Annotated in this window: 47 protein-coding genes (1 of these 47 cut by a window edge); 29 read left to right on the top strand and 18 right to left on the bottom strand. The window is 72.5% G+C overall.

Annotated elements, in window-relative coordinates; all coding sequences use genetic code 11:
- Together ACFWBD_RS29885 and ACFWBD_RS29880 are read left to right on the top strand one after the other, a co-directional pair.
- Positions 1-251 carry the 3' portion of a hypothetical protein gene (locus ACFWBD_RS29885; RefSeq protein WP_385673359.1) on the top strand. 1,039 nt of this gene lie to the left of the window's left edge, so the window shows 251 of its 1,290 coding nt (coding positions 1,040-1,290); the start codon falls outside the window, past its left edge; its stop codon occupies positions 249-251.
- Positions 252-430: 179 nt separating this feature from the next.
- On the top strand, positions 431-967 hold the full coding sequence (locus ACFWBD_RS29880) for a DoxX family protein (RefSeq protein ID WP_385673356.1): 537 nt from the start codon (positions 431-433) through the stop codon (positions 965-967).
- A 173-nt stretch (positions 968-1,140) separates the two neighbouring features.
- On the opposite strand, the gene ACFWBD_RS29875 is transcribed toward ACFWBD_RS29880, so the two are convergent.
- Together ACFWBD_RS29875 and ACFWBD_RS29870 are read right to left on the bottom strand one after the other, a co-directional pair.
- Positions 1,141-1,386: a hypothetical protein gene (locus ACFWBD_RS29875; RefSeq protein WP_385673353.1), complete on the bottom strand. Its 246-nt coding sequence runs from the start codon at positions 1,384-1,386 to the stop codon at positions 1,141-1,143.
- Entirely contained in the window at positions 1,373-2,974 is a 1,602-nt protein-coding gene (locus ACFWBD_RS29870; protein WP_385673351.1) for a PspC domain-containing protein, read from the bottom strand. The genes ACFWBD_RS29875 and ACFWBD_RS29870 overlap by 14 nt, the downstream gene beginning before the upstream one ends.
- 143 nt (positions 2,975-3,117) lie before the next feature.
- On the opposite strand from ACFWBD_RS29870, the gene ACFWBD_RS29865 reads away from it, so the two are divergent.
- Together ACFWBD_RS29865 and ACFWBD_RS29860 are read left to right on the top strand one after the other, a co-directional pair.
- Entirely contained in the window at positions 3,118-4,446 is a 1,329-nt protein-coding gene (locus tag ACFWBD_RS29865) for a PspC domain-containing protein (protein ID WP_385673348.1), read from the top strand.
- Complete coding sequence (locus tag ACFWBD_RS29860) at positions 4,443-5,189, top strand: LuxR C-terminal-related transcriptional regulator (RefSeq protein ID WP_385673345.1); 747 nt, start codon at positions 4,443-4,445, stop codon at positions 5,187-5,189. The genes ACFWBD_RS29865 and ACFWBD_RS29860 overlap by 4 nt, the downstream gene beginning before the upstream one ends.
- 13 nt (positions 5,190-5,202) lie before the next feature.
- On the opposite strand, the gene ACFWBD_RS29855 is transcribed toward ACFWBD_RS29860, so the two are convergent.
- Positions 5,203-6,282 (bottom strand): NlpC/P60 family protein, encoded by a 1,080-nt coding sequence (locus ACFWBD_RS29855; protein ID WP_385673341.1) that lies wholly within the window; start codon positions 6,280-6,282, stop codon positions 5,203-5,205.
- 453 nt (positions 6,283-6,735) lie between these two features.
- On the opposite strand from ACFWBD_RS29855, the gene ACFWBD_RS29850 reads away from it, so the two are divergent.
- Positions 6,736-7,089: a hypothetical protein gene (locus ACFWBD_RS29850; RefSeq protein ID WP_385673338.1), complete on the top strand. Its 354-nt coding sequence runs from the start codon at positions 6,736-6,738 to the stop codon at positions 7,087-7,089.
- Here the strand turns inward: ACFWBD_RS29850 and ACFWBD_RS29845 are convergent.
- The gene (locus ACFWBD_RS29845) at positions 7,067-8,074 is read right to left on the bottom strand and encodes a tellurite resistance/C4-dicarboxylate transporter family protein (RefSeq protein ID WP_385673335.1); all 1,008 of its coding nucleotides are present in this window, start codon (positions 8,072-8,074) and stop codon (positions 7,067-7,069) included. The genes ACFWBD_RS29850 and ACFWBD_RS29845 overlap by 23 nt on opposite strands.
- A gap of 211 nt (positions 8,075-8,285) precedes the next feature.
- Complete coding sequence (locus ACFWBD_RS29840; protein ID WP_385673332.1) at positions 8,286-9,464, bottom strand: NlpC/P60 family protein; 1,179 nt, start codon at positions 9,462-9,464, stop codon at positions 8,286-8,288.
- A gap of 536 nt (positions 9,465-10,000) precedes the next feature.
- On the opposite strand from ACFWBD_RS29840, the gene pcrA reads away from it, so the two are divergent.
- A complete protein-coding gene (gene pcrA / locus ACFWBD_RS29835; protein ID WP_385673329.1) occupies positions 10,001-12,550 on the top strand; it encodes a DNA helicase PcrA in 2,550 nt (849 codons plus the stop codon).
- A 61-nt stretch (positions 12,551-12,611) separates the two neighbouring features.
- On the opposite strand, the gene ACFWBD_RS29830 is transcribed toward pcrA, so the two are convergent.
- Together ACFWBD_RS29830 and ACFWBD_RS29825 are read right to left on the bottom strand one after the other, a co-directional pair.
- On the bottom strand, positions 12,612-14,135 hold the full coding sequence (locus ACFWBD_RS29830; RefSeq protein WP_385673326.1) for a M23 family metallopeptidase: 1,524 nt from the start codon (positions 14,133-14,135) through the stop codon (positions 12,612-12,614).
- Between the two features lie 231 nt (positions 14,136-14,366).
- Complete coding sequence (locus ACFWBD_RS29825; RefSeq protein ID WP_385673323.1) at positions 14,367-15,362, bottom strand: esterase/lipase family protein; 996 nt, start codon at positions 15,360-15,362, stop codon at positions 14,367-14,369.
- 506 nt (positions 15,363-15,868) lie between these two features.
- Here ACFWBD_RS29825 and ACFWBD_RS29820 point away from each other — a divergent pair.
- Complete coding sequence (locus ACFWBD_RS29820; RefSeq protein ID WP_020132112.1) at positions 15,869-16,285, top strand: cobalamin B12-binding domain-containing protein; 417 nt, start codon at positions 15,869-15,871, stop codon at positions 16,283-16,285.
- An 85-nt stretch (positions 16,286-16,370) separates the two neighbouring features.
- On the opposite strand, the gene ACFWBD_RS29815 is transcribed toward ACFWBD_RS29820, so the two are convergent.
- Positions 16,371-18,089, bottom strand: coding sequence for a DUF5691 domain-containing protein (locus tag ACFWBD_RS29815; RefSeq protein ID WP_385673320.1), 1,719 nt, complete (start codon positions 18,087-18,089; stop codon positions 16,371-16,373).
- Positions 18,090-18,154: 65 nt separating this feature from the next.
- Entirely contained in the window at positions 18,155-19,507 is a 1,353-nt protein-coding gene (locus ACFWBD_RS29810; protein WP_385673317.1) for an SWIM zinc finger family protein, read from the bottom strand.
- A gap of 190 nt (positions 19,508-19,697) precedes the next feature.
- Between ACFWBD_RS29810 and ACFWBD_RS29805 the strand changes: the two genes are divergently transcribed.
- The 6 genes from ACFWBD_RS29805 to sucD all read left to right on the top strand — a co-directional run bounded on the left by ACFWBD_RS29805 (position 19,698) and on the right by sucD (position 28,714).
- Positions 19,698-20,840: an AAA family ATPase gene (locus ACFWBD_RS29805; RefSeq protein ID WP_385673314.1), complete on the top strand. Its 1,143-nt coding sequence runs from the start codon at positions 19,698-19,700 to the stop codon at positions 20,838-20,840.
- A gap of 112 nt (positions 20,841-20,952) precedes the next feature.
- The gene (locus ACFWBD_RS29800; RefSeq protein WP_385673311.1) at positions 20,953-23,772 is read left to right on the top strand and encodes a DUF5682 family protein; all 2,820 of its coding nucleotides are present in this window, start codon (positions 20,953-20,955) and stop codon (positions 23,770-23,772) included.
- Complete coding sequence (locus ACFWBD_RS29795; protein ID WP_385673308.1) at positions 23,769-24,941, top strand: VWA domain-containing protein; 1,173 nt, start codon at positions 23,769-23,771, stop codon at positions 24,939-24,941. Before ACFWBD_RS29800 ends, ACFWBD_RS29795 begins: the two co-directional genes overlap by 4 nt.
- Before the next feature lie 624 nt (positions 24,942-25,565).
- Positions 25,566-26,036: a hypothetical protein gene (locus ACFWBD_RS29790; RefSeq protein WP_385673305.1), complete on the top strand. Its 471-nt coding sequence runs from the start codon at positions 25,566-25,568 to the stop codon at positions 26,034-26,036.
- A 590-nt stretch (positions 26,037-26,626) separates the two neighbouring features.
- Positions 26,627-27,805, top strand: coding sequence for an ADP-forming succinate--CoA ligase subunit beta (gene sucC, locus ACFWBD_RS29785; RefSeq protein ID WP_385673302.1), 1,179 nt, complete (start codon positions 26,627-26,629; stop codon positions 27,803-27,805).
- 21 nt (positions 27,806-27,826) lie between these two features.
- Entirely contained in the window at positions 27,827-28,714 is an 888-nt protein-coding gene (gene sucD / locus ACFWBD_RS29780) for a succinate--CoA ligase subunit alpha (protein WP_328480150.1), read from the top strand.
- Between the two features lie 88 nt (positions 28,715-28,802).
- Here sucD and ACFWBD_RS29775 read toward each other — a convergent pair whose 3' ends face one another.
- Complete coding sequence (locus ACFWBD_RS29775; RefSeq protein ID WP_385673299.1) at positions 28,803-30,026, bottom strand: helix-turn-helix domain-containing protein; 1,224 nt, start codon at positions 30,024-30,026, stop codon at positions 28,803-28,805.
- A 97-nt stretch (positions 30,027-30,123) separates the two neighbouring features.
- On the opposite strand from ACFWBD_RS29775, the gene ACFWBD_RS29770 reads away from it, so the two are divergent.
- Positions 30,124-31,845, top strand: a complete 1,722-nt coding sequence (locus ACFWBD_RS29770; RefSeq protein WP_385673297.1) for a DUF6350 family protein — start codon at positions 30,124-30,126, stop codon at positions 31,843-31,845.
- 178 nt (positions 31,846-32,023) lie between these two features.
- On the opposite strand, the gene ACFWBD_RS29765 is transcribed toward ACFWBD_RS29770, so the two are convergent.
- Entirely contained in the window at positions 32,024-32,770 is a 747-nt protein-coding gene (locus tag ACFWBD_RS29765; RefSeq protein WP_385673295.1) for a hypothetical protein, read from the bottom strand.
- A gap of 309 nt (positions 32,771-33,079) precedes the next feature.
- On the opposite strand from ACFWBD_RS29765, the gene purN reads away from it, so the two are divergent.
- Positions 33,080-33,709 carry a phosphoribosylglycinamide formyltransferase gene (gene purN / locus ACFWBD_RS29760; RefSeq protein ID WP_385673293.1) on the top strand — a complete coding sequence of 210 codons (630 nt, stop codon included), beginning with the start codon at positions 33,080-33,082 and terminating at the stop codon, positions 33,707-33,709.
- Complete coding sequence (purH, locus tag ACFWBD_RS29755) at positions 33,706-35,289, top strand: bifunctional phosphoribosylaminoimidazolecarboxamide formyltransferase/IMP cyclohydrolase (RefSeq protein ID WP_385673291.1); 1,584 nt, start codon at positions 33,706-33,708, stop codon at positions 35,287-35,289. Before purN ends, purH begins: the two co-directional genes overlap by 4 nt.
- A 97-nt stretch (positions 35,290-35,386) precedes the next feature.
- On the opposite strand, the gene ACFWBD_RS29750 is transcribed toward purH, so the two are convergent.
- The gene (locus ACFWBD_RS29750) at positions 35,387-36,136 is read right to left on the bottom strand and encodes an RDD family protein (protein WP_385673289.1); all 750 of its coding nucleotides are present in this window, start codon (positions 36,134-36,136) and stop codon (positions 35,387-35,389) included.
- A gap of 290 nt (positions 36,137-36,426) precedes the next feature.
- On the opposite strand from ACFWBD_RS29750, the gene ACFWBD_RS29745 reads away from it, so the two are divergent.
- The 5 genes from ACFWBD_RS29745 to ACFWBD_RS29725 all read left to right on the top strand — a co-directional run bounded on the left by ACFWBD_RS29745 (position 36,427) and on the right by ACFWBD_RS29725 (position 41,322).
- Positions 36,427-37,281, top strand: coding sequence for a bifunctional methylenetetrahydrofolate dehydrogenase/methenyltetrahydrofolate cyclohydrolase (locus ACFWBD_RS29745; RefSeq protein WP_385673286.1), 855 nt, complete (start codon positions 36,427-36,429; stop codon positions 37,279-37,281).
- Positions 37,271-37,852 carry a DUF3017 domain-containing protein gene (locus ACFWBD_RS29740; RefSeq protein WP_385673283.1) on the top strand — a complete coding sequence of 194 codons (582 nt, stop codon included), beginning with the start codon at positions 37,271-37,273 and terminating at the stop codon, positions 37,850-37,852. The genes ACFWBD_RS29745 and ACFWBD_RS29740 overlap by 11 nt, the downstream gene beginning before the upstream one ends.
- 241 nt (positions 37,853-38,093) lie before the next feature.
- The gene (locus ACFWBD_RS29735; protein ID WP_385673280.1) at positions 38,094-38,552 is read left to right on the top strand and encodes a helix-turn-helix domain-containing protein; all 459 of its coding nucleotides are present in this window, start codon (positions 38,094-38,096) and stop codon (positions 38,550-38,552) included.
- Between the two features lie 146 nt (positions 38,553-38,698).
- Complete coding sequence (locus ACFWBD_RS29730; protein WP_385673277.1) at positions 38,699-39,664, top strand: helix-turn-helix domain-containing protein; 966 nt, start codon at positions 38,699-38,701, stop codon at positions 39,662-39,664.
- 668 nt (positions 39,665-40,332) lie between these two features.
- Entirely contained in the window at positions 40,333-41,322 is a 990-nt protein-coding gene (locus ACFWBD_RS29725) for a malate dehydrogenase (RefSeq protein ID WP_385673274.1), read from the top strand.
- A gap of 65 nt (positions 41,323-41,387) precedes the next feature.
- On the opposite strand, the gene ACFWBD_RS29720 is transcribed toward ACFWBD_RS29725, so the two are convergent.
- A complete protein-coding gene (locus ACFWBD_RS29720; RefSeq protein WP_385673271.1) occupies positions 41,388-41,657 on the bottom strand; it encodes a DUF397 domain-containing protein in 270 nt (89 codons plus the stop codon).
- Positions 41,639-42,481: a helix-turn-helix domain-containing protein gene (locus ACFWBD_RS29715; protein WP_385673268.1), complete on the bottom strand. Its 843-nt coding sequence runs from the start codon at positions 42,479-42,481 to the stop codon at positions 41,639-41,641. Before ACFWBD_RS29715 ends, ACFWBD_RS29720 begins: the two co-directional genes overlap by 19 nt.
- A 240-nt stretch (positions 42,482-42,721) precedes the next feature.
- Between ACFWBD_RS29715 and ACFWBD_RS29710 the strand changes: the two genes are divergently transcribed.
- From ACFWBD_RS29710 to ACFWBD_RS29690, 5 genes are all read left to right on the top strand, one after another.
- The gene (locus ACFWBD_RS29710) at positions 42,722-44,251 is read left to right on the top strand and encodes an aldehyde dehydrogenase family protein (RefSeq protein WP_385673265.1); all 1,530 of its coding nucleotides are present in this window, start codon (positions 42,722-42,724) and stop codon (positions 44,249-44,251) included.
- Between the two features lie 99 nt (positions 44,252-44,350).
- On the top strand, positions 44,351-45,883 hold the full coding sequence (locus ACFWBD_RS29705) for a GMC family oxidoreductase (RefSeq protein WP_385673262.1): 1,533 nt from the start codon (positions 44,351-44,353) through the stop codon (positions 45,881-45,883).
- Positions 45,884-45,888: 5 nt separating this feature from the next.
- The gene (locus ACFWBD_RS29700; protein ID WP_385673417.1) at positions 45,889-47,019 is read left to right on the top strand and encodes a glycine betaine/L-proline ABC transporter ATP-binding protein; all 1,131 of its coding nucleotides are present in this window, start codon (positions 45,889-45,891) and stop codon (positions 47,017-47,019) included.
- Positions 47,019-48,965, top strand: a complete 1,947-nt coding sequence (locus tag ACFWBD_RS29695) for an ABC transporter permease (protein ID WP_385673259.1) — start codon at positions 47,019-47,021, stop codon at positions 48,963-48,965. Before ACFWBD_RS29700 ends, ACFWBD_RS29695 begins: the two co-directional genes overlap by 1 nt.
- Before the next feature lie 46 nt (positions 48,966-49,011).
- Positions 49,012-49,968, top strand: a complete 957-nt coding sequence (locus ACFWBD_RS29690) for an ABC transporter substrate-binding protein (protein ID WP_385673414.1) — start codon at positions 49,012-49,014, stop codon at positions 49,966-49,968.
- A 6-nt stretch (positions 49,969-49,974) separates the two neighbouring features.
- Here ACFWBD_RS29690 and ACFWBD_RS29685 read toward each other — a convergent pair whose 3' ends face one another.
- The 3 genes from ACFWBD_RS29685 to ACFWBD_RS29675 are packed head-to-tail and all read right to left on the bottom strand — an operon-like array spanning position 49,975 to position 51,682.
- Positions 49,975-50,709 (bottom strand): isocitrate lyase/phosphoenolpyruvate mutase family protein, encoded by a 735-nt coding sequence (locus ACFWBD_RS29685; protein WP_385673256.1) that lies wholly within the window; start codon positions 50,707-50,709, stop codon positions 49,975-49,977.
- A 14-nt stretch (positions 50,710-50,723) separates the two neighbouring features.
- Positions 50,724-51,167: a carboxymuconolactone decarboxylase family protein gene (locus ACFWBD_RS29680; RefSeq protein WP_385673253.1), complete on the bottom strand. Its 444-nt coding sequence runs from the start codon at positions 51,165-51,167 to the stop codon at positions 50,724-50,726.
- Entirely contained in the window at positions 51,164-51,682 is a 519-nt protein-coding gene (locus ACFWBD_RS29675; RefSeq protein ID WP_385673251.1) for a carboxymuconolactone decarboxylase family protein, read from the bottom strand. Before ACFWBD_RS29675 ends, ACFWBD_RS29680 begins: the two co-directional genes overlap by 4 nt.
- A gap of 47 nt (positions 51,683-51,729) precedes the next feature.
- On the opposite strand from ACFWBD_RS29675, the gene ACFWBD_RS29670 reads away from it, so the two are divergent.
- Positions 51,730-53,157, top strand: a complete 1,428-nt coding sequence (locus tag ACFWBD_RS29670; protein WP_385673249.1) for a PLP-dependent aminotransferase family protein — start codon at positions 51,730-51,732, stop codon at positions 53,155-53,157.
- A gap of 350 nt (positions 53,158-53,507) precedes the next feature.
- On the opposite strand, the gene ACFWBD_RS29665 is transcribed toward ACFWBD_RS29670, so the two are convergent.
- Positions 53,508-54,374, bottom strand: a complete 867-nt coding sequence (locus ACFWBD_RS29665; RefSeq protein WP_385673412.1) for a hypothetical protein — start codon at positions 54,372-54,374, stop codon at positions 53,508-53,510.
- A gap of 129 nt (positions 54,375-54,503) precedes the next feature.
- Between ACFWBD_RS29665 and ACFWBD_RS29660 the strand changes: the two genes are divergently transcribed.
- Positions 54,504-54,995 (top strand): hypothetical protein, encoded by a 492-nt coding sequence (locus ACFWBD_RS29660; protein ID WP_385673245.1) that lies wholly within the window; start codon positions 54,504-54,506, stop codon positions 54,993-54,995.
- 32 nt (positions 54,996-55,027) lie between these two features.
- Positions 55,028-56,215, top strand: a complete 1,188-nt coding sequence (locus ACFWBD_RS29655) for a glutathionylspermidine synthase family protein (RefSeq protein WP_385673242.1) — start codon at positions 55,028-55,030, stop codon at positions 56,213-56,215.
- Positions 56,216-56,374: the final 159 nt, after the last annotated feature.

The following is a 56,374-nucleotide window of genomic DNA, read 5'->3' as shown; positions in this document are numbered from 1 at the left end:
AGATCCGCGGCGCCGGATTCGTCCCGCCCGGTGCCCAGACCGCCGACCGGCTCTCCCGCATGGTCGTCCGCATCGGTCCGGTCCATGTCCACGTCCCTCTCGTGCCGGTCACCGGCGGCTTCAGCAATCCGACCGACGCCGTGCTCACCGTCCCCGTCCCGGCGGACGTGGAACCGGGCCGGGTGGACGTGCAGGTCGTCACGGCCGCGGGTGCGGAGACGATCCGGTACGCGATCGACGTCACGGACTGAACCGGTGGGGCGGAGCGGACCCCTCGGACTCAGGCGGACCGACGGGCCGGAGTGAATCGGCCGGGCGAAGTGAACCAGTGGTGCGGAGAGCCCGTGCAAACAGTTGAGCGCACCCCCCATTTCGTACGTATGGTCTGTCGAGGGGTCCCACCACTCCGGGCGAGAGGCGGCTACGGGCGATGACTCACGGCATGCGGACGGATACCTACCCCCCCTATCTCGACGGCGGCGGCCGCGACTGGCGGGACACCGCCACCCGGTACGCCCTCCTTCCCCTGCGCATCTTCCTCGGCGTCACCTTCATCTACGCCGGCCTCGACAAGCTCACCGACGGCGCCTTTCTGAAGGACAGCGGCGCCGGCTCGATCGGCGACACCATGCGCGCCGTCCGTGACTCCTCGGCCATCCCGGCCCTGGTCGACATGGCCCTGAAGAGCCCCGTCGGCTTCGGCTACGCGATGGCCTTCGGCGAACTCGCCGTCGGCATCGGCGCTCTCCTGGGCGTCCTCACCCGACTCGCCGCACTCGGCGGCGCGCTGATCTCCCTCAGCCTGTGGCTGACGGTGAGCTGGGCCTCGGACCCGTACTACTACGGCAACGACCTCCCGTACATGTTTTGCTGGGTGCCGCTTGTGCTGGCCGGTGCCCCGGTCCTCTCTCTCGACGCCGCCTGGCGCTCCAGGCGGCGACAGCGAGCGGGAGCCCGAGGCAGGTAGGACCTCCGAGACCGACCGGCCCCTCCGACCCATGAACCGTGAGCGTCGGTCGGACAGGCGGCCGGGCAGGCGGCCGGGCAGTCGGTCGGGCGAGCAGTCGGTCGGGCGGTCAGTCGGTCGGGCGGTCAGGAGGCCGCGTGATCAGTCGGCCGGGTGATCAGGCGGTCGGGTGATCAGGCGGTCGGGTCCGGGCCGGTCCCGGCCGGGGTGGTCCGGCGGGACGGGCCTCGTCGTCTGCGTATGGTCCTCGCCACGACGCCCGTCGCGCCCGCCAGACAGAGTCCGGCCGTGACGACCGGGATGACCACGAACCACGGCGTCTCCCATAGGCCGCCCGCGTCACCTGCGTAGATGAAACCCGCGAGGGTGAAGAAGGCGCCGGCGACCAGCCTGCCGGGCCGGAACTCATGACGCAGCACGGGCCACCTCCGCCTGTCCCACTCCGACCTGGAGGTCGAGGTCGATGGTCCCGGCGTCCTTGCCGCCCGAGACCGGCGACAGGGTCACCTCCTTGTGCTTGCCCGGCTGCACGTCCACATCCTTCTCGTCGTCGCCCGGCAGCTGGATGTCTCCCAGCCCCACGTCGATCCTCACCTTCACGGTCACGTCCGGCGGGACGATCACCCGCAGCCGGCCCGCCCCCACCTCGGCATTGGTGCTCACCGTCTGTCCCTTCGCGAGTTCCAGCCGGGACAGGTCCAGGGTGCCGTCCCCGGTGCCCAGGTCATAGGCCGGCTGTACGTCCGTCACCGCCGCGGGCTGCCACACCGTGTCGATCCAGTGCGTCCCGATGTCCTTGGGAAGGAGGGTCGTACCGGCCAGCAGGCCCGCCGTGACGATCGCCAGGAACACCGACCCCGCGCCGGTCCGCCCCACGAACGAGCTGACCGCGATGCCCACGCCGAGCACGATGAGCGCGGCCGCGAGCCCCGCCTGGAGGCTGGTGCCGAGCGGGTGGTCGTCCCAGGTGAGCCGGGTGACGAGACCGCCCGCAAGCGCGGCGAGCAGGAACAGCCAGCCGCCGATCCAGCGCGGGCCGAGCGGTCCGGTGTACGGCCTGTGCGGGGCGCGTATGTCCTCGGGGCGGCGCGTGTGGCCGACGAGGTCGACGTCGATGGTCGCCGTGAAGTCCCGGGCGCGGGCGTCCCACGGGCCCCACAGGTAGCCCGTGCCGCCGTCGTGCGTGCCGTCCTTGACGATGGGGTCGCGCCACCAGGAGGGGTAGGCGGAAGGGACGGGCGGCGCCTGGGCCTCCGGCGGGGCGTCGGCCGCGGCCTGCGCGGCCAGCGGGTCGGGGTCCGAGGAGTCCCGGTGCCGTGACCAGTAGCCGGCACCCGCGAGGAGGAAGGAGACGACGACGGCGAAGGCCAGCACGCTGCCGTTGTTCAGCATCGACAGAAACACCCCGCAGCCGACCAGCGCGAACAGCACGGCCGCGAGGGCCTGGCCGTCGACCCGGCCGGTCAGGAGCTTGCGCACCTCGTTCTGGTCGTCGTCGGCGTAGGGGACGAAGAGCCAGGCGAAGCCGTAGAAGATGAGTCCGATGCCGCCGGTCGCGGAGAGCACGGCGAGTGTGATCCGGAAGATCACCGGGTCCATGTCGCACTGCCGCCCGAGGCCCGCGCACACCCCGGCGAGCACCTTGTGCTCGCGGTCCCGCCGGAACCTGGGCGGAGGCCCGACCGCTTCGGCCCCTTGCGATGCCCGGGGGCCGCCCGGTCCCCGGGTTCCGCCCGGCCCTTGGCTTCCGCCGGTGTGGGCCGCCGCCGCGGCGGCTGTCGCGGCCTCGGTGGCCGCCTCGACCACCGTCCTGTCGTCCGCGTCCGTGCCGGCGTCCTGCGACGGGCCGCGTCCCGCGTCCTCTCCCTGTTTCTCGTGTGCGCCCGCCCGCTCGTGCGCGCGAGGTTCCCCACCCGCGGCGCCCCGGGCGCCGGGGGACGGGGCGGCCGCGTCGGACGCGGTGCCCCCGTCGGGCACGGCGTCCGCGGCGTGCTGGTGATCTGTCATGAGTCCATGGTGGCGGGCGGGCCGCCCTCGCGGCAGTCGGAATGACCCTGGTCGGACCCTGATATCGGCCCTGATCCGGGGCCGGGGAGGCGTTCGACGGGCGAGGATCTCGGAGATCAGGGGCGTCTCGGGGGCGAACCCTGATGCCCGGGACCGGCGCCCGTGTGACCATCGTTGGCATGCCGGAAGCCGCAGCAGTGCAACTCGTCGAACCGCGGCCGCCGCGCAAGCTCTACCGCAGCAGTGACGGACGCTGGCTCGGGGGCGTGGCGCGGGGGCTCGCCGGGCATCTCGGGCTGCCCGTGGTGTGGGTGCGGCTCGTCTTCGCCGGCCTGTTCATGGCGGACGGTCTCGGCGCCCTGCTCTACGCGGCCTTCTGGTTCTTCGTACCGCTCGGGGTCGGCGGGGTCGGCGACCAGAAGCCCCCGGCGCTCGTCGGCACCGAGACCGCGCCCGACGGCCGTCGCAGGCTCGTCGCCCGCAAACCGGACAAGGGGCAGATCGTCGCGCTGCTCCTCATGGTCGTCCTCGCCATGGTCTTCGTGGGCAACGTGAATCTGGGCAGCGGCGCCAAGGCGTATCTGCTGCCTGCCGTCCTCGTCGGCGCGGGCGTCGCCCTCGTCTGGCGCCAGGCGGACAACGCGCGCCGGGCCCGCTGGGTCGAGGTCGGCCGCAGACGCCGTACGCTCACGCTTCTGCGCGCGGGCGCCGGCGTCCTGCTCGTCACGGCCGGCGTCTCCGGGATCTTCGTCCTCCAGGGCTCCGCCGCCCACCTCGGCTCCGTGCTCCAGGCGGCCCTCGCCGTCCTCGTCGGCATCACGCTCCTCGCCGGTCCCTACCTGGTCCGTATGACCCAGGACCTCTCCGAGGAGCGCCTGATGCGCATCCGGGCCCAGGAGCGCGCGGAGGTCGCCGCCCACGTCCACGACTCGGTGCTGCACACCCTGACCCTGATCCAGCGCAACGCGGAGAACGCGGGGGAGGTGCGCCGCCTCGCCCGTGCCCAGGAGCGCGACCTGCGCACCTGGCTCTACAAACCCGAGGGCACCGGCAAGGAGGAGGCCGACGAGCCGGCCACGGTCGCCGATGCCGTGCGGCGCAGCGCGGCCGAGGTCGAGGACAAGCACGGTGTTCCCATAGAGGTCGTGGTCGTCGGCGACTGCCCGCTCGACGAACGGGTCGGCGCACAGATGCAGGCCGCGCGTGAGGCGATGGTGAACGCGGCCAAGTACGGTGGCGAGGGCGGCGCCGTGCAGGTCTACGCCGAAGTCGAGGGCAGGACGGTCTTCGTGTCCGTCCGGGACCGCGGACCCGGCTTCGACCTCGACTCGATACCCGGCGACCGCATGGGCGTCAGAGAATCGATCATCGGCCGCATGGAGCGCCACGGCGGCACGGCGCGGCTGCGGGCCGTCCCGGACGGCGGCACGGAGGTCGAACTGGAGATGGAGAGGGCGGAGAAGACGTCATGAGCGACCCGACCGACACGAACGGCACAGGGGGAGCGGCGGAGGCGGCCGAGCCGGCGAAGTCCTCCGGCGACGGCACGGGCGGGCGCCATGTCCGCGTGGTCCTCGTCGACGACCACCGCATGTTCCGTACGGGAGTACAGGCCGAGATCGGCCAGACCGAGCAGACCGGCGTCGAGGTCGTCGGTGAGGCGGCGGACGTCGACCAGGCGGTCACGGTGATCACCGCGACCCGGCCCGAGGTGGTCCTCCTCGACGTCCATCTGCCGGGCGGCGGCGGGGTCGAAGTGCTGCGCCGCTGCGCTCCGTTGATGGCCGACGCCGAGCAGCCGGTGCGCTTCCTCGCCCTGTCCGTGTCGGACGCGGCGGAGGATGTGATCGGGGTGATCAGGGGCGGCGCCCGAGGCTACGTCACCAAGACGATCACCGGCACCGACCTGGTCAGCTCCATCTTCCGGGTGCAGGAGGGCGACGCCGTCTTCTCCCCGCGGCTCGCCGGGTTCGTCCTCGACGCCTTCGCCTCGACCGACGCGCCGCCGGTCGACGAGGACATGGACCGTCTCACCCAGCGCGAGCGCGAGGTCCTGCGGCTCATCGCCCGCGGCTATGCCTACAAGGAGATCGCCAAGCAGCTCTTCATCTCCGTCAAGACGGTCGAGTCGCATGTCTCGGCGGTGCTGCGCAAGCTCCAGCTGTCCAACCGGCACGAGCTGACCCGCTGGGCGACGGCACGACGGCTGGTGTGAGGGACGGACTGCCTCACACGACCCGTGTCGCGCCGGCGAACGGCATCTCGTCGATGGGCGCCACGCGCACCGGAGCCGACGGGTTCGGTGCGTGGATCATCTGGCCGTCACCGACGTAGAGGCCGACGTGGGTGATGCCGGAGTAGAAGAACACCAGGTCGCCCGGGAGGAGTTCGGAGCGGGAGATGCGCTGTCCGGCGCCGATCTGGGCGTAGGTGGTGCGGGGCAGGGAGACGCCGGCGGAGCGGTACGAGGCGAGCACCAGACCCGAGCAGTCGAAGGCGTTCGGCCCGGTCGCGCCCCACACATAGGGGCTGCCGAGTTTGGAGTAGGCGTAGGAGACGGCTTCCGCAGCGCGGGAGTTGGGGGCCTCAGCGGTGGCGGGGCCGGGGGCCTGGAGGCCGTCGCGCCCGTCTGCCGAGGAGCGTGAGGCACGGCCGCTCGCGGCGGCGCCGCTGGTTCCCTCGCCGATCCGGGTCCGCTCCGGCGCCGTCAGCTGGTCCAGCAGGCGGCGCGCCGCGTCGAGTTTGCCGGTGATCGTCTTCTTGTGGGTCTTCAGCTCGGCCTGGCGTGTCTTGAGAGACGTCAGTTCGACGCGCGCGGCGCCGCGCAGCTGCTCGATCTCCCGCAACTGTCCGCGCACTTGGGTGACGGCGGCCGACTGGCGGTCCCCGGCCCGTTCGGCGAGGGCGGCGCCGTCGAGATACCGGTCGGGGTCGTCGGAGAGCGCCAGTTGCACGGCCGGGTCGAGTCCGGTGCTGCGGTACTGCGCCGCCGCCATCGAACCCAGCGTCTCCCGCGCCGCGTTGAGTTTCTCCTCCTTGCGCGCCGCCTCGTCCCGCAGGCTCTCCAGTCGCTGCTCTGCCGCCGTCGCCTTCTCCCGGGCGCCGTTGTACTTCTCGGTGGCTTCCTCGGCCTCCTGGTAGAGCTTCGCCACCTTCGCCTTGACCTGGGCCGGAGTCAGGTTCGGTTCGGCCTGTCCGATCCCGTCGAAGGCCGTCGCCGTCGCGGCGCCCGCCAGAGCGAGGGTGAACGCCGTGCGGGCCGTCTGGCCGCCGAGCGAGCGCTGTCGGGGCTTGCGGTGCGCTGCCACGTGGGACTGCACGTCCTTTCGTACGACCGCCTCGTCCGTCCGTACGGCTACCGGAGCCGTCGGGGGACGGACGGCCCGGGGGCGGCTGACGTGTCCGGCGACGGCCCGCACAGGGGGAGCGGGACGCCGCCGGACCTTCTCGGCGGTGGTGGCCGACTGCCGCCCCTGGCCCGGGCGGCGGTGGGGAGCCGGTCACCTGGGGGCAGACGCTAGGCCCCTCTGTGACAGTCCGGTAACGCGAAGTGCGGAAGTGACACGAGCGGACCGCGTGATGATCACAAATGCCCGAGAACCCGGACCCGGGCCGTCGGGTTCACACGGCGCGCTGACCGAAACGGCGTTTTCGGGACACGTCGGAGGGGAGGGCTGCTATGGGACGCATATATGCAGATGCGGCGAGAGGGGAGGGCCGGTGGCGGGTGACCCCCGCACGACTGGTTAGCATCCGGCTTCATGGACGTACTCATCCATCTCTTCGTCGGCCTGCACATCATCGGCATCGCCGCGCTCCTCGGCGGCTTCCTCACCCAGCTGAAGGCGATGGGCCGGGGCACGGCCCGCTTCGTCCCCGCGATGCTCCACGGCGCGGCGACCATGCTGGTCACCGGCGTGATCCTGGTCGGCCTCAACCAGGCGGACGACCAGCACGTCAACAACATCAAGATCGGTGTGAAGCTGGCCCTGCTGATCGTGATCCTCGGCCTCGTCTATGTGAAGCGGGACGACGAGACGGTGGAGAAGCCCCTGTTCGGCCTGGTCGGACTGCTGACCGTGGCGAACATCTTCATCGCGGTGCTCTGGACCTGACGGACGCCGGGGCCGTGACCAGTGCCGCCGCGGCGACGGCCAGCCACGCCGTCACCGCGACCCACAGCAGCACCTGCCCCGGTCCCTTCAGCGACGGCACGTCGACGGCGGCGGCGACGGACAGGGTGGCCGCCGCCGTCATCCCCATCGGGAACGCCGTCGCCCAGCGGCACATGTCGTAGCGCGGCCGCGGCCACCGCACCTCGGCGACGAGCAGGACGGCGTACCAGGCCAGGGCGAGCACCAGCAGCGCCACGGTCACCGTGCGCAGGACGCCGGTGTCGTCGTTGTCCCACAGGTACAGGCCCCCGTCGTCGGCCGCGAGGAGTTCCGCCCCCGCCAGCGCCGAGATGGCGAGCGCGCCGCCCGCCACCCACTGGTCCCCGGCGCCCTCGGCCACCTGCCGGAGGTCGAAGAGGGCCAGGGCGACGCCGTAGAGCACCAGTCCGAGCCAGAACAGCACGAGCGCCGTGTGCGCGAGCCAGGCCACCGCCTCCGCCTCGGCGAGGACGGCTCCCTGCACGGCGAGCCCCTGGGTGGCCACACAGCACAGGAACACCGACCCCGGCATGCCCCGCTTCCACCGCCGTACGACGGTCACGAGCAGCACGGGCCACAGCACCGCCGCCAGGGCCAGCAGCGCCTCCGCGAGGGTGTGCCGGCCGAGCGCGGCGACGCGCGTGCCGAGCACGGCCGTCGCCGCCACCGCGGTCAGCGCCCCGGGCGTGCCCGCCTCCGCCAGCCACCGCTCGCGCTTGCGGACCAGCCGTACGACGAAGTCCGCCGCCAGCGCCACCCACGCGGCGCCCGCCATCGCCAGGGTGACGCGGGACAGGACGTCGTACCCCGTCAGATGCAGACCGATCGACACGATGCCGGTCGCCATGACCGCGGCCCCCGCCGCCGGTGGCCGCTGCGCCCACCAGTCGCGGAGCGGGGAACCGGGGGAAGGCGCCGACGACGGGAGGGCGGGGGAGCCTGGCATGCGGCCGATGCTAAGGAGCACGACGCGCTGCGGAAGCGGGGCACGCGCGCGGGCGCACACAAATACGCGCGGGTGCAGGGCGCGGGGCGTGGGCGCAAGGGCGCGGGAGGTCACGTCGCTCGAGGACATCGAGGACGAGGCCCCACGCGCGCGTGCCCCGGGTGCCCCACGCGCGCGTGCCCCGGGTGTCGCGTGTGTCCTTCGTCGTTGCTCAGGCGGGGCGTACCACGCTGTGGACGGCTGACTCCCCGTCGTAGAAGACGGGCTCCTCGCGGACGTACGCGCCCGGCTTCGGGGCGTGGATCATCATGCCGTTGCCGATGTAGACGCCGACGTGGCGGACGTCGTCGTAGAAGAAGATCAGGTCGCCGGGCCGGGCGTCGGCGACGGAGACCGTGGTGCCCGCGTTCACCTGGTCGTAGGTGGTGCGCGGGAGGGTGACGCCGGCGGCCTTCCAGGCGGCCTGGGTGAGGCCCGAGCAGTCGTAGGAGCCTGGGCCCATGGCACCCCAGACGTACGGCTTGCCGATCTGCGCGCGTGCGAAGGCGAGCGCCTTCTCGGCCTTGGTGGCGTACGGGGAGTCCCCGGATGCGGAGGCGGAGGCGGCGGAGGGGGTGGTGGCGGACCAACCCGTGCCCGACGACGTATCGCCGCTCTCCTGCCGGGCCGCGGCCTGCTCCGCCGCCTGCTGCCGGGCGAGCTCCGCCGCCTTGCGCGCGGCCTCCTCCTGCCGCTGCTTCCCGATCGCCGCGAGGCGCGCCTTCTCCTGGGCCGTCAGCCGGGACAGCAGCTCGCGCGCGTCACCGAGCTTCTTCTGGACGGTGGCCTTGGCGGTCTTCAGGTCGTTCTGCGAGTCGGTGAGCGTCGCGAGGCTCTCGGTGGCCTCCTGGCGCTGCTTCATCGTCGCGGACTGCTCGGTGACGTAGTCGTCGACCGCACCTTTCTGGCGCTCGGTCAGGCGGCTCATCAGCTGGTCCTGGTCGAAGTAGTCCTGCGGGGTGTCCGCGAGCAGGAAGGCCGCCGTCTCGGGCGCGGAGGCGCCGGTGCGGTACTGGGCGGCGGCGTAGGAACCCAGCTTCTCCCGCGCCTGGTTGAGTTTCTGGGCGCCCTGGGCGACGTTGTCCAGGAGGCCGTCGACGCGCGTGCGCTGCTTGGTCGTCTTCTCCTTGGTGCCGTTGTACTTCTCGGTCGCCGACTCCGCCTGGCGGTAGAGGTCGTCGACCTTCTTCTCGACCTCCTCCAGACTCGGCTTGCCGTCGTCCGAAGGAGCGGCGTTCGCCGTCTGGGAGAGCATGGCCACGGACGTGAGGGCGGCGGTGGCGAGGGCGGGGGTGCGTATGCCCGCCACGCGCGTGCCCGCGGAGCGCGGCTTGCGGTGCTGCGACGCCAAGGGAGGCGACTCCTTCCAGTGCTCCGCCTACCGGGTCAGCGGTGGGGGTCCCTGCCAGGCTGGTCAGGCGCTGGGGGAGGGTTCGGGCAAACAGTTCGGAAGGGTTGCCCTACGACCCGCCCCCGGAGGGGCATTGGGCCGATTCACCCCGAGGTCTCGGTGGGTCCCCGGTTCCGTCGGCGTGAGCGGACGCGTCGGACTCGGCGGAGGCCGTGCGGTCCGGCGGGGTTCGCCGGCGGGGGTCGTACGGCCTGCTCGGCACGGTAGCCAACTCGTGTGGTCCGTGTGAAGGTTGTTGGGCGATATGCCCGATACATTTTCGTGACCTTTGGCCGGGAACCCAAGCTGAGACCGCGCGGGTCGCGGATCGTGACAGGGGCGTCCCGGAGGGTGAGGGCGGGAGATGTTCCCGGGGCGGCGGCCGGTTGTACAGCCGGAAGACAACCCAGCAGGGTGTCAGTCAGTGGCAGAGCCACGACCACCGGAACCCGCTTACGAGTATCAATGTCAGTGGCGCCCCCTAAACTCGGAGAGCGATGAGCAGCCTCTTTGACGACAGCTTCCTGGCGAACCTCCAGGGCCCCCGTGCCCACGAGGAGGAACCCCCGCCACCGCCCGAGGACGATCACGGACCGGAGTCGGTTCCGGACGATCTGTTCGGCGGGAAGTTCGACGTGCCCCCGGACCGGGACACCCACTACCGCGACGGCGCCCCGCGCCCCGTCCTCGACGCGGCCGCGCTCCTGGAGGGGCTGAACGACAACCAGCGCGCGGCCGTCGTCCACGCGGGCACCCCGCTGCTCATCGTGGCCGGCGCCGGCTCCGGCAAGACGCGCGTGCTCACCCACCGCATCGCCCACCTCCTCGCCGAGCGGCATGTGCACCCGGGGCAGATCCTCGCGATCACCTTCACCAACAAGGCCGCGGGGGAGATGAAGGAGCGCGTCGAAGCGCTCGTCGGCCCGCGCGCGCACGCGATGTGGGTGACGACCTTCCACAGCTCGTGTGTGCGCATCCTGCGCCGCGAGAGCAAGAGGCTCGGCTTCACGTCGTCGTTCTCGATCTACGACGCGGCCGACTCCAAGCGCCTCATGGCCCTGGTCTGCCGTGACCTGGACCTCGACCCCAAGCGCTATCCGCCCAAGTCCTTCAGCGCCAGGATCAGCAACCTGAAGAACGAGCTGATCGACGAGGAGGACTTCGCCGCGCAGGCTGCTGGGGGCACCTCCCAGGCCATTGGCTCTGGGGGAGGGTTCGAGGAGATCCTCGCCCAGGCCTACGCCATGTACCAGTCCCGGCTGCGCGAGGCGAACGCCCTCGACTTCGACGACCTGATCATGACCACGGTGAATCTGCTGCGCGCCTTCCCGGACGTCGCCGAGCACTACCGCCGCCGGTTCCGCCATGTCCTGGTCGACGAGTACCAGGACACCAACCACGCCCAGTACGCCCTCGTGCGCGAGCTGGTCGGCACCTCCGGGCGCCCGGTCGACGTCCCCCCGGGCGAGTACGACCTGCCGCCGGCCGAGCTCTGTGTCGTCGGTGACGCCGACCAGTCGATCTACGCCTTCCGCGGCGCGACGATCCGCAACATCCTCCAGTTCGAGGAGGACTACCCGGACGCGACGACGATCCTGCTGGAGCAGAACTACCGCTCCACGCAGACGATCCTGTCCGCCGCCAACGCCGTCATCGAGCGCAACGAGTCCCGCCGCCCCAAGAACCTGTGGACCAACGCGGGCGCGGGCGCGCGCATCACCGGCTACGTCGCCGACACCGAGCACGACGAGGCGCAGTTCGTCGCCGACGAGATAGACCGACTGACGGACGCGGGCGACGCGAAGGCGGGCGACGTCGCCGTCTTCTACCGCACCAACGCCCAGTCCCGTGTCTTCGAAGAGATCTTCATCCGCGTCGGCCTGCCCTACAAGGTCGTCGGCGGGGTCCGCTTCTACGAGCGCAAGGAGGTCCGGGACGTCCTGGCCTACCTGCGCGTGCTGGCCAACCCGGAGGACTCGGTGCCGCTGCGCCGAATCCTCAACGTGCCCAAGCGGGGCATCGGCGACCGCGCCGAGGCGATGATCGACGCCCTCTCCCAGCGGGAGAAGATCAGTTTCCCGCAGGCCCTGAAGCGCGTCGACGAGGCATACGGCATGGCCTCGCGGTCGACGAACGCCGTGAAGCGGTTCAACGCGCTGATGGAGGAGCTCCGCACGATCGTCGAGTCGGGCGCCGCTCCGGCGACGGTCCTGGAGGCGGTGCTCGAACGCACCGGCTACCTCGCCGAGTTGCAGGCCTCCACCGACCCGCAGGACGAGACCCGGATCGAGAACCTCCAGGAACTCGCCGCCGTGGCGCTGGAGTTCGAGCAGGAGGCCGGCGAGGCCCGGAGTGAGGCGGAGGGCGCGGCGGAGGGCGAGGCCACGGCGCCGGTCGGGCTCCCCGCGTTCCTGGAGCGGGTCGCCCTGGTCGCCGACTCCGACCAGATCCCCGACGAGGAGGACGGCTCGGGCGTCATCACCCTGATGACCCTGCACACCGCCAAGGGCCTGGAGTTCCCGGTCGTCTTCCTCACCGGCATGGAGGACGGCGTCTTCCCGCACATGCGCGCCCTCGGCCAGCCCAAGGAGCTCGAGGAGGAGCGCCGCCTGGCCTACGTCGGCATCACGCGCGCGCGGGAGCGGCTCTACCTGACGCGGTCCGCGCTGCGCAGCGCCTGGGGGCAGCCGTCGTACAACCCGCCCTCCCGGTTCCTGGAGGAGATCCCGCCGACGCATGTGGACTGGAAGCGGACGGGGGCGACCGCGCCCGTGTCCTCCGGTCCCGTCTCCGGTGTGGCTGCCTCGCTGTCCTCGTCCCGCTCGCGTTCCTCGGCCGCGGGCGCGTCCGGGTTCGCGACCCGCCGCTCCGCCGACAAGCCGGTGGTCACGCTGGCCGTCGGCGACCGCGTCACCCACGACCAGTTCGGTCTCGGCACGGTCGTCGGGGTGAAGGGCACGGGCGCGAACGCGGAGGCGACGGTCGACTTCGGCGACATCAAGCCGAAGCGTCTGCTGCTGCGGTACGCGCCGGTGGAGAAGCTGTAGCGCGCGAGTGAGCCCCCGCTGCGACAGCGGGGGCTCGGAGCGCGAAAAGCGCGAGGAGCGCTTACGTCGGGTTGATGTCGTGGCTGCGCAGCCACGGCAGCGGGTCGATCGCGGAGCCCCCCGCGGGCCGGACCTCGAAGTGCAGGTGCGGACCGGTGGAGTTGCCGGAGTTGCCGGAGTACGCGATCGGGTCGCCGGCCTTGACCGTCGTGCCGGAGGAGACGCGGTAGCTGGAGAGGTGGCAGTACCAGGTCTCCGTGCCGTCCTTCGCCGTCACGATCATCATGTTGCCGTAGGCGCTGTTCCACTGCGTCCGTACGGTGCCGTCGGTCGCCGCCATCACGGTCGTGCCGTAGGAGACGGGGAAGTCGATGCCGGTGTGCTGGGACATCCAGTTGATGCCGGCCTGGCCGAAGTAGGCGCTGAGGCCGTGCTGCGCGACCGGGAGGGCGTACTTGGGGCGCAGCCGCTCCTTGCGGGCCGCCTCGGCCGCCGCCTTCTTCTTCTCGGCTTCCTGCTGTGTCTTGAGGTCGATACGTTCCTGCGTCCGGCTGGCCCGGTCGGCGAAGTCGTCGGCCTCGGCGCTGAGGGTCTCGAGCTGGGCGTCCAGCTTGTTGTTGGCGGCGGACGGCTTCACCGGCTGCGCGTCCGAGGCGGACGCCGTCGTGTTCTTGTCGTCTCCGCCGGTCAGCGTGCCGACCGAGGCCGCGGCGATTCCGGCGACCCCCATCACACAGGCCGAGGGCACGGCCACGGTCAGCAGCGCGGAGCGCTTCGCGGGCATCCGGCGCCGGGAACGGTTCGCGTTGCGGGCGGCCGCCCGTCCGCCCGGCGCGGGGGCCGGGGCCGTCTCCTCCTGGTCGTCGAGGAGGGGCAGCGGGGCGCCGTCGGACAACTCGCCCTCGTCCTGGGCGTGTTCGTCGAGTCCGACCTGTTCGAAGGTGGCGGTGGCCAGCTGGTCGAACGGGACCTCGGCCTGCTGCTCGTGCTCGTCGGAGGCCTGCTGTGTGGCCTCGCCGCCGTCGGAGTTCCACTGCGTGGCGTCGTACGCGCCGGTGTCGAAGGCCTGCGTACCCCATTCCCACTGCTGGGTCTGGTCGGCGGGGCTCACTGACTGGTCGGGCTGGAGCCAGGCGCCGGCGTCCCACTGTCCACCGGCATCCGGTGCCGTGCCCTGCTGCGGGACGGCGTTCAGCTGCTGGTGGTCGGTGGACCAGGCGGTGGCGTCGTACGCGCCCGTGTCGTAGGCGGCGTGGTGCTGGGCCGCGTACCCGTCGTAGTTCAGGGTCTGGTGACTGCCCGTGTCCGGGACCTGGTGGCCGCCGGTGCCCCACTGGGTGTTGTCGTACGTGCCGGTGGCGGAGGCCGTGCCGTCGCCCGGAAGCTCACCGAAGAGCGGGTCGGCCGGCGTGAAGTGGCCGGTGGCGTGGGCTGCGGCGTCGAAAGTGCCGGTCTCGTAGCCGTGGTACGTGGTGAAGCCGTCGTACTGGGCTTCCTGGGTGCCGTACGACGCGTAGTGCGCCGTAGCGGCGTCGGAAGCCGGGGTCGGGGTGGTCGTGATCCCCGACGGGTGACGGTCGTTCACCAACTTCTCTTTCGCCGACAACAGGGGCTGCCAGAGCAGTGCGGCGACTGTACCCGGCAGTACGCGGGCACGACAATCTTCCGCAGGTTTCATGCCTGCGGGAAAGGGGCATTCGGCCGTGTTTCGGGGGACGGCGGGCGCGGGTTTGGCCCTACGTTCGAATGAAGTTCGATATCGGCGCGGGTCGGACGGCCGTAAGGGGCGTCGGCAGGGGCGTCGTCAGGGGTGTTCTCAGGCCACGGTGAGGCCGTCGGTCTGCGTGCCGGTGAGGGTGCCGGTTCGGCTGCCGGTCCGAGCGCCGGCGGACGCTCCCGTACGCGCCGTGTCGAGGGCCTGCCGTATGCCGGTGGCGACGGCCGGGTGCACAGGCAGGGCGAGGTGGCCGATCCCGGTCACCCGGACGTTTCGCGCCAACAGGTCGGGATGGTCGACACAGGCGCTCTCCAGCGGGTCCATGAGGTGGTCGAGGTCGCTCCAGAAGCTGACGAAGTGGGTACGACAACCCGGCGCCGGCCGGGAGAGTTCCTCGATCAGCTCGGAGCCGGGGCGCATCTGGCGCACGATCGGGTGCGCGTTCGCCAGCGGCGCCACCCGGGTGCCGGAGTGCGGGGTGCCCAGCGTGACCAGCGTCCTGACCCGGCCGTCGCCGCCCAGTCGCTGCACGTAATAGCGGGCGATGAGGCCGCCCAGGCTGTGTCCGACCACGTCGACCTGCGAGCTGCCGGTGCGCTCGCAGATCTCCTCTATGTGCCGGCCGAGCAGCTCGGCGGTTGTCCGGATGTCGCAGGTCAGGGGGGAGTAGTTGAGCGATTCCACCCGATGCCTGCCGTGCTGGGCGAGGCTGCGGCGCAGCAGGACGAACACGGAACGGTTGTCGATGAACCCGTGCAGCAGGACGACCGGGAGCGGGGCCTTGGTCGGCAGCTGTGCCGGGTCGTCGGCGCCGCCCGCCCTGGGCGGTGCGGGACGCGCCGTGGCGCGGCGCTCCTGGGCGATGCCGGAGGGGTAGAGGAGCAGGTGGCCCGCGAGGATCGCGAGATCGAGGGCGGTCGCCTTGAGGAGGGTCAGGGAGAGTCCGGCCAGTCTGCTCGGCAGGCCGGGAAGGCCGGGGAGTCCTGGGAGGTTCGGCAGGCTTGAGAGGTTCAGGATGCCCGGCAGGGTCCGCATGTCCGGCAGCAGACGCTGGCACAGCGGAAGAAAGGGCTGAAGTGCCCGGGTGACCTTCATGGCCGACCTCCTGTCGGCACGCTGAGGACTTCTCTGTCCCCCGTGTGCCCTCGTGGAAGTCGTTGGAGGAGGTCGATCGGGCACGGCAGGGAGTGGGGCGGGTGCGGCCTGGAGTGCGGGGCGTGTACGGCTTGTGTGACACCCGTTACACCGATGACGTGCAAGGAACCCGCCGGTCTGGCGACGAGGCTCCCCGCTGTCGTGCCTTACCTGTCCTACGTGCCCATCGTGCCTGCCGATGCGCCGTACCGCCACGCCAGCGGCCTGTGGCCTGACGGTACGGCGACCTCTTCGCGGCTCCCGGTGCGACTGATCCCCCGTGGCGCGGGGGAGCGGTGCGCGGTGAAAGTGTCCCTTCGTGTGATTTCCCCCTCGGTCCACACCGCGAAACTGCCGGTTGGGGGATGCTGGCGATAACGTTCGTTCACTTCCCCGGGCGGTCTGGCACGGGGTGTCCGTGCCGTTGAGGATGGACGTAGGGACGTAGTCGCTTCATGGAGGCAGTGATGGGTGTGGCAGCCGGTCCGATCCGCGTGGTGGTGGCCAAGCCGGGGCTGGACGGCCACGATCGCGGGGCCAAGGTGATCGCGCGGGCGCTGCGCGACGCCGGTATGGAGGTCATCTACACCGGGCTCCACCAGACGCCCGAGCAGATCGTCGGCACGGCGATCCAGGAGGACGCCGACGCGATCGGTCTGTCCATCCTGTCCGGGGCCCACAACACGCTCTTCGCCGCGGTGATCGAGCTGCTGAAGGAGCGGGACGCGGCGGACATCCTGGTGTTCGGCGGGGGCATCATCCCGGAGGCGGACATCGCGCCGTTGAAGGAGAAGGGCGTCGCGGAGATCTTCACGCCGGGGGCGACCACCGCTTCGATCGTCGACTGGGTCCGGGCGAACGTGCGGCAGCCTGCCGGCGCCTGAGCGGTTGTCGTGCGGGTGGCCTTGGGCGGCCCTCCCCCGGGGCGCCGCCCCCGGACCCCCGGTCGGACCTTAAGGGGCCTCGTCCTCAATCACCGGACGGGCCGGATATGCGAGCCGGTGTTTCGCGGTTGCCGGACGGGCCGGATGCGTGGGCCGGTGTTTCGCGGTTGCCTGACGGGCTGGATGCGCGGGCCGGGGTTTCCAGTTCCTGGGCCATCGCGGCTCGCAGGCGCAGTGTCCTGCCCAGTCGTTGGAATGCCTCCGCCCAGTAGCCGCCGGCGCCCGGAGAGGCGTCCTCCCGTTCGTCCGGTACGGCCAGGAGGGCGTCGAGACGGGTTGCCTCCCCGGGGTCGAGGCAGCGCTCGGCCAGGCCCATGACGCCGCTGAAGCTCCAGGGGTAACTTCCCGCGTCCCGTGCGATGTTGAGGGCGTCGACGACGGAACGGCCGAGCGGCGTGGCCCACGGCACGGGGCATACGCCGAGCAGCTGGAAGGCCTCCGAGAGGCCGTGGGCCGCGATGAAGCCGGCGACCCACTCGGCCCGTGCGGCGACCGGAAGCGTGCCCAGCAGCTTCGCCCGCTCGGCGAGGGAGACCGCGCCCGGCCCGCCCGCGCCGGGCGCCGACGGCACCCCGAGCAGCGCCCGCGACCAGTCGGCGTCACGCTGCCGTACGGCTGCCCGGCACCACGCCGCGTGCAGTTCGCCCAGCCAGTCGTCGGCCACCGGCAATGCCACGATCTGCTCCGGCGTACGGCCGCCCAGGCGCGCCCGCCAGGTGGTGAGCGGGGCCGCCTCCACCAGTTGGCCGAACCACCAGGACCGCTCACCCCGGCCGGGCGGCGCCTTGGCCGACACTCCGTCGCGTTCCATGCCCGCGTCGCATTCGTGCGGGGCCTCCACGAGGAGCGTCGGCGTGTCCAGGGTGTGGTCGACGGCCACGCATGCGCCGGCCCGGACCGCCATCCGCGCGGCGAGCGCCGAACCCGGCAGCGCCGAGAGCAGCTCCGCGGCGGTGGCCCGCACGTTGCGGCTCCGGTCCGTCAGCGCCTGTTCCAGGAAGGGCTCGTCCCGTGGGCCGAGGCCGGTGCGCAGGGAGTCGAGGAACATCAGCCGGTCCTCGGCGCGTTCCGTCGTCCAGGTCGCGGCCAGCAGGTCGCGGGCCGCGTCGGGATCGCGGAACCGGATCGAGGCCAGCAGGGCGACCCGCTCGGCGAACAGGCCCTCCTGCCAGAGTTTCCCGGTGCGTCCGGTCTCGGCGGGGCCCGGCAGCGAGGCGCCGCCGCCCGGTGTCGCGCGCAGGGCGAACCGCCAGTCGGGGTTCAGCCGGGCCAGCCACAGGGCGCGCGGTCCGGCGAACTCCAGTGCCGCCGGGCGCAGGTCCGTACGCCCGCGTGCCGCGTCGAGCAGCGCGGGAAGGGACTCGGCGGGTGCGGCGAATCCCCGGGCGTTCACCGCCGTCAGCCACTGGGGCAGCAGCTCCATGAGATCCGGTGTGGTGCCTCTGCGGCCGCCCGCGCCGGTGCCGGGGCGGTCGGCCAGCAGGAAGGCGAGCCGACGGGCCGCCGCGACGGGCAGTGCCGGACGGGGGTCCTCGGCGGCCGGTGCCGGCCGGGGGGCCGCCCGGCCCGGGCGCAGGCCGGCCCGTCGGCGTACGGTCTCCGCGGCCGCCGTGTCCAGCAGGGCGGCCGGCGCGGCCCGGCCGGGGGCCGCGCCCGGGGGCGTACGGCGATTCGTGCCGAGGAGGGCGGTGGTGACCAGGTCCTCCCAGGTGGGCGGCGGGGAGTGGGGCGGGTTGGCGTTCATGGGACTCCCTTCTGTTGCCGTCGTGGTGGCTGCCGGGGTCGTCGTCCCTGTCGCGGGGAGCTTGTTCAGCACAGGCGTACCGCCTCTCCCGCGCCCGTCGGCCAGGCGGTCAGCGGGGTGAAGCCGCGGTGGCCGCACTCCCCGAAGACGCTGACGGGGGCGCCGCCCGAGAGGGCGGCCAGGCGCCACAGGCCGGGGCGGGAGAACGCCGCGGGGGCGAGCGGGAGCGCCGTGTCGCCGACGGCGTCCGCCAGTTGCCAGGAGTCGCCGTCCAGGGTCGGTATGACCTCGTCCAGCGTCACCGGGACGGAGTCCTGCCAGGGGTCGTGGCGCAGGGTCTCGCCGTAGCGGGCGGTCGCCTCGGTCGTCGTCATGCCCGGGGGACGGGCCCCGGTGAGGGCCGGCGGGGCGAACTGCCGGCCGAGAGAGGCCCGTTGGCCTGCCGAGCCAGGGTGTGCGGACAGTTCGGCGTCCAGGGCGAGGCCGACGGGCAGGGTGAGCTCCGGTGCGCGGCCCGCGGCGCCGTAGGAGAGGAGGAGCGCCGTACGGCCCGAGCCGGTGCCGTACAGCCAGATACGGCGGGTCGTCAGTTTCGGGTCCGGCGTGTCGTACTGGGCGAGCACCAGCCAGTGGTCGCGGACCGGCGGACCCGTCGGAGAGGACGGCAGGCCCACGCGGGCGCGGACCGTCGCCGCCAGGGCCTCCGGCAGCCGTTCACGGTGCAGCCAGCCCTGGTCGAGGAGGTGGAGCAGCGCGCACTCCTCCAGCAATCGGGCCGGCCAGTCCGGCCCCGACCCGGGAACCGCCCCCAACTCCCTTACCCGAGAGGCAAGTCCGGGCGCCTGCGCGTCGACCATGCGGGCCGCCGTCTCCTCCCACAGCGCGTACCCCGGCTGTTCGGCCGTGGCCAGCCCTGAACGCAGGAGATCGGCGAGCCGCTCCTCCAGCTCCGTCGCGCCCGCGGTGATCCGCTCGGCGCGCCGCTCCGCCCGGCGCCGCGCTCCCTCCGGATCGGCGGGGCCGGACCCGGAACCCGCCGGCCCCGCCTCCCGTTCCTCCCGGGTACGCCTGCGTCCCGCGATCCACTGCTCGGCCCAGTCAGGCGCCCGCCCCGCCGGCATCTCCCCCTCGCCACCCGACCAGAGCAGCAGCAGCCCGAGCGCGTGCTTGCACGGGAACTTGCGGCTCGGGCAGCTGCACCCGTACGCCGGGCCGGTCCCGTCCGCGGTGTCGACGACCGTCCGGTACGGCGTGCCGCCACTGCCCTCGCACAGGCCCCATACCGCCCCCTCCCGCGAACTGCCCGTGCCCGACCACGGATCGGCCGTGCCGAGTTTGCTTCCCGCTTTGCGTGACGTGGAGTCAGGCGCCAGTGCCAGCACCTGGTCCGCCGTCCAGCGCACCCCCTGCTGAGTCATGTCATCGAAGGTAGATCCCACCACTGACAATCGGTCCGGCGAGCGCCCGCCGACCGTCCGACGGCCGTCCGCAGGGCGCCCGGCGCGGGTGACCGGAAGGACGTTTTCGCAGGTCGGATCGCATTGTCAGTGGCGTGGTGCACGGTGGACACCAGATGCCGAACCGGCCGAGCTGGAGGGGGCCTCAGCCATGTCCGTGTCCGTAGATCCCACGACAGATCCAATGTCCGTGAACCCGAGTGGGAACGAGCCGGCGGAAGCATTGCGTCCGCACGCCGAGGACGCCTTCGCCGACGAACTCGCCGCGCTGGCCGCGCAGGACGACCGCCCGCGCCCGGCCCGTTGGAAGCTGTCTCCTTGGGCCGTCGCCACCTATCTCCTCGGCGGTGTCCTTCCGGACGGCACGGTGATCTCGCCGAAGTACGTGGGCCCGCGCCGCATCGTCGAGGTCGCCGTGTCCACCCTCGCCACCGACCGCGCCCTGCTGCTGCTCGGCGTCCCGGGCACCGCCAAGACCTGGGTCTGCGAACACCTGGCGGCGGCGGTCAGCGGTGACTCGACGCTGCTGGTGCAGGGCACCGCCGGTACACCGGAGGAGGCGATCCGCTACGGCTGGAACTACGCGCGGCTGCTCGCGCACGGGCCGAGCCGGGACGCGCTGGTGCCCAGCCCCGTCATGCGGGCCATGTCGGAGGGGGCGACGGTGCGGGTGGAGGAGCTGACCCGGATCCCGGCCGACGTGCAGGACGGCCTCATCACCATCCTGTCGGAGAAGACCCTGCCGATACCGGAGTTGGGGCAGGAGGTGCAGGCGGTCCGCGGGTTCAGTCTCATCGCCACGGCCAACGACCGCGACCGCGGGGTCAACGAGCTGTCCAGCGCCCTGCGCCGCCGCTTCAACACGGTGGTGCTGCCGCTGCCCGAGAGCGTCGAGGCCGAGGTGGACATCGTCGCCCGGCGGGTCGACCAGATCGGCCGCTCCCTCGACCTGCCGGCCGCTCCCGACGGTATCGACGAGATCCGCCGGGTGGTGACGGTCTTCCGTGAACTGCGCGCGGGCGTCACCTCCGACGGCCGTACGAAGGTGAAGTCGCCGAGCGGCACGCTGTCCACCGCCGAGGCCATCTCCGTCGTCACCGGCGGTCTCGCGCTGGCCGCGCACTTCGGCGACGGCGTGCTGCGGTCGGGGGACGTGGCCGCGGGCATCCTCGGCGCCGTCGTCCGCGATCCGGCGGCCGACCGGGTCGTCTGGCAGGAGTACCTGGAGGCGGTCGTCCGTGAACGGGCCGGCTGGACGGACTTCTACCGGGCCTGCCGGGAGGTGAGCGCGTGAACGGGAGCGACGCGCGCGACGGGAACGAGGAGATCCGGGCGTGGGCCCGCGGAGCGTGGAGGGTGACTGTGGACGACGACACGAGGTGGCCCCGCAGGCGTGAGGGCAGGGGATGACGGGCCTCGCGGAGGGCGGCGGCCAGGACCAGGGGGCGGGGCGGCCGTTGCTGCTCGGGGTGCGCCACCACGGGCCGGGGTCGGCGCGGGCGGTACGGGCGGCGCTGGACGCCGCCCGGCCCCGGACCGTACTGGTCGAGGGGCCGCCCGAGGCCGACGCGCTGATCCCGCTCGCCGCCGACGAGGACATGCGGCCGCCGGTCGCGCTGCTCGCCCACGCCGTCGACGAACCCGGCCGTTCGGCCTTCTGGCCGCTGGCCGAGTTCTCCCCGGAGTGGGTCGCCCTCCGCTGGGCCCTCGAGCACGACGTCCCCGCCAGCTTCATCGACCTCCCGGCCACGCACACCCTGGCCTGGGAGAAGGAGGGCCCGGGACCCGGGGGGCAGAACGAGAGCGAGGACGAGGGCGAGGGCGAGCGAGGGGGAACGCGCGCGGAGGACGCGCCCGGCGCCCGGGAGGGGGTGCGGGGGGACCCTCTCGGGCGGCTCGCCGCGGTCGCCGGGTACGACGATCCCGAGCGGTGGTGGGAGGACGTCGTCGAGCACCGGTCGACGGGGGCGAAGGATCCGTTCGCGCCGTTCGCCGCGGTCGAGGAGGCCATGGGGGCGCTGAGGGAGGCGTGCGCAACCGAAGCGGCGGAGGACGGCGACGGCCGGGACCTCGTGCGGGAGGCGTACATGCGCATCCAAGTACGGTCCGCACAGCGGGAGTTCGGGGCGGACGGGGTGGCCGTGGTGTGCGGGGCGTGGCATGTGCCCGCACTGCGCCGGAAGGTCGCCGTCGCCGCCGACCGTGCGCTGCTCAAGGGGCTGCCCAAGGTCAGGGCCGACCTGACCTGGGTGCCGTGGACGCACCGCAGGCTGGCCCGGGGCGGGGGGTACGGGGCGGGTATCGACTCGCCGGGCTGGTACGCCCATCTGTTCGGCGCGCCGGACCGGCCGGTCGAGCGCTGGCTGACGAAGGTGGCGGTCCTGCTGCGTGCGGAGGACCGGATCGTGTCCTCGGCGCATGTCATCGAGGCGGTCCGGCTGGCCGAGACGCTCGCCGCGCTGCGCGGTCGGCCGCTGCCCGGTCTGAGCGAGACGATGGACGCCGTGCGCGCGGTGCTGTGCGAGGGCTCGGACGTTCCGTCGGCGCTGGTGCGCGACCGGCTGGTCGTCGGGGACGTCCTGGGTGAGGTGCCCGCCGGCGCGCCTGCGGTGCCGTTGCAGCGCGACCTCGACCGGCTCCAGCGCCGGTTGCGGCTCAAACCCGAGGCGGACGAACGCGAGTTGGCGCTCGACCTGCGCAAGGAGAACGACGCCGAACGCAGCAGGCTCCTGCACCGGCTGCGGCTGCTGCGTATCGAGTGGGGCGAGCCGACCGCCTCGCCCGGCAGCACGGGGACGTTCCGGGAGACGTGGCGGCTGCGCTGGGAGCCGGAGCTGTCGGTGCGGACCGCCGAGGCCGGGGTGTGGGGGACGACCGTGCTCGCCGCGGCAACCGCCAAGGCGGAAGCGGACGCCGTCGCCGCGCGGGGCCTCGCCGGGGTCACCGAGCTCGCCGAGCACTGCCTCCTGGCCGGGTTGCCGGACGCGCTTCCGACGGCGATGCGGGTCCTCGCCGACCGGGCGGCCCTCGACACGGACGTCGGCCATCTCGCCCAGGCCCTGCCCGCGCTGGTCCGTTCGCTCCGCTACGGCGACGTACGCGGCACCGACACCGGTGCGCTGGCGGAGGTGGCCGCGGGCCTCGCCGAACGGGTCTTCGTCGGCCTCCCCCCGGCCTGCGCCTCGCTGAACGCGGAGGCGGCGGACGAGATGCGGCGCCATGTGGACGCGGTGCACGCAGCGGTGGGGATGCTGGAGGAGACGGCGACGGCCCCGAGGCGGGCCGGGACGGCAGCCGGGACGGAGGCTGACACACCGGCCGGGACGGCAGCCGGCGCACCGGCCGGGACGGCGGCCGGCGCACCGGCCGGGACGGCGTCCGGGAAAGCGGTTGGCGCACCGGCCGGGACGGCAGCCGGGAAAGCGGTCGAGAAAGCGGCCGGGACAGCAGTTGGCGCACCGGCCGGGACGGCGGCCGGGAAAGCGGTCGGCGCACCGGCCGGGACGGCGTCCGGGAAAGCGGCCGGGGTCGCGGGGGGTCGCGCCGGGTGCGTGGAGGCGGACGGGGGCGGGGGGCTGCCGGGTGCCTCCCCGGTGGGCGGCGACCGGGATCTCGGCGGTGAACGCCGCCCGGGTCACGGCGGTCTGCGGGAGCGCTGGCGGAGCGTGCTGCGGGTGCTGTCCGGGCGGGACACCGTGCCGGGGGTGATCCGGGGGCGGGCCGTGCGGCTGCTCCTGGACGAGGGGGAGCTGGACCAGGAAGAGGCGGCGCGGCTCATGGGGCTCGCCCTGTCGCCGGGGACACCGCCGCCGGACGCGGCCGCCTGGATCGAGGGCTTCGTCGGAGGCGGCTCCGGGGGAGGGCTGCTTCTCGTGCACGACGAACGGCTGCTGGGGCTGGTCGACGGATGGCTCACGGCGGTGCCGGCGGACGCGTTCACGGACGTACTGCCGCTGCTGCGGCGGACGTTCTCGGCGTACGAACCGGGGGTGCGCAGAACGCTCGGGGAGCTGGTCCGGCGCGGCCCGGGGGAACGGGCCGGCGGGCCGGGCGCGGGCCCCGGGACACCCGGGTTCGCGGCCGGGCTCGACGAAGGACGCGCGGACGCCGTCCTGCCGGTGGTGCGCCTGCTGCTGGGGTCGGTACCGGGGCTGGGGCTGGGGCCGGGGCCGGGGCCGGATGCTGACACGGCCGACGACAACGAGCATGCGGGGGTGGGCACATGACGACGACCGACGCGGCGACGGCCGAGGCCGGGCAGGAGCGGCTGCGGCGCTGGCGGCTGGTGCTCGGGGGCGACGCGGCGGACGGCACCGGCCACGGGCTCTCCGGGCGGGACGCCGAGATGGACGGGGCACTCACCGCGCTCTACGGGAAGGAGAGCGGGGCCCGGACGGGGCGGGACCGCTCGGCGGGGCTCGGGGCCTCGGCGCCGTCGGTGGCCCGCTGGCTCGGGGACATCCGCACGTACTTCCCCTCCTCCGTCGTACAGGTCATGCAACGCGACGCCATCGACCGGCTCGGGCTGTCCGCGCTGCTGCTGGAACCGGAGATGCTGGAGGCGGTGGAAGCCGACGTGCATCTCGTCGGCACGCTGCTCTCGCTGAACAAGGCGATGCCTGAGACGACGAAGGAGACGGCACGGGCCGTGGTCCGCAAGGTCGTCGAGGACCTGGAGAAGCGGCTGGCCACCCGCACCCGGGCCGCGCTCACCGGCGCCCTCGACCGCGGCACGCGCGTCCGCCGCCCGCGCCATCACGACATCGACTGGAACCGCACGATCGCCGTCAACCTCAAGCACTACCTGCCCGAGTACGGGACGGTCGTGCCGGAGCGGCTCGTCGGATACGGGCGGGCGTCGCGGTCCGTGAAGAAGGAGGTGATCCTCTGCATCGACCAGTCGGGATCGATGGCGTCGTCCGTGGTCTACGCGTCGGTCTTCGGGGCGGTGCTGGCGTCGATGCGGTCGATCAGCACCCGGCTCGTCGTCTTCGACACGGCGGTCGCCGATCTCACCGACCTGCTCGACGACCCGGTGGACGTCCTGTTCGGCACCCGGCTCGGTGGCGGCACGGACATCAACCGGGCGCTCGCGTACTGCCAGGCGCAGATCACCCGGCCCGCCGAGACGGTGGTGGTACTCATCAGCGACCTGTACGAGGGAGGCATACGGGACGAGATGCTCCGACGCGTCGCGGCGATGAAGGCGTCCGGCGTGCAGTTCGTCGCGCTGCTCGCGCTGTCGGACGAGGGGGCGCCCGCCTACGACCGGGAGCACGCGGCGGGGCTCGCGGCGCTGGGCGTACCGGCGTTCGCCTGCACGCCGGATCTCTTCCCGGAGGTGATGGCGGCGGCGATCGAGAGGCGTCCGCTGCCCGTGCCGGACACCGCCTGACGCGACGCGGGGCGCACATGCAAGGATCTGGGGCACGTCGTCGCCGCACGGGAGGAACCTCCCCCCTTGACCTGGCCCACCGCCCTGCCTGGTGCCGCTCTTCGGCTCCTGCGCGTCCTGCGCGGCGCGGCCGGTCGGCGTGTGGTGCAACTGGCTTTCCTGGTGGGCGGGTTGTTCGCGCTCGGGTTCCTCTGCGGGGAACAGGCACACGCGGCGGAGGGCCTGTCCACGTCGGCCCACTCTGCGCCGGCCCAGTCCGTACCCGCCCTGTCCGTACCGGCTCTGTCCGCGCCGGCTCTCTCTGCACCGGCCCTGTCCGTACCGGCTCTGTCCGTACCGGCTCTGTCCGTACCGGCGGGGGTGACCGACCAGGTCGAAGGCCTGACGTCGGTTCCGGCGGTCGGTGCTGAATCGGCCGGCCTTCCCAGGCTCCCCGACCCTGCCGGCCTTCCCGGGCTCCCCGACCCTGCCGGCCTGGCTAAGCCCCCCGTCGTCTCCGACCTGCCCGCCTTGCCCGCCTTGCCCGACCTGCCCGACCTGCCCGCCTTGCCCGACCTCCCCGACCTCCCGAGTCTTCCTGCCCTTCCCGCCCTTCCTGCTCTCCCCGACCTTTCGTCGGTTGCGGTGCCGGTTGTGGAGGTGCCCGCGGCGGCCCCGCCGCCGTCGGCGGAGGGGCTGGAGCAAGAGCACGGGCTCGGTGACCGGGAGACCGCCGACGCGGTGACCGTGACGGTGACGGTGGCGGCGGTGGATGCGTCCACGGATGCGAACAGGGCGTCGTACGGTCCGGTGAGTACCGGCGGCCTCGGCCGTTCGGCCGACGCCGGTCATCGCGCCGCCTACGCCCGCACCGGTCACGCTCCTGCACAGGCCCCCGCTCCCGGGCCCGTGCGCCGCGGGCCCGCCGGTGGCAGCGACGGCGTGCTGGGCGGTGGGGCCTCGGTGCTCGACGGTGGCGCGTCCCGGCACGGCGACACGCATGCCGTCACGCCGTGTCACCGGGTGCCGCTGCGGCTGGTGCCCGGCGGCGCCGTGCGCTCCGACGCGGCCCGCACCCGGGACAGGCGCCGGGACGTCCCGGTCTTCCCCGGCTAGGGGCAGTCCGCCCGACGACCACCCATCGCGCGTTCTCCCGGCCGGCGACCCTTCCGGTATTCGGGGCTGCGCGCGGATCGTGCGGGAAAACCACGTACTACGGCGGCGCGTCATGCGTCTGACCGGTTGACTCCGTGAGGCGGCAGGCCCCCGGACGGCCGAAAGCCTTCGGTCCGTCCGACCGAAACCTCACGGATGGGGCCGAGTGATCCTCATTGGGGTGAGGATCGACCGCCCTGTGCCCCCAAGGGGCTGCTCAAGGGGCCTCACCGGGCCAACCCCAACCCGGTGAGGCCCTTCCCGTCCCCTCCCAGCCCCCTCCTCATCTCCTCCCCGCCCCCTCCTGGTCTCCTCACATCCGGCACGGGGTGTCAGTGAGCCCGGCATCATGTGACAGGTATCACCGCTCAGGTGTGACCCTCGATTTAGGGGCCTCCTGCAAGCAGCGATAACCTGCGAGACGGACATGCCGCGCGCTCGGACACCGTGTGCGCCTCCCTTGTGACTGACAGACGGCTGACGTCACGTTGCCCTCGCGGCACGCCCACGCAGACAACGAACCGCGAGATCACTGATAGGGACGGAAGCGCGTGGACCTGTTCGAGTACCAGGCGAGGGACCTCTTCGCCAAGCACGATGTACCGGTGCTGGCCGGTGAAGTCATCGACACGCCTGAGGCGGCCCGCGCAGCCACCGAGCGTCTCGGTGGCAAGTCCGTCGTCAAGGCCCAGGTGAAGGTCGGCGGGCGTGGCAAGGCCGGCGGCGTGAAGCTCGCCGCCACCCCGGACGAGGCCGTCGCCCGTGCGACGGACATCCTCGGCATGGACATCAAGGGCCACACGGTCCACAAGGTGATGATCGCCGAGACGGCCCCGGAGATCCTGGAGGAGTACTACGTCTCCTTCCTCCTCGACCGTGCCAACCGCACCTTCCTCTCCATCGCGTCCGTCGAGGGCGGCATGGAGATCGAGGAGGTGGCGGAGAACCGCCCCGAGGCCGTCGCCAAGACGCCGATCGACGCCAACGAGGGTGTGACCCCCGAGAAGGCCCGCGAGATCGTCGAGGCCGCGCACTTCCCGGCCGAGGTCGCCGACAAGGTGGCCAACGTCCTCGTGACGCTGTGGAAGACCTTCATCGAGGAGGACGCCCTCCTCGTAGAGGTCAACCCGCTGGCGAAGGTCGCCTCCGGTGACGTCATCGCCCTCGACGGCAAGGTCTCGCTGGACGAGAACGCCGAGTTCCGTCAGCCGGGACACGAGGAGTTCGTCGACCACGATTCGGCCAACCCGCTCGAGGCCGCCGCGAAGGCGAAGAACCTCAACTACGTCAAGCTCGACGGCGAGGTCGGCATCATCGGCAACGGCGCGGGTCTCGTCATGAGCACCCTGGACGTCGTCGCGTACGCCGGTGAGGCGCACGGTGGCGTCAAGCCCGCCAACTTCCTCGACATCGGTGGTGGCGCCTCCGCCGCCGTCATGGCGAACGGCCTGGAGATCATCCTCGGCGACCCGGACGTCAAGTCCGTCTTCGTCAACGTCTTCGGTGGCATCACCGCCTGCGACGAGGTCGCCAACGGCATCGTCCAGGCGCTGCAGCTGCTCGCGGACAAGGGTGAGGAAGTCACCAAGCCGCTGGTCGTGCGTCTCGACGGCAACAACGCCGAGCTGGGTCGCAAGATCCTCTCCGACGCCAACCACCCGCTGGTGCAGCGTGTGGACACCATGGACGGCGCGGCCGACAAGGCCGCCGAGCTCGCGGCTGCGAAGTAAGGGAAGAGGGACAGAACAGCCATGGCTATCTTCCTGAACAAGGACAGCAAGATCATCGTCCAGGGCATGACCGGTGCCACGGGCATGAAGCACACCAAGCTCATGCTGGCGGACGGCTCCAACATCGTCGGTGGCGTGAACCCGCGCAAGGCGGGCACCTCCGTCGACATCGACGGCACCGAGATCCCGGTCTTCGGCACGGTCGCCGAGGCGATCGAGAAGACGGGCGCCAACGTGTCCGTCCTCTTCGTGCCGCCGGCCTTCGCGAAGGCCGCCGTCGTCGAGGCGATCGACGCGGAGATCCCGCTGGCCGTCGTCATCACCGAGGGCATCGCCGTCCACGACTCGGCCGCGTTCTACGCGTACGCCGGGTCCAAGGGCGACAAGACCCGGATCATCGGCCCGAACTGCCCTGGTCTCATCACCCCGGGCCAGTCGAACGCCGGCATCATCCCGGGCGACATCACGAAGCCGGGCCGCATCGGTCTGGTCTCGAAGTCCGGCACGCTGACCTACCAGATGATGTACGAGCTGCGTGACATCGGCTTCTCGTCCGCCGTCGGCATCGGTGGCGACCCGATCATCGGTACGACGCACATCGACGCGCTCGCCGCGTTCGAGGCCGACCCCGACACCGACCTGATCGTCATGATCGGTGAGATCGGCGGCGACGCCGAGGAGCGGGCCGCGGCCTTCATCAAGGACAACGTGAAGAAGCCGGTGGTCGGCTACGTCGCGGGCTTCACCGCGCCCGAGGGCAAGACCATGGGCCACGCCGGCGCCATCGTCTCCGGTTCCTCCGGCACCGCCCAGGCGAAGAAGGAGGCCCTCGAGGCCGCCGGCGTCAAGGTCGGCAAGACGCCGACCGAGACGGCGAAGCTGGCCCGCGAGATCCTCGCGGCCGGCTGAGTTCCAGGCCGGGTGCCGGTGGGCCCGTTCCCCTTGTGGGGGCGGGCCCACCGGCGTTTCCCGTCCGCGGGGGCCGGTCCGGGCCGGGTCATTCGGCGAGGGGGATCAGCCGTTGCGGGCCGTGCAGGATCCCGGACCTCAGCTTCGCTCGCAGGTCCAGTTCCGCTTGTGAGAGCGTGCCGGGGGCCGACCGCGGGGGGATGCCCCGCACCGTCTCGCCGGGGGGAACCGGGGGCTCGTACCGGGTGGGGGCCGTACGTACGGTCAGCGCGGTCGCGCCGATGATCGCGACGGTGAACGCGATCGCCGCCCTGGTCCAGAAACGGGCCCGCCGTTCGCTGCCCACCCGCACGGTGGCCGGCTCGGCCGCGCGCAGCCGTTCGGCGGACGCCACCTCGGCCAGCCGCCGGTGCAGTGCGGCGGGGCTCGCCAGCTCGGGCAGCCGCGCGGCGACCGCCTCACGGGCGTTCAGCAGCCGGTTCGCCGCCGCGGGGGTGCTCGCCTCCGTCTCCGCCGCCGTCTCCGGGAGGTCGAGGCCGATGCCGTCGTAGAGGAGGAGCGTGCGGCGGTAGGGCGCGGGGAGGGTCAGCAGGACGTCCAGGAGCGCGCGGTCGGAGGCGTCGGCCGGGGGCGGCTCCGGGTGGCGGTAGCGGGGTCGGAACCGGTGCCAGGGGGAGAGCGCGTACTCGTACGCCGTCGCCCGCACCCAGCCCGCCGGGTCGCGGTCCACCGCCACCTCGGGCCAGCGCTGCCAGGCCAGTTGGAACGCCCGCTCGACCGATTCGCGCGCGAGTTCGCGGCGGCCGGAGAGCAGGTACGCCTGCCGTACGAGGGCGGGGGCGCAGAAGGCGTACAGGGCGTCGAAGGCCTGAGCGGGTGTCAGGGGGGCGGATTTCGTCTCGGGTTCCGTCTCGGGGACGGGGACGGGGACGGAGACCGCGGCCGGGCCGTGAGTGGAGACGGGGGTGGGGGTGGAGACGGGGACGGCCGGGGTGCGGGTGGCCGGGGTCGGGGTGGGTGCGGATACCGCGCGGCCGGGGTTCGGCTTCTGGTTCAGGCGCACCGTCACCTGGGGTGGGGGCGCTGCCTCCTGGGTGTTCGTCACCATGTCCGCCTTGGTCAGCGATGCCAGCAGTTTCGCGTACGCCTCCCGCCTGCGGCCGCGCGGTGTCGTGCGGCCGGACTCCCACGCGTGCACCGTCTCCCGGGTGACGCCCATCCGCTCGGCGACCTGATCCTGCGTCAGCGAGGCCGCCTCGCGCAGGTGTCGGCGCTGTGGGGGCGGGGGGAGTGGGGCAGGGCTCTGTGTCACAGGGGAACCCTTCGCGCGAAAATGTACATAAAACGTATATTGAGCGACACAACGGAACTTCGCCTGTTACGACGGGAAAGCGCGTGTCGTTGGGAGCATGACGGGCGTGACCCAGATGACCGCTCGCCGACTGTCGTTGTCGCCCCTGCTCGGCCGGATGCGTGACCGAACTTCCGGGCTGGCCGCCGGCCTCCTGGGCGGTGCGCTCGCGGCCGGCCTCGGGCTCGGTTCGTTCGCCGTGCTCGTGATGGTGCTGTGGATCAGCTCGCCGTACCCCGACAGCGGTCCGGACGGCGCGCTGCATGTCGCCGCCGCGCTGTGGCTGCTGGCCCACGGCGCGGAACTGGTCCGCGTCGACACGCTGTCCGGGGTCACCGCGCCGGTGGGTGTCACCCCGCTGCTGCTGCTCGCGCTGCCGGTGTGGCTGGTGCGCCGCGCCGCGCGGGACGCGGTGGACGGGGGCGGCGGTGACGACGAGGGCGCGGTGCTCGTGAGCGCCCGTGCGGCGTGGGCGGGCGTCGTGCTCGGCTACCTCGCCGTCGGGGCGGGCGTCGCCTGCTACGCCGCCACCGGCGGCGCGCTGCGGCCCTCGTGGGCGTGGACGGGGGTGTGTGTCCCGGCGGTAGCCGCGCTGGCCGCCGGGGCGGGGGTGTGGTCGGCTCACGGCCGCCCCCGTGGGCCCGTCGACGGTGCGCTGCTGGTACTGCCCCCCGGTCTGCGGCGGCTGCTGCTCGAGACGGACGGGCGGGAGCGGCTCGGGGTCGCCGGACGGGCGGCGGGGGCCGGGGCGGTGGTGCTCTTCGGGGGCGGGGCGGTGCTGGTCGCGGTGTCCTCGGTGTGGCACCTGGGCGCGGCCCGTGAGGCGTTCCTCCAGCTGACGGAGGGCTGGTCGGGGCGGTTCGCGGTGCTGCTGCTGTGCGTGGCGCTGGTTCCGAACGCGGCGGTGTGGGGGGCGGCCTACGCCCTCGGGCCGGGGTACGTCCTCGGCGCCGGACATGTGGTCGCGCCGCTGTCCTCCGACCCGGCGCCGTTGCTGCCGCCGTTTCCGCTGCTGGCGGCGGTGCCGGAGGCGGGGGGCGGGACGCCGTGGAACTGGGCGGCCGGGGTGGTGCCGGTGATCGCCGGAGTGACGGTGGGGGTGTTCGTGGCTCGGGCGGCGGGGGCCGGGGGTGCTTGGTCGCGCGGGCGGACCGCCGGGGGCGTGGTGCTGGCGGGGGTGTTGTGCGGGGTGCTGATGGGAGGGCTCGCGGGGTTGGCCGGCGGGCCGCTGGGGGTTTCCGCGTTGGCTCGGTTCGGGCCGGTGTGGTGGCAGGTGGGGGGTGCGGTGGTGCTGTGGACCGTGGGGGTGGGGGTGCCGGTGGCTCTGCTGGGGCGGGAGTGGCTGTGCTGGGGGAAGAGGGCGGGGGGTGCTGCTGCCTCCGGCTCGGGGGCGGGGTCCGAGCTGTATGACTTCTCGCCGGTGGAGCGCGGCGGCGCTGTGGCGGCCGGCGAGACGGGTGCGCCCGGGTGGGCCGTGCGGCCCGTGCCGCCCGTACCGGCTGGTGCGCCCGTGCCTGTCGAGCCGGCGGGCCCCGTCAGCCCCTTGGGCCCTGTCAGCCCCCTGGGTCCCATCGCCCCCCTGGGCCCCATCGGCTCCCGGCGGCCCATCGACCCCCCGCGTCCGATCGGCCCCCCGCGACCCATCGACCCCCCGGACCCCGGGGACCCGGTGGGTTACGTGGAGCCGGTCTGGCATGGGGATGCGGCCCGGGAGGTTCGGTGGGCTGCGTTGCGGGAGGCGGGGGAGGACGAGGGGGCCGACGGGAGTGCGGGGCGGTGACCGGAAAGGGGATTTCGCCCCCGCCGCCCCCGCCGTCCCTGCCCTTCCCGTCCCTGGGGGCTGTGCCCCCAGAGACCCCCTTTCGGCCTGGACGGCCTCGTCCTCAAGCTCCCTGGGAGAGGGCACCCCCAGACGGGCTGAAAGAAGCACCGAAGAAACACCCCTGGGCGGGGTGAGATCACGCGTTGGCGCCCAGGAGGTTCTTCAGTTCCTTGGGGAGCAGGTCGTCGCAGGACTGCTTGGCCTCGTTGGTGAGGGCGTCTTTCGTGCAGGTGTAGTAGTCGCTGTAGACCAGCTGCGCGGTGAAGCTCGCGGCGACCAGGGCCAGGGCCAGGGACGCGGTGACCAGGCCGCTGACGGCGGCGGTCTTCTGGGGGCGGCCGGTGGTCTCCGGGGTGGGCGGGGCGTCGGGGTCGGGGGTGCGGGGCTTGGCGCGCAGGGCGCTGATTCCCCAGTTCAGGGCCAGCGCGCCGAGCAGCAGGGCCACGTAAGGCCAGCCGAAGAGCGCGAAGAAGAAGGCCCACATACCGCAGAGCAGGGCGTAGCGCGCGTGGCGCTGGGCGGGGTCGGTGGGGTCCCAGCGCTTGGCGGGGTCGGTGCCGGGGCCGCCGCCCTCGGGGGCGCCGCCGGGGCGCTCGCCGAAGCCGCCGGGGGAGCGGCCGGGCTGCTGGCCGCTCCACTGGCCGCCCCATGGGGTGCGCCCGTCCTCGGGGGTGCCGCCGGCCGGGCGCCGGGGCTGCCAGGGCCGGTCCGGGGTGCCCTCGGGGGGCGGGGCGAAGGGGTTGTCGTCCTCGGGGGGCGTGTTGTCGCCCGAGGGGGCGTCGGGGGGAGAAGCTGGGCGCTCTCGCAGCAGCACGGCGCCGCGCTCCCCTCCCTGCCGTGACTGCGGGGGGAGCGTGAGGAGTCGCAGACTGCGGTCCGGCATCAAGTGGGCGTCTTCCCCTAGTGATCGGCAAGTGATCGGCTTTGGCTGGTATCGAACGGTTTTGAGCTGGTACTGCCTAGCTGGGCCGTCACTTGCAGAACGCACCGCATCGCCACCGCGTTCCCGAGCCCGCTCGCCCCAGACGCTACCTTCCGGCCAAGCCCCCGTCCCGTGGGGGCCGTCCGGTGTGCCGGTATCGTTGCTGACGGTCGGCCGCTTCGTAGACTTCCCCGTATCCCGGGGCGCGAAGCATTCGTACGAATGTATAAACCGGCCGTGCAAACGCTTCCCCGAGAAAGGGCCCCCATCGTGGCCGCCAAGCCCGTGGCCAAGCGCCTCGTCGTGCTGGTCTCCGGATCCGGTACGAACCTCCAGGCTCTCCTCGACGCCATCGCGGCCACCGGCGTCGATGCCTACGGCGCCGAGATCGTGGCCGTCGGAGCCGACCGGGAGGGCGTCGAGGGGCTCGCCCGGGCCGAGCGCGCCGGGATCCCCACCTTCGTGCGGAAGGTCAAGGACTTCGGGAGCCGCGAGGAGTGGGACGCCGCGCTCGCCGAGGCGGTGGCCGCCCACGAGCCGGACCTCGTCGTCTCCGCCGGGTTCATGAAGATCGTGGGGAAGGAATTCCTGGCGCGGTTCGGGGGGCGGTTCGTCAACACGCACCCGGCCCTGCTGCCCAGCTTTCCCGGGGCCCACGGGGTGCGGGACGCGCTCGCGTACGGCGCCCGGGTCACCGGCTGCACCGTCCACTTCGTCGACGACGGCGTCGACACCGGACCGATCATCGCCCAGGGCGTGGTCGAGGTCCGCAACGAGGACGACGAGAGCGCTCTGCACGAGCGCATCAAGGAAGTCGAGCGAAGGCTGCTCGTCGAGGTCGTGGGGCGGCTCGCCCGCAACGGCTATCGCATTGAGGGACGAAAGGTAGTTATCCAGTGACCGCCGACAGCACTGTCACGGCAGAGAGCAGCAAGCGGGGCATCCGTCGCGCGCTCGTCAGCGTCTACGACAAGACCGGTCTGGAAGAGCTCGCGCGCGGGCTGCACGAGGGCGGCGTCGAGCTCGTCTCCACCGGGTCCACCGCCTCCCGTATCGCCGCCGCCGGCGTCCCCGTCACCAAGGTCGAGGAGCTCACCGGCTTCCCCGAGTGCCTGGACGGCCGGGTCAAGACCCTGCACCCCAAGGTCCACGCCGGCATCCTCGCCGACCTGCGACTCGACAGCCACCGGCAGCAGCTGGACGAGCTGGGCGTCGCGCCGTTCGACCTCGTCGTCGTCAACCTCTACCCGTTCCGGGAGACCGTCGCCTCGGGCGCCTCCGAGGACGAGTGCGTCGAGCAGATCGACATCGGCGGGCCGTCCATGGTGCGCGCCGCCGCGAAGAACCACCCGTCGGTGGCCGTGGTCACCAGCCCGGCGCGGTACGCCGACGTCCTCTCGGCCGTGCAGGGCGGCGGCTTCGACCTGGCCGCCCGCAAGCGGCTCGCCGCCGAGGCCTTCCAGCACACCGCCGCCTACGACGTGGCCGTGGCCTCCTGGTTCGCGTCCGGCTACGCGCCCGTGGACGAGTCGCGGTTCCCCGACTTCCTCGGCGCCACCTGGGAGCGCAAGAGCACCCTGCGCTACGGCGAGAACCCGCACCAGCCCGCCGCGCTCTACGTGGACGGCAGCGGTGGCGGTCTCGCCGAGGCCGAGCAGCTGCACGGCAAGGAGATGTCGTACAACAACTACACGGACACGGACGCCGCGCACCGTGCCGCGTACGACCACGCCGAGCCGGCCGTCGCGATCATCAAGCACGCCAACCCGTGCGGGATCGCCTTCGGCGCGGACGTGGCCGAGGCGCACCGCAAGGCGCACGCCTGCGACCCGCTGTCGGCCTTCGGCGGCGTCATCGCCGTCAACCGCCCGGTCAGCAAGGAGCTGGCGGAGCAGGTCGCCGAGATCTTCACCGAGGTCATCGTCGCGCCCGACTACGAGGAGGGGGCGCTCGAGGCCCTCACCAAGAAGAAGAACATCCGGGTGCTCAGGGCGCCGCAGGGTCCCGCGGGCGCCGTCGAGCTCAAGCCCGTCGGCGGCGGCGCGCTGCTCCAGGTCACCGACCGGCTCCAGGCCGACGGCGACGACCCGGCCAACTGGACCCTGGCGACCGGCGAGGCGCTCGGCGCGTCCGAGCTCGCCGAGCTGGCCTTCGCCTGGCGGGCCTGCCGGGCCGTCAAGTCCAACGCCATCCTGCTCGCCAAGGACGGCGCCTCGGTCGGCGTCGGCATGGGGCAGGTCAACCGCGTCGACTCGGCGAAGCTGGCCGTCGAGCGGGCCGGCGAGGAGCGGGCGCGCGGCTCGTACGCCGCCTCCGACGCGTTCTTCCCCTTCCCGGACGGGCTGGAGGTCCTGGTCGAGGCGGGCGTGAAGGCCGTGGTGCAGCCCGGTGGTTCGGTCCGTGACGAGCTGGTCGTCGAGGCGGCGAAGAAGGCGGGCGTGACGATGTACTTCACGGGGACGCGCCACTTCTTCCACTGACCGCCCGGCCGGGCGGTCAGCGAAGCGGCCCCGGCCCCCTGCAGGAGGGGGCCGGGGCCGTCGTCCGTTCATCCGCCGCTCGGCGCGAAGCTGCCGTTCAGTTCTGGATGACCATCGTGCTCGCGGCCTTGTCGTGCCAGCCCTGCTGGCGGCCCGACTTGTCCCAGAACGGCGACAGGTAGACCAGGAGCTGGCCGATGCCGCAGGCCAGGCTGCCGACGAGCGGAATGATCCAGCGGATGAACGAAGAGCCGAGGCCCGGCTTCTGGCCGGTGTCCACCTTCACCACGCGGATGCCGACAGCGAGCTTGCCGAGGGTGCCGCCGACCAGGCCGGTCATCAGCCACTCGTAGAGCAGGCCCACGATCGCGATGACGCCGATCACCGCGCCGAACTTGGCGGCGACGTCGGACCCGGCGTTGTTGAGGCACGTGTTGTAGTCGGCGGCGTTCGGGTCGCAGTCATTGGCGGCATTGACGGAGCCTGCTACGCCGATGACCCCGAGGACGATGTAGATGACCACGAAAGCCACGGCGTCGATCGCGCGGGCGCCCAACCGTCGGCCCATCGACGCGACCCGCGGACCCGGTCCGCCCGGGTAGCCGTAGCCCTGCTGCCCCTGCTGCGGGTAGCCGTAACCCTGCTGCGGATAACCGGGCTGCTGCGGGTAGCCGGGCTGCTGGGGGTAGCCGGGCTGCTGCGGCTGGCCGTACCCCTGCGGGGGGACGCCCTGCGGCGCCTGCTGGCCGTAACCGGGCTGGCCCTGCTGGGGGTAGCCGTAACCGGGCTGCCCCTGCTGGGGGTTCTGCGGCTGACCGTAGGGGTCGTTGGGCGGGCCGAAGCTCATGGTGGTTTTTCCTCCGTTGCGCAAGCGGGGACGACGCGGAGTGCGCGGAGGAACATCTTCAGATGAGCGGTTTGCCCCCCAACACCGACCGCATACTGCGGAGCCCCATCGTTCTTGGACAGGTGTGCTCCTGTCCAGCCACATTCCGCAGGCTTTGTGCAAGTGCAACCTTCCCGATCATGGCCGAAACGGCACCCGGCAGCCGTCGAGGGGTGTGGCCGGCCGGGTTCGCCGACGCCCGGGTGGATCCGGATTGGAACCGGGGGGCGGTCATCCGGGAGGATGGGTCCATGACCGCCCAGATTCTCGATGGCAAGGCCACCGCAGCCGCGATCAAGTCCGATCTGACCGCCCGGGTGGCGGCGCTGAGGGAGAAGGGCGTGACGCCCGGACTCGGCACGATCCTCGTCGGCACCGACCCCGGCAGCCAGAAGTACGTCGCCGGCAAGCACCGCGACTGCGCCGAGGTCGGCATCGCCTCCATCCAGCGCGAGCTGCCCGGCACGGCCACCCAGGAGGAGATCGAGGCGGTCGTCCGTGAGCTGAACGACGACCCCGCCTGCACCGGCTACATCGTCCAGCTCCCGCTGCCCAAGGGCATCGACGAGAACCGGATCCTGGAACTCATGGACCCGGCCAAGGACGCCGACGGCCTGCACCCGATGAACCTCGGGCGGCTGGTCCTGGGCGAGCCCGCCCCGCTGCCCTGCACCCCCAACGGCGTGCTCACGCTGCTGCGCCGGTACGGCGTCGAGATCAAGGGCGCCGAGGTCGTGGTCGTCGGCCGCGGGGTCACCATCGGCCGCTCGATGCCGCTGCTGCTGACGCGGCGCAGCGAGAACGCGACGGTGACCCAGTGCCACACCGGCACCCGGGACCTCTCGGCGCACCTGAAGCGGGCGGACGTCATCGTCGCCGCCGCCGGTTCCGCGCACCTGATCCGGGCCGAGGACGTCAAGCCGGGAGCGGCCGTCCTGGACGTCGGCGTCTCCCGCAACGCGGAGGGGAAGATCGTGGGCGATGTCCACCCGGACGTCCGTGAGGTGGCCGGCTGGATCTCCCCGAACCCCGGCGGCGTCGGTCCGATGACCCGTGCCCAGCTGCTCGTCAACGTGGTGGAGGCGGCGGAGCGCAGTGTCGCCTGACAAAAACACCGGCAACGCCGGGAACATCGACGAGACCAAGAGCACCGACGAGACCAAGGGCCCCGACGGAACCAAGAGCGCCGAGGAGAGCAAGGGCACCGGCGTCACCGGCGGGGCCGGCGGTATCGACGACATCGAGGTGCGGGACCCGATCAGCGCGCCCGACGCCGACGGCGTACCGCGCCGCACCACCCGCCGCTTCCCGCTGTTCACCCGGGACACCGCGCGCCCCGAGGGCGGCGGCCGGGCCGCGCCCGGCGACGCGCTGGCCGCCCGGCAGTGGCCGATCATCGTCGTCCTGGGCATCGTCGCGCTCGGGCTGCTGGTGACCGCGCTCGACGTGTTCCGGATCGGCACGATCCTGATCGGCGTCGGGCTGCTGGTCGGCGCGGTGCTGCGCTGGACGCTGCCCGGCGTCGGCATGCTCGCCGTGCGCTCCCGCTTCACCGACATCGTGACGTACACGGTGCTGGGCACCGCGATCGTCCTGCTGTCGCTGATGGCGCAGCCCAATCCGTGGCTCCAGATCCCGTTCCTGAAGGACACCCTGCACTTCACGGTCAGCAGCTGAGCTGAACGCAGGCAACGCGGCGGTACGGCGGCCCGTCCTCATCCCCCGAGGAGGACGGGCCGCCGACGCGTTCCACGTTCCACCCTCCCGAACGGGCTGTTCAACAGCAGGCCGGACGCTGTGGCACGGAGGTGACCGTTCCGCCACGGTGCGCGCGCCCCGCCACAGCCGCCGCCGCCCCGGGAACCGTCCGGCCGTCCGGCGTCGTCCCCTCAACGGATCGAAGGAAAGGTGGGGCGGGATGGGTGCCTGGCAGCCGCTGCCGGACGGGCTGCCGTCGGAGGTACGGCATTTCGTGGAGCAGTTGCGGCAGCTCAAGGACGGTACGGGCCTCAGTCTGGCCTCGCTCGGCGCGCGCACCGCGTACAGCAAGTCCTCCTGGCAGCGCTATCTCAACGCCGTCCAGCCGCCGCCCCGGCAGGCCGTCGCCGCGCTGTGCAGGGTGGCGGGTCTGGTCGGCGCGGACGCCGAACGGCACGTCGTGCGCTGGGAGCTGGCCGTCGAGGCCTGGCCGCGGCCGGCGCAGGCGAGTCCGGCCGGGGAGTACCGGGACGACCCGACGGTCCCCTGGTGGGACCGCCCGGAGGAGCCCGCTCGCGCGGCTTCGCCACGGCCCCCCGGACGCCTGCTGCTGTACGCGGCGCTGCTTCTGCTGGCCCTGCTGTGCACCGCGGTCGGGGGAGCGGTCGTCTTCGGCTGATGCGCGTTCGTCGTGCCGATGTGCGCTTGTCGTGCCGATACGTTGACGGTTCGGGCATGTCTCCCGAACCGTCTCGTCAGCGGGTCTGACGTGGCCAATGGGGGACTTGGCGGAGGGAGGGGGGTTCGATGCCTCGCTGGAGGGCTTTGCCCGATGAACTCGAGCCGCAGGTACGGGAGTTCGTGGAGCAGTTGCGGCGGGTCGTGGACCGTACGGGACTGAGCGTCGCGGCGGTGGCCGACCGTACGGGCTACAGCAAGACGTCCTGGGAGCGGTATCTCAACGGCCGGCTGCTCGCCCCCAAGGGCGCGATCGTCGCGTTGGCCGAGGTCACCGGCACGCCGCCCATCCATCTGACCACCATGTGGGAACTGGCCGAGCGGGCCTGGAGCCGCTCGGAGATGCGGCACGACCGGACCATGGAGGCCGTCCGGATCGCCCAGGCGCGGGCCGCGCTGGGCGAGTTCGGTCCGCCGCCCGATGTGCGCGAGAGCGGTGGCGAGAACGATGTGGGCCGGATCGCGGTGACCCCGGGCATCGCGGGACCGGCGGGCGGGTCACCGACGATGCCGCCGACGCGGGACGCGCGCGGCTCGGCCGGCGGCACCCCGGGCGGTTCCGGCCCACGGCGGACGACGCTGTTCCTCGCGGGGGTCGTGGGGGTGGTGACGGTCGCCGTGGGCGCGTTCCTCCTGACCGACGGAGGGGACCCGAAGCAGGCGGTGGGCACCACCCCGTCCCCGTCCGCCTCGGCCGGGCCGAGCGCCGCGCTGCCCTCCGGGGTGCTGTGCGGCGGCTCCGACTGCACGGGCCGGGACGCGGAGGAGATGGGGTGCAGCGGCGACCTCGTGACGACGGCGAAGTCCGCGACGGTCGGGACGACCCTGGTCGAGATCCGTTACAGCAGGACGTGCGGGGCGGCCTGGGGCCGGATCACCCAGGCCGCGCAGGGCGACGAGGTGCGGGTGACCGTGGGTTCGGTGCGGCAGACCGGGGCCATCACGGTGGCCGGGGACACGATCGCGTACACCCCGATGGTGGCGGTGAAGAGCGCGGCGGACGCGACGGCGTGCGCGGTACTGGCCTCGGGCCAGCAGGGCTGCACCCCCTGAGACGACCGGACGCCGGACCGGACGCCAGGCCGGACGGTGGACGGGGCGCCAGGCCGGACGGTGGACGGGGCGCCGGGCGGGACGGTGGACGGGGCGCCGGGCGGGACAGTGGACGGGAGCTCAGGCCGGACGCCGGACCAAACGCCAGGCCGGACGGTGGACGGGGCGTCGGGCGGGACGGTGGACGGGAGCTCAGGCCGGACGCCAGGGCCCGATGCCGCACCGGACGCCGGGCGGGAGGCCGGGCCGGACGCGGGGCCGGGCTGTGGGCCGGACGGGTGAGGTGGACCGGGTCGGTGGCGCCCGGGTCGAAAACTTCGGAGCGGGCAGGAATACCCGCCTCCGCCGCGGGCACGCGAACCGTACCCCCACGGGAGTCCGGCGCGACCCGGTCCCCCCACCACGGCGGCCGCTCGGTTCCACCTCTCCCGGACCGGCGGCCGCCGCTTTCGCGCACCGCCGGGGCCGCTCCGGCCGTGGCCGAGGTGGCCCCGCCTGTACGGCCGGGTCCACTCTGTGGGACGGGCCACACAACCCCGGCCGCCCGGGATCCCGAAGGCGCGATAGCCTGACCGCTGGTTGGATCTCTTGATACCAAGAGATCGATCATTTGTACGTCCCACCAGGGGCAGGGACGCCCCACCGACAGCTGTCCTACGGAGAACGCCATGACCCGCACTCCCGTGAACGTCACCGTCACCGGCGCGGCCGGCCAGATCGGTTACGCCCTGCTCTTCCGCATCGCCTCCGGCCAGCTGCTCGGCGCGGACGTGCCGGTCAAGCTGCGCCTGCTGGAGATCACCCCCGCCCTGAAGGCCGCCGAGGGCACCGCCATGGAGCTCGACGACTGCGCGTTCCCGCTGCTCCAGGGCATCGACATCAGCGACGACCCGAACGTCGCCTTCGACGGCGCCAACGTCGCCCTCCTCGTCGGCGCCCGTCCGCGCACCAAGGGCATGGAGCGCGGTGACCTCCTCGAGGCCAACGGCGGCATCTTCAAGCCGCAGGGCAAGGCCATCAACGACCACGCCGCGGACGACATCAAGGTCCTGGTCGTCGGCAACCCGGCCAACACCAACGCCCTGATCGCCCAGGCCGCCGCCCCGGACGTACCGGCCGAGCGCTTCACCGCGATGACCCGCCTCGACCACAACCGCGCGCTGACCCAGCTCGCGAAGAAGACGGGCTCGACGGTCGCCGACATCAAGCGGCTGACCATCTGGGGCAACCACTCCGCGACCCAGTACCCGGACATCTTCCACGCCACGATCGCCGGCAAGAACGCCGCCGAGACCGTGAACGACGAGAAGTGGCTGGCCGAGGACTTCATCCCGACCGTCGCCAAGCGCGGCGCGGCCATCATCGAGGCGCGTGGCGCGTCCTCCGCCGCCTCCGCCGCCAACGCGGCCATCGACCACGTCCACACGTGGGTCAACGGCACGGCGGACGGCGACTGGGCCTCCATGGGCATCCCGTCGGACGGCTCCTACGGCGTCCCGGAGGGCCTGATCTCCTCCTTCCCGGTCACCACCAAGGACGGCTCGTACGAGATCGTCCAGGGCCTGGACATCAACGAGTTCTCCCGCGCCCGCATCGACGCGTCGGTGCAGGAGCTGACGGAGGAGCGCGAGGCGGTCCGCGCGCTCGGCCTCATCTAGTCCCGCAGATATGACGATCCCCGGGAGGCTTCGGCCGCCCGGGGATCGTCATATGTAGAGCTGCGTTACAGGGTGCGGATGAACTCCGCCCAGGTGTCTTGCCCGAAGACCAGGGTTCCCCGGGAGGGGTCCTTGCTGTCGCGGACGGGGACGAGGGCGGCGGATACGTTGTCGGCTACTTCGAGGCACTCACCGCCGTCGGTGTTGCTGTAGCTGGACTTGCGCCAGGTCGCGGTGCTCAGGAAGTCGTCGCAGACTTCGAGGCACTCGCCGGCGTCCGGGTTGCTGTAGCTGGACTTCCGCCAGGTTGCGTTGCTCAGGTCGAGGGCTCGCACGGCAATTCCTCCAAGAGCTGCATGATGAACCTTCGTGACTCGGCCGGGGAAAGCGCCTGGTCACGCATCGCATCGTAATGCTGTAGGAGCAGTTCAACAGATGCGGAATCTTGGATGAGTTCGCCTCTGTGAGCGTTTTCTGCGTGGGCGACAGTGGTTCCGTCGGGCATCCGAAGGAACATCACGCTGGTGCTGACCAGCCCATGGAGACCGGCGCCGAACGGAAGCACCTGCACGGTGATGTTGGGGCGGTCGGCAGCGTCGAGGAGGCACTCCAACTGCTCCTGCCACGCCTTCGCGCAGCGCAAAGGCGTCCGCAGCACTGCCTCGGAGACGATGGTGCGGAACGGGGGTGCGTCGTCACACTCCAGCAACTTCTGCCGTCCGAGCCGGGCATTTACATGCTGCTCGAGTTCCGCATTGCTGGAGCCATGCAGCGAGATGACCTCGCTCGCGTAGGACGGCGTTTGCAACAGGCCTGGCACCAGGCTGACGCTGAAGTGCCAGAGGGCGCGCGCCTCCGCCTCCCGGGCCATGTACTGCCGGTACCGCTCCTTGAACTGGCTGTTGTCCCCCAACGCCAGTTCCCACAGCGTCAGCAGCAACCCCGGTGTTCCGTAGTGCTGGTCGAGCGCCTCGACGATCTCGGGGCTGCCCAGCGACTCCCCGCTTTCCATCTTGCCGAAGGTGGACGGGTCCCAGCCCAACCGCTCGCCGACCTGGCGCAGGCTCTCCCCGCGTGCGCTGCGCAGCAGCCGCAGTTCCTCGGCGAACCGGCGGCGCGGTTCCTGGCTCCGCCCGGTGACCACTCGTCGCGACGGCATGACGCACTCCCCTCCGTAGCGCCTGAATCACGCAGAGTAGTTCAGTCGTCGAGTCCATGTCGTTCACTCTTGACCGGGCGTACGTTTTGCCGTCTTATGTCCAGAACTTCAGTGATGCGGCGCACTTTCAGCCATACATTGCGCATGCAATGGGAGGCTGGGGGCATGTGGACGCCGTCGCCGAGACCCACCCGTAGGTGACGCAGGGGGACTGACCTGGAACGGAAGGCGACACCGATCATGGCCGACAGGACGGAACAGCCGGAACAGCGAGACCACCGGACGATCCACGCGGGCGGAGAATGGCTGGAAGCCGGCTCCGGCGCGACCCGCGAGATCCTCGACCCCGCGGACGGTCGTGTCTTCGCCGTGGTCGCGGAGGGCGACGAGAAGGACACCGACCTTGCGGTCGCTGCCGCCCGCACCGCCTTCGACGAGGGCGACTGGCCGCACACCCCCGTCGTCGAACGCGCCGCCCTGCTGCGTCGCGTGGCCGATCTTCTCGTGCGCGATCGCGAACGGCTCGGTCTGCTGGAGAGCCGGGACGCGGGCAAGACGCTCGAGGAGGGGCGCGTCGACATCGACTGCGTCGCCGACGCCTTCCGCTACTTCGCCGGACTCGTCGCCAGCGAGGCGCCGGGCCGGGTGGTGGACGCGGGCTCGCCCGACATCCACAGCGTCGTCGTCCATGAGCCGGTCGGCGTGTGCGCGCTGATCACTCCCTGGAACTACCCGCTGCTGCAAGCCAGTTGGAAGATCGCCCCGGCGCTCGCCGCGGGCAACACCTTCGTCGTCAAGCCGAGCGAGATCACCCCGATGTCGACGATCGCGCTCATCGACCTGCTCCTCGAGGCCGGGCTGCCCGCCGGGGTCGCCGGCATCGTCACCGGGCCCGGGCACACGGTCGGCGCCCGGCTCGCCGAGCACCCCGACGTCGACCTCGTCTCCTTCACCGGCGGCCTGGTCAGCGGCACGAAGGTCGCCCAGGCGGCCGCCCCGACCGTCAAGAAGGTCGCCCTCGAACTGGGCGGCAAGAACCCCAACGTGGTCTTCGCCGACTCCTGCGCCACCGAAGAGGGCTTCGACACCGCCGTCGACCAGGCCCTCAACGCCGCCTTCATCCACAGCGGCCAGGTCTGCTCGGCGGGCTCCCGGCTCATCGTCGAGGAGTCGGTCCGGGACCGTTTCGTCGCCGAACTCGCCGGCAGGGCCGAGAAGATCCGGCTCGGGCGCGGCACGGAGGACGGCGTCGAGTGCGGTCCGCTCGTCTCCGAGCAGCAGCGCGCCAAGACCGAGGCGTACGTCGCCTCCGCGCTCGCGGAGGGCGCGGTGCTGCGGTCCGGCGGCCGGCGGCCGGAACCCGCCCCGCAGCGGCCGGAGTCCGGCTACTTCTACGAGCCCACCGTCCTCGACCGCTGCCACCGCGAGATGAAGGTCGTACGGGAGGAGGTCTTCGGGCCGGTCCTCACCGTCGAGACCTTCCGCACCGAGGACGAGGCCGTCGCCCTCGCCAACGACACCGAGTACGGCCTCGCGGGCGCCGTCTGGACCGCCGACGCGGGCCGGGCGCGCCGGGTCGCCGGCCGGCTGCGGCACGGCACCGTCTGGATCAACGACTTCCACCCCTATCTGCCGCAGGCGGAGTGGGGCGGCTTCGGCAAGAGCGGGGTGGGCCGCGAACTCGGCCCCGCCGGGCTCGCCGAGTACCGCGAGGCGAAGCACGTCTACCAGAACCTCGCGCCGCGCCCCGTCCGCTGGTTCGCCGGCTGACGCCTGACGCCCGGCCGACATCCCGCCCGACGCCCGGCCGGCATCCCGCCCGCCCCGAGCCTGCCCCGGAAGACTTCGCACGCCCCTGGAGTACCCCCCATGCCAGAGAACGCACATGTCTACGACTATGTCGTCATCGGAGGCGGAACCGCCGGTTCCGTCATCGCCTCCCGGCTGACGGAGAACCCCGACACCACCGTCGCCGTCATCGAGGGCGGCCCCAGTGACGTCGGCCGCGACGACGTCCTCACCCTGCGCCGCTGGATGGGCCTGCTCGGCGGCGAACTCGACTACGACTACCCGACCACCGAGCAGCCGCGCGGCAACTCCCACATCCGGCACAGCCGCGCCCGCGTCCTCGGCGGATGCTCCTCCCACAACACGCTCATCGCCTTCAAGCCGCTGCCGTCCGACTTCGACGAGTGGGAGGCGGCCGGCGCCCGGGGCTGGGGCGCGGCCCCGATGGAGGCGTACTACGCGCGCCTGCTGAACAACATCGTCCCGGTCGACGAGAAGGACCGCAACGCCATCGCCCGCGACTTCGTCGACGCCGCTCAGCAGGCGACCGGAGTGCCGCGGATCGAGAGCTTCAACCAGAAGCCCTTCGACGACGGCGTCGGCTTCTTCGACCTCGCCTACCACCCGGAGACCAACAAGCGGTCGAGCGCCTCGGTGGCCTATCTGCACCCGGTGATGGACGAGCGGCCCAACCTGACGATCCTGCTGGAGAGCTGGGCGTACCGGCTGGAGCTGGACGGCACGCGCGCGGAAGGCGTGCACGTCCGCACGAAGGACGGCGAGGAGATCCTCGTACGGGCCCGCCGCGAGGTCGTGCTGTGCGCGGGCGCCGTCGACTCGCCCCGCCTCCTCCTGCACTCCGGCATCGGCCCGAAGGCCGACCTGGACGCGCTCGGCATCCCCGTCGTGCTCGACCTGCCCGGCGTCGGCGAGAACCTCCTCGACCACCCCGAGTCGGTGATCGTCTGGGAGACCCACGGGCCGCTCCCGGAGAACTCCGCGATGGACTCCGACGCCGGCCTCTTCGTACGCCGCGACCCCGAACACCCGGGCCCCGACCTGATGTTCCACTTCTACCAGGTCCCCTTCACGGACAACCCGGAGCGCCTGGGCTACGAACGCCCGCCGTACGGAGTCTCGATGACCCCCAACATCCCCAAGCCGAAGTCCCGCGGCCGGCTCTACCTGGAGAGCGCGGACCCGTCCGTGAAGCCCGCCCTCGACTTCCGCTACTTCACCGACGAGGACGACCACGACGGCCGCACCCTCGTCGACGGGATCAGGATCGCCCGCGAGATCGCGAAGACCGAGCCGCTGGCCGGCTGGCTCAAGCGCGAGGTCGCGCCCGGCCCGGACATCACGGGCGACGAGGAACTGAGCGAGTACGCCCGCAAGGTCGCGCACACCGTCTACCACCCGGCGGGAACCTGCCGCATGGGTGCCGAGGACGACGAACTGGCCGTGGTGGACCCACGGTTGCGTATCCGGGGTCTGGACGGCATCCGCATCGCGGACGCCTCCGTGTTCCCCACCATGACCGCCGTGAACCCCATGATCGGGGTGCTGATGGTCGGCGAGAAAGCCGTCGACCTGATCGGAGACGATGCGCGATGACGATCATGCCCGCCACCCGTAAGCCGCCCACCGCGGACACCGGAGCCCCCGTCTTCTCGGTGGACGGACTCTGGAAGGTCTTCGGTCCCAAGTGCGAGAGCGTCCCGGCCGACCCCGAGCTCGCCGCGCTCCCGCCCGCCGAGCTCCGCTCCCGCACCGGCTGCACGGCCGCCGTCCGCAACGTCTCCTTCGACGTGCGCAAGGGCGAGGTCTTCGTCGTCATGGGCCTGTCCGGCTCCGGAAAGTCCACCCTGGTGCGCTGTCTGACCCGGCTGATCGAGCCGACGGCCGGCACCATCGTCGTCGACGGCGAGGATGTCCGCGCGATGGACCGCACCCGGCTGCGCGAACTGCGCCGGCACCGCGCCGCGATGGTCTTCCAGCACTTCGGCCTGCTCCCGCACCGCACGGTCCTCGACAACGTGGCCTACGGCCTGGAGATCCAGGGCATGGGCCGCGCCGAGCGACGCGCCCGCGCCAAGGAGGTCGTCGACAAGGTCGGCCTGGACGGCATGGAACGGCGCAGGCCCGCCCAGCTCTCCGGCGGCCAGCAGCAGCGCGTCGGCCTGGCCCGCGCGTTGGCCGTCGACCCGGAGGTGCTCCTCTTCGACGAGCCCTTCAGCGCCCTCGACCCGCTCATCCGGCGCGACATGCAGGAGGAGGTCGTCCGGCTGCACCGCGAGGAGGGCCGCACGATGGTCTTCATCACCCACGACCTCAGCGAGGCGCTGAAGCTGGGCGACCGTATCGCCCTGATGCGCGACGGCGAGGTCGTGCAGCTGGGCACGCCCGAGGAGATCGTGGGCTCCCCGGCCGACGACTACGTCCGCGAGTTCGTCCGTGACGTACCGCGCGAGCAGGTCCTGACGGTGCGTACGGCCATGCGGCCCGCGTCCCTGGAGGAGGCGGGCACCGGCCCGGCCGTGTCCCCGGACGCCACGGTGTCCCAGGCGATCGAGGCGGTCGCCCGGGCGGGCGTCCCGGTGCGGGTCATGGACTCGGGCCGCTGCCTGGGCGTCGTCGACCACGAGGCACTGCTCGGCGTGGTGGCCGGCACGGGCCACACATCCGTCCCGGCCGGACGGAGGCCCGAATCCGTCGCGGTCGGGACGGAGCCCCGTAAGGAGGCGGTCTGATGGCCACGCTCACCACATCCGCCCCCCGGGCCGCCCTCCCGGGCGTCCTCGGACACCAGGCCCTCCGCAAGCTCCTGATACTCGCGCTCGCGGCCGCGATCCTCGTCCCGCTGGCCAACGCCCAGTGGGCCAGCGGCACCTGGCCGCACGCGCTCACCGTCGACCTGACCAAGCCGCTCACCGGCGCCAGCGACTGGATCGTCGACAACCGCGACAGCCACCCGCTGTTCCTCTACTTCTTCGGCTACCTCAGCAACGGCGTGGTCCTCTCGGTGCGCGCCGTGTACCTGGTGCTGCTCGGCGCGGGCTGGGCCGGGGTCACCGCGGCGGCCGCGCTGGTCGCCTGGCGGGTGGCCGGGGTGCGGCTCGCGCTCGGCACGGCGGCCGCGTTCCTGGCCTGCGGCCTGCTCGGCATGTGGGTGCCGACGATGCAGACGCTGGCCCTGATGATCGTCGCCGTCCTCGTGTCGGTCGTCGTGGGCGTGGTGCTCGGCCTGGCCGGCGGTCTCTCCGAGCGCCTGGACCGCGCCCTGCGCCCGGTCCTCGACACCATGCAGGTACTGCCAGCCTTCGCCTACCTGCTCCCGGTCGTGCTGGTCTTCGGCATCGGCGTCCCGGCGGCCGTCCTGGCCACCGTCGTCTACGCCGCCCCGCCCATGGCCCGGCTCACCGCGCTCGGACTGCGCGGCGCCGACAAGGAGGTCCTGGAGGCGGTGGAGTCGCTGGGCGCGACCGCCCGGCAACGCCTGCTGACCGCCCGGATCCCGCTGGCCCGCAAGGAACTCCTCCTCGGCCTCAACCAGACGATCATGATGGCGCTGGGCATGGCGGTCATCGCGTCGGTGATCGGCGCGGGCGGCCTCGGTGACCGCGTCTACCAGGCGCTGGCCTCGGTCGACGTGGGCGCGGCCCTCGCCGCCGGCATCCCGATCGTGCTGCTCGCGGTCGTCCTGGACCGGGTCACGGCCGCCGCCGGCCGGGCCGGCGACGGCGAACCGGGCCGCGGCCGGGCCGGCTGGGCCTACGCCGCTGCCGGCGCCGTGGCCGTGGCGCTCGCCGGGCGCGCGGCCGGCCGGCTCGACTGGCCCGACACCTGGACGGTGAGCATCGCCGCGACCGTCAACGACGCCGTCGGCTGGATGACCGACCACCTCTACTCCGGGGTGCCCGTGATCGGCGGCACCGCCGACTGGGCCGGCCACTTCACCACCTGGGTCCTCGACCCCGTCCGGGCCGGCCTCCAGGGCCTGCCCTGGTGGGCCGTGCTGCTCCTGGTCGCCGCGATCGCCTGGCCGATCGGCACCTGGCGCACCGCGCTGACCGCCGTCCTCGCGCTGGCCGCGACCGGCGTGCTCGGCGTGTGGGAACCGTCCCTGGACACCCTCTCCCAGGTGCTGGCCGCCGTCGCCGTCACCCTCGTCCTCGGCTTCGCGACCGGCATCGCCGCCGCCCGCAGCGACCGCGTCGAACGGCTGCTGCGCCCGGTCCTGGACGTGTTCCAGACGATGCCGCAGTTCGTGTACCTGATCCCGGTCGTCGCCCTGTTCGGCGTCGGCCGCGCCCCCGCCGTCGCGGCGGCCGTCGTCTACGCGCTGCCCGCCGTCGTCCGCATCACCACCCAGGGCCTGCGCCAGGTCGACCCGGCGGCGATGGAGTCCGCCCGGTCCCTCGGCGCGACCGGCGCGCAGCAACTGCGCCAGGTCCAGCTCCCGCTCGCCCGGCCCGCGCTGCTGCTCGCCGTGAACCAGGGCGTGGTCCTCGTCCTCGCCGTCGTCATCATCGGCGGTCTGGTCGGCGGTGGCGCGCTCGGCTACGACGCCGTGTTCGGGCTCGCCCAGGGCGACCTCGCGACCGGCCTGGTGGCCGGCGCCGCGATCGTCTGCCTCGGCCTGATGCTCGACCGGGTGACCCAGCCGGCCGACCGCCGCGTGAAGAAGGGAGCGTGACATGCGAGTTCACCAGCCACGACTTCGTGACCTACGCCTTCGCGACCTGCGGATGCGTACGACCGCCCTGACCGCCGGGGCTTCGGCGCTCCTGCTGCTCACCGGCTGCGGCGCCGCCGACATGACCAAGCAGGCGTCGCCCTTCGCCAACGCGCAGGGCGCCAAGAGCGTGACCCTCTCGGTCCAGTCCTGGGTGGGCGCGCAGGCCAACGTGGCCGTCGCCCAGTACCTGCTGAAGCACGAGCTCGGCTACCGCGTCGACACCGTGCAGGTCGACGAGGTGCCCGCCTGGGACGCGCTCAGCCAGGGCCGGGTCGACGCGATCCTGGAGGACTGGGGCCACCCCGACCAGGAGCAGCGCTACGTCGACGACAAGAAGACGATCGCGCGCGGCGGCGACCTCGGCGTCACCGGACACATCGGCTGGTTCGTCCCGACGTACTTCGCGAAGCAGCACCCGGACGTCACCGACTGGAAGAACCTGAACAAGTACGCGTCGCAGTTCCGCACAGCCGAGAGCGGCGGCAAGGGCCAGCTGATGGACGGCTCCCCGTCCTACGTCACCAACGACAAGGCCCTGGTGCAGAACCTGAAGCTCGACTACCAGGTCGTCTTCGCCGGTTCCGAGGCCGCCCAGATCACCCAGATGAGGCAGTTCGCCAAGGAGAAGAAGCCCTTCCTCACCTACTGGTACGCCCCGCAGTGGCTCTTCGAGAAGGTCCCGATGACCGAGGTGAAGCTGCCCGCCTACAAGGAGGGCTGCGACGCGGAGCCGGACGAGGTGGCCTGCGGCTACCCGCGCACCCCGCTCCAGAAGTACCTCAACGCGGACTTCTCGAAGGACGGCGGCAAGGCGGCCGCCTTCCTGAAGAAGTTCAAGTGGACGACGGAGGACCAGAACGAGGTGTCCCTGATGATCGCCGACCAGAAACTCACTCCGGAGGCGGCCGCGAAGAAGTGGGTGGACAGCCACGCGTCGACGTGGAAGGCATGGCTGTCCTGAGCGCCGCTAGGACACGACGCCCCGCACCAGTTCCGCGCTGATCTCCCGCAGGGCGGCGGCCGTCCTGCGCTGGAGTCCCGGTCCGAACGTGACGCGGGTGGCCCCGAGTTCGCCGAGTGCGGCGGGCGAGGGGCCCTCGCCGTCCACCCGGCCGCCCGCGTTGAGCGGGCCCGGGATCCCCGACCGCAGCAGCGGCAGGACGGCCGCAGGGGCGCCGATCGGATAGACGCAGTCGGCGCCCGCGGCGACGTACGCCGCCGCCCGCTCGATGGCCCGTCCGGGGTCGCCGTCGCCGTACACGAAGGTGTCGACGCGCGCGTTGACGAAGAGCCGGTCGCCCGCCGCCCGCCGCACCTCGGCGAGCCACTCGGCGTGCTCGCGCGGGTCCTTGAGGACACCGTCGGCCGAGTCCTCCAGGTTGCAGCCGACGGCGCCCGTCTCCAGCAGCCGCTCCACCAGCTCCTTCGGCGCCAGCCCGTACCCGTCCTCGACGTCCGCCGACACCGGCACGTCCACCGCCCGTACGATCCGGGCGACCGCCGCGAACATCTCGTCGGCCGGGGTCCGCCCGTCCGCGTACCCGAGCGAGGCGGCGACGCCCGCGCTGGGCGTCGCGAGCGCCGGGAACCCGGCCTCGGCGAACACCCGGGCGCTGGCCGCGTCCCAGGGGCCCGGCAGGACGAGCGGGTCGCCCGGCAGCCGGCCGTGGTGCAGCCGGCGGAACTCGTCCGCCCTGCTCATGACGTCCACCTCGCTCATGGCGTGTGACCCCCCGGCGGGATACGGCGGGCGACCATCACCCGGTTCCAGCTGTTGACGGCGGTGATCAGTGCGACGAGATGGGCGAGCCGCGGGGCGTCGAAGTGCCCGGCCGCCCGCTCGTACACCTCGTCGGGCACGAAGCCCCCGGTCAGCACGGTCACCGCCTCGGTGAGGGCGAGCGCGGCCCGCTCCCGCTCGTCGTAGACGTCCCCCGCCTCCTCCCACGCGCTCAGCAGATCGAGCTGCTTCTCGCTCACCCCGTGCTCGCGGGCGATCGTGAGGTGCATGTCGAGGCAGAACGCGCAGCGGTTGAGCTGCGAGGCGCGGATCACCACCAGCTCGGCGAGCGCGGGGTCGCCGAGACCCCGCTTCGCGGCCGCGCTGAGCGTGGACATGGCCCGGCCGACCTCGCGGTCGAGGAGATTCGTACGGCTCATGCGTGCTGCCCCGGCCGGTAGTGCCCCGGTACCAGCCGGCAGGTCACGCCGAACCGGTTCCACGCGTTGATCACCGTGATCGCGGCGATCAGCTGCGCCAGCTCGGCCTCCTCGAAGTGTTTCGCGGCCCGCCCGTACACCTCGTCCGGCACGAAGCCCTCCGTCAGCACGGTCACCGCCTCCGTCAGGGCCAGCGCCGCGAGCTCCCGCTCGGTGTAGAAGTGCTCCGACTCCTCCCACGCGCTGAGCTGGATGATCCGCTCGACGCTCTCGCCCGCCGCGAGCGCGTCCTTGCTGTGCATGTCGACGCAGAGCGCGCAGCGGTTGATCTGCGAGGCGCGGACCTTCACCAGCTCGACCAGCTTCGGGTCGAGGCCCTTACGGGCGGCGGCGTCGAGCCGGAGCATCGCCTTGAAGACCTCGGGCGCGTGCGCGGACCAGTTCAGCCGGGGGGTGTGCTCGGGGGCGTACGGAACCTGTTCGTCGGTGGTCGTGATGTCTGCGTGCGTCGTCATACCCTCGACCCTAGGAGCGGGGCAGCCCAGGAGTATGGTCCATTTCCATGGCGAGATCCTGGGCCACTTTCGGCGTCGACCTGCATCTGGAACCGACCGGACCGCACCTGCGCCGGGGCCTGACCGACGCCCTGCGCGAAGCCGTCCGCAGCGGCCGCCTGCCCTCCGGCACCCGGCTCCCCTCCTCCCGCTCGCTCGCCGTCGACCTGGGCATCGCCCGCAACACGGTCGCCGACGCCTACGCCGACCTCGTCGCCGAAGGCTGGCTCACCGCCCGCCAGGGCTCGGGCACACGGGTGGCCGAGGGCCGGGCCGTCCCGCCGACGGGCGCGGGGGAGCGCCCTCGCCCCGAGCGCCGCGGGCCCGCGTACGACCTGCGCCCCGGCACCCCCGACCTCGGGACCTTCCCGCGCGCCGAGTGGCTCAGGGCGGCCCGCCGCGCTCTCACCGCCGCCCCCTCCGACGCCCTCGGCTACGGCGATCCCCGCGGCCGCGTCGAACTGCGCGCCGCCCTCGCCGGCTACCTCTCCCGCGCCCGCGGAGTGCGCGCCGGCCCCGAACGCATCGTGGTGTGCGCCGGGTTCGCGCACGGACTGAGACTGCTCACCACCGTCCTGCGGGCACGCGGGGTGCGCACGATCGCCGTCGACGCGTACGGCCTGGACGAGCACTGGAGGCTCCTGGCGGCGGCGGGGCTGGCCACGACGCCGCTGCCCGTCGACGAACGGGGCACGGACACCGGCCGGTTGAAGGGCACGGGCGCGGTCCTGCTCACCCCCGCCCACCAGTTCCCGATGGGTGTGCCCCTGCACCACGACCGGCGGGCGGCCGTCGTGGACTGGGCGCGGCACACCGGCGGGCTGGTCCTCGAGGACGACTACGACGGCGAGTTCCGCTACGACCGCCAGCCCGTCGGCGCCCTCCAGGGCCTGGACCCCGACCACGTGGTGTACCTGGGCACCGCGAGCAAGTCGCTGGCCCCCGGCCTGCGCCTGGGCTGGATGGCGCTGCCGCCGGACGTCGCGGAGGAGGTCGTCGCGGCCAAGGGCGGGGTGGACACCTCCGGGGTCCTGGACCAGCTGACGCTCGCGGAGTTCATCACGTCGGGCGCGTACGACCGTCACGTCCGGGCGGCGCGCACCCGCTACCGCCGACGCCGTGACGCGCTGGTCGCGGCGCTCACCGCGCATGCCCCGGCGATCCGGGTCACCGGCATCGCGGCGGGCCTGCACGCCGTCCTGCGGCTCCCGCCCGGCACGGAGGAGGCGGTGGTGCGGGCGGCGGCATACCAGGGCCTGGCGGTCGACGGCCTCACCCCCCGTTACCGCCATCCCGACGCGGTCACCGAGCCCCTCGACGCCCTGGTCGTCGGTTACGGCACCCCGCCGGAACACGCCTGGTCCGGCGCGCTGGACGCATTGTGTGCGGCGCTTCCTTTCGGCGAGAACGGCTCCGGAATTCCTTTTCCCGGATAGAATTCCCGGATACAGGCTCCCCATGACGCACAACAACTTCGTTGTCCCGGGCGACCCTCAAGAAGACGACCCCCGATGTCTCCGCCGCGACGGGATCCCTGCACGGCGTCGCCGTTTCCGCCGCCCAGGACGCCAAGATCGAACCCGAGATCCCGGAACTGGTCAGGATCAGCGCCGCACAGCTCAACGGATGCGGCGCCGGCCGGGAAGTAATTCAGGACAATGCAGAATGCGGGCATCGGCGGCACTCGCCGATGCCTGTCTTACTGTGTCTCCTTCATGTGTTCTGTTTATCCGGAGGCGAGGATCCTGCTCTGGGACGGCAATCACGGAGACGATGGCCTGACCCATCACGGAGACGATGGCCTGACCGGCGGCTGTGGTGCCGGCTCCGCCGCGGGTGCCGCTTCGGGCGCCTCCCCGAACCGGGCCAGCGCCAGCGCTCCCGCCACGGCGACCACGAAACCCAGCACGGCCAGCCAGCCGAGCCCCTCCCGGGTACGGTCGCCCAGCCACACCACGCCCACCAGCGCCGGCCCGATCGTCTCCCCGATCACCATCCCGGCCGTGGCCGTCGTCACCGACCCCCGCTGGAGAGCCGTCGTCAGCAGCAGGAACGCGGCTCCGCCGCCCAGCAGCAGGGCGTACAGCGCCGGGTCGGTGAGCAGCTCCGCGGGGTCGATCGAGTCGATCAACCGCACCGCCACCTCGACCACCCCGAACCCGCAACCGGCCCCGAGGCCCAGCACCAGCGCCCGTCCGCGCCCGGGCAGCCGCCTCCCGGCCGGCCCCAGCAGCAGCACCCCGCCCGCCGCGCCGAGCAGCACCCACGGCAACGCAGGCGGCCCGCTCTCCTCGCCCTCCGTCCCCGCCGCCAGTCCCAGCATCGCCAGCCCCGCGCACACCACCCCCACCGCAGCCCACTCGGTCCGGCTCAGCCGTACCTTCAGCAGCCGCGCCGCGACCACCGCCGTCACCGCCAGGCTGGAGGCGAGGGCCGCCCCCACGGCGTAGATCGGCACCGAGCGCAGCGCGGCGATCTGGAACACGAACCCCAGCCCGTCCAGCCCGAGTCCCGCCAGATACCGCCACTGCCGCACAGCCCGCAGCAGCAGCGCCGCGTCCCCGCCGCTCCCGCCGGCGGCCGCCCGCGCCGCCATCGCCTGCAACACCGTCGCCGTACCGAAACAGACCGCCGCGCCGAGGGCGCACACCATTCCGAAGAGCACGAAAGGACTGTAGGGGAACGGCTCGTGGGCGGGCCGCCTTCGGCCGCTCTCGGCACGGTGTCTAGGCTGACGGCCGGAAATCGTCGTAGGGGCGATGCGGCAACGGGGAGACGGAACATGGCGGACGCGCGTCGGAGACTTCGCTCGGGCACGGTCGTACTCGGCGGCATGGGAGTGCTCGCGGCGGCCCTGTCCGCCTGCTCCTCCGACCCCGACAAGCGCTGCGTCGACCGCGACAGCTACAACCTCACCAAGGGCTACAAGGTCGTCGCCGACAAGAACTGCAAGTCCACCGGGGCCGCCAAGACCGGCAAGACCGGCAAGACCGCCACGGCCGGCAAGGTCTCCGGCGATGCCGCCTGGTACTACGGCGGCGACAAGAAGGGCTCCTGGGTCGACGGCGGCTCCTTCACCGAGCCGGGCGAGGGGGCCGGCAGTTCGACCGGTTCCAGCAGCACCGGCCGAGGCAGCGGCAGCAGTGGCAGCGGCAGCAGCAGCGGTGGCAGCAGTGGTGGCAGCGGGGTCGACCGGAACGGCTTCGGCGGCGACAGCGACAGCGGCAGCGGTGTCGGCAAGGGCAGCTCCGGCAAGGGCAGCTCCGGCGGCTGAGCGCCCGAGCGGCTGAACAGGACACCGGCACCGTGCGACGTCACAGCATCGAACCCCGCCCCGACTGGCAGCGGACCGTCGAGGAACAGGGTCTCGTCTACCCGCTCACCCGCCACCCCGACGGCGGCCTGCGCCCCTACTGGGACGAGAGCGCGTACTACGTCTTCTCCCTCGACGAGGTCGAGGCGCTGGAGGAGACCGTCGAGGAACTGCACACCATGTGCCTGGCGGCCGCCGCCCACCTCGTCGAGTCCGACCGCCTCGCCGACCTCGGCATCACCGACCCGCGGATCGCGGCGGCGGTCGCCGAGGCCTGGCACCGGCGCGCCGAACTCCCGTCCGTCTACGGCCGTTTCGACCTCCGCTACGACGGCACCGGCCCGGCGAAGCTCCTGGAGTACAACGCCGACACCCCCACCTCGCTCGTGGAAGCGGCCTCCCCCCAGTGGTTCTGGATGGAGGAACGGTTCCCCGGCGCCGACCAGTGGAACTCCCTCCACGAACGCCTGATCGCCGCCTGGAAGAAGCAGGCCCCCCTGCTCCCGCCCGGCAGCCCGCTCTGCTTCGCGCACTCCTCGCAGGACGAGCTCGGCGAGGACCTCATGACGGTCGCCTATCTCAAGGAGACCGCCGAGCAGGCCGGCCTGGACACCGACTGGATCTCCATGGAGGAGATCGGCTGGGACCCGCTGTCCGGCCGCTTCGTCGACCGCCAACTCCGCTTCATCCGCAGCTGCTTCAAGCTCTACCCCTGGGAGTGGCTGACCACCGACCGCTTCGCCGGCCATGTCCTCGACACCCTCGACAACGGCGGCGGCACCGGCACGACGATGTGGATCGAACCGGCCTGGAAGATGCTCCTCAGCAACAAGGCACTGCTGGCCGTCCTGTGGGAGCTGTACCCCGGGCACCCCAACCTCCTCGCCGCCTACCTGGACGGCCCCCGCGAACTGGCGGCCACCACCGGCTACGCGGCCAAGCCGCTGCTGGGCCGCGAGGGCGCCGGCGTCACCCTGCACGAACCGGGCGGCGATCCCGCCCCGCACACCGACGAAGCCCGCTGCTACCAGCAGTTGGCGCCGCTCCCCGCGTTCGACGGCAACCACGTCGTCCTCGGTGCGTGGATGGTGGAGGACGAGTCGGCCGGCCTCGGCATCCGCGAGTCCAGCGGCCTGGTCACGGACGAGTACGCCCGCTTCCTGCCCCACGTGATCCTCTAGCCCCTGGCCCCTGGCCCCGGCCCCGGCCCTCTAGCCCCTGGCCCCTGGCCCCGGCCCCGGCCCTCTAGGCACTGTCTGACAAAGGATCTTGGGTGGGTTCGCGGAGCCAGAGGATGAGTGCGGCCAGGTGGACTCCGGCCTTGTAGCGGGTGGCGAGTT

It is taken from the genome of Streptomyces sp. NPDC060002, assembly GCF_042737245.1.
Classification (GTDB): domain Bacteria; phylum Actinomycetota; class Actinomycetes; order Streptomycetales; family Streptomycetaceae; genus Streptomyces.
This window is presented reverse-complemented; position numbering and strand designations above follow the sequence as displayed.

What these genes read in the sequence shown, in the direction of transcription:
- ACFWBD_RS29880 (WP_385673356.1), top strand. Translation starts at nt 431, where the DNA reads ATGACTCACGGCATGCGGACGGATACCTACCCCCCCTATCTCGACGGC.
- ACFWBD_RS29870 (WP_385673351.1), bottom strand. Translation starts at nt 2,974, where the DNA reads ATGACAGATCACCAGCACGCCGCGGACGCCGTGCCCGACGGGGGCACC.
- ACFWBD_RS29865 (WP_385673348.1), top strand. Translation starts at nt 3,118, where the DNA reads ATGCCCGGGACCGGCGCCCGTGTGACCATCGTTGGCATGCCGGAAGCC.
- ACFWBD_RS29860 (WP_385673345.1), top strand. Translation starts at nt 4,443, where the DNA reads ATGAGCGACCCGACCGACACGAACGGCACAGGGGGAGCGGCGGAGGCG.
- ACFWBD_RS29850 (WP_385673338.1), top strand. Translation starts at nt 6,736, where the DNA reads ATGGACGTACTCATCCATCTCTTCGTCGGCCTGCACATCATCGGCATC.
- ACFWBD_RS29845 (WP_385673335.1), bottom strand. Translation starts at nt 8,074, where the DNA reads ATGCCAGGCTCCCCCGCCCTCCCGTCGTCGGCGCCTTCCCCCGGTTCC.
- pcrA (WP_385673329.1), top strand. Translation starts at nt 10,001, where the DNA reads ATGAGCAGCCTCTTTGACGACAGCTTCCTGGCGAACCTCCAGGGCCCC.
- ACFWBD_RS29825 (WP_385673323.1), bottom strand. Translation starts at nt 15,362, where the DNA reads ATGAAGGTCACCCGGGCACTTCAGCCCTTTCTTCCGCTGTGCCAGCGT.
- ACFWBD_RS29820 (WP_020132112.1), top strand. Translation starts at nt 15,869, where the DNA reads ATGGGTGTGGCAGCCGGTCCGATCCGCGTGGTGGTGGCCAAGCCGGGG.
- ACFWBD_RS29815 (WP_385673320.1), bottom strand. Translation starts at nt 18,089, where the DNA reads ATGAACGCCAACCCGCCCCACTCCCCGCCGCCCACCTGGGAGGACCTG.
- ACFWBD_RS29810 (WP_385673317.1), bottom strand. Translation starts at nt 19,507, where the DNA reads ATGACTCAGCAGGGGGTGCGCTGGACGGCGGACCAGGTGCTGGCACTG.
- ACFWBD_RS29805 (WP_385673314.1), top strand. Translation starts at nt 19,698, where the DNA reads ATGTCCGTGTCCGTAGATCCCACGACAGATCCAATGTCCGTGAACCCG.
- ACFWBD_RS29800 (WP_385673311.1), top strand. Translation starts at nt 20,953, where the DNA reads ATGACGGGCCTCGCGGAGGGCGGCGGCCAGGACCAGGGGGCGGGGCGG.
- ACFWBD_RS29795 (WP_385673308.1), top strand. Translation starts at nt 23,769, where the DNA reads ATGACGACGACCGACGCGGCGACGGCCGAGGCCGGGCAGGAGCGGCTG.
- sucD (WP_328480150.1), top strand. Translation starts at nt 27,827, where the DNA reads ATGGCTATCTTCCTGAACAAGGACAGCAAGATCATCGTCCAGGGCATG.
- ACFWBD_RS29770 (WP_385673297.1), top strand. Translation starts at nt 30,124, where the DNA reads ATGACGGGCGTGACCCAGATGACCGCTCGCCGACTGTCGTTGTCGCCC.
- ACFWBD_RS29765 (WP_385673295.1), bottom strand. Translation starts at nt 32,770, where the DNA reads ATGCCGGACCGCAGTCTGCGACTCCTCACGCTCCCCCCGCAGTCACGG.
- ACFWBD_RS29750 (WP_385673289.1), bottom strand. Translation starts at nt 36,136, where the DNA reads ATGAGCTTCGGCCCGCCCAACGACCCCTACGGTCAGCCGCAGAACCCC.
- ACFWBD_RS29745 (WP_385673286.1), top strand. Translation starts at nt 36,427, where the DNA reads ATGACCGCCCAGATTCTCGATGGCAAGGCCACCGCAGCCGCGATCAAG.
- ACFWBD_RS29735 (WP_385673280.1), top strand. Translation starts at nt 38,094, where the DNA reads ATGGGTGCCTGGCAGCCGCTGCCGGACGGGCTGCCGTCGGAGGTACGG.
- ACFWBD_RS29725 (WP_385673274.1), top strand. Translation starts at nt 40,333, where the DNA reads ATGACCCGCACTCCCGTGAACGTCACCGTCACCGGCGCGGCCGGCCAG.
- ACFWBD_RS29715 (WP_385673268.1), bottom strand. Translation starts at nt 42,481, where the DNA reads ATGCCGTCGCGACGAGTGGTCACCGGGCGGAGCCAGGAACCGCGCCGC.
- ACFWBD_RS29710 (WP_385673265.1), top strand. Translation starts at nt 42,722, where the DNA reads ATGGCCGACAGGACGGAACAGCCGGAACAGCGAGACCACCGGACGATC.
- ACFWBD_RS29705 (WP_385673262.1), top strand. Translation starts at nt 44,351, where the DNA reads ATGCCAGAGAACGCACATGTCTACGACTATGTCGTCATCGGAGGCGGA.
- ACFWBD_RS29700 (WP_385673417.1), top strand. Translation starts at nt 45,889, where the DNA reads ATGCCCGCCACCCGTAAGCCGCCCACCGCGGACACCGGAGCCCCCGTC.
- ACFWBD_RS29695 (WP_385673259.1), top strand. Translation starts at nt 47,019, where the DNA reads ATGGCCACGCTCACCACATCCGCCCCCCGGGCCGCCCTCCCGGGCGTC.
- ACFWBD_RS29685 (WP_385673256.1), bottom strand. Translation starts at nt 50,709, where the DNA reads ATGAGCAGGGCGGACGAGTTCCGCCGGCTGCACCACGGCCGGCTGCCG.
- ACFWBD_RS29680 (WP_385673253.1), bottom strand. Translation starts at nt 51,167, where the DNA reads ATGAGCCGTACGAATCTCCTCGACCGCGAGGTCGGCCGGGCCATGTCC.
- ACFWBD_RS29675 (WP_385673251.1), bottom strand. Translation starts at nt 51,682, where the DNA reads ATGACGACGCACGCAGACATCACGACCACCGACGAACAGGTTCCGTAC.
- ACFWBD_RS29670 (WP_385673249.1), top strand. Translation starts at nt 51,730, where the DNA reads ATGGCGAGATCCTGGGCCACTTTCGGCGTCGACCTGCATCTGGAACCG.
- ACFWBD_RS29665 (WP_385673412.1), bottom strand. Translation starts at nt 54,374, where the DNA reads ATGGTGTGCGCCCTCGGCGCGGCGGTCTGTTTCGGTACGGCGACGGTG.
- ACFWBD_RS29660 (WP_385673245.1), top strand. Translation starts at nt 54,504, where the DNA reads ATGGCGGACGCGCGTCGGAGACTTCGCTCGGGCACGGTCGTACTCGGC.